Source organism: Bacillus sp. Je.9.29.b (assembly GCF_051129925.1).
Taxonomy (GTDB): Bacteria; Bacillota; Bacilli; order Bacillales; family Bacillaceae; genus Bacillus; species Bacillus safensis.
This window is the reverse complement of sequence record NZ_JBCPSO010000002.1, coordinates 401,994-458,838: the sequence shown is the minus strand read 5'-3', so window position 1 is coordinate 458,838 and position 56,845 is coordinate 401,994. Positions and strand designations below refer to the sequence as shown.

Genomic DNA, 56,845 nt, shown 5'->3' with positions numbered 1-56,845 from the left:
TCTTGTTTCTTCAAGCTCTAAGGCCTCAGCAAGCAAGTCATTGACTCCGCCATCAGCTACGTCTAAATTCGTATGTGCCACATATACTGCAATATCATGTTTGATGCATTTTTCAATGATACGTCCAGCCGGCTGATCCGTCGCTACATGTTTTAATGGTCGAAAAATCGGCGGATGGTGAGCAATAATAAGATCCACTTTTCGCTCGATCGCCTCATCTACTACATTCTCTAATACATCCAAGGTGATCATCACATTGGTTACTTTTTTATTTAATGTCCCAATCTGAAGACCAATTTTATCCCCTTCCATGGCGTATGCCTTTGGTGAAAATTGTTCAAACAATTGGATGATTTCATGCCCGTTTACTGTTTTAGCCAACAGTCAAAACCTCCTTTAGCATCTTTATTTTCGCATTCAGCTCTTCAAGGCGTTCTTTATTTTCTTCTGTCCGCGCCGCCTGCTGAATTTGACTTTCTATCTTCTCCATATGCTGTAGCTCTTGCATCCACTTGCGCTGGAAAACGTCATTTTGCTCTTTCGCAAGAAACGGGCCAACTAGCATGCCTGCTTCAAGTGACATTCCTTCATAAGCTTTATCTTTATCACCTTTTTCTGCGATGATGATTTCGTATATTTTGCCATCCTCTTCTAAAATGACTTCATCTATCAATTCATACCCCTCTTGATAAAGCCATAAACGAATATGGTGGGCATGGATATTCGGCTGAAGAATGAGCCGCTCATTGCCTGCGAGCTTATGCCTTCCTTCATTTAGTATGCTTGCGATGAGTGCCCCGCCCATACCTGCAATCGTCACTGCATTCACTTCGCCTTTTTCAATGACTTCAAGGCCATTTCCTTTTCTGACCGATATCTGTTCATCTAATTCAAGTCTATGTACTTGCTGCTGCGCCGATTGAAGCGGTCCATCGGTAATTTCACCAGCAATGGCTTTCACTGCTTTTTGATGCAGAATCGCATAGCATGGCAAATAGGCATGGTCTGAGCCGATATCAGCGAAGACTGCCTCATCTGGTAAAAAGTCTGCGACTTTTTTTAATCGTTTCGATAAATTCATTTCATTCATACGTATCACTACTTTTCTTTAATGTTCATACTTGTCTATCTTATATAAATTATGGACTTTTTAAAAGTCGTTTTCAAATGAAAAAAGCTCTTCTTTTGAAAAAGAGCTTTTTGTATAAGATTATTTAATTTTAGACACCCATTCCGCCATTTCATCGAGCTTTTCATTTGGAATCAGCCCGCCTGGCATCCCGTTGCCGCCTTCTTGAATTTTCTTCTTGATGTCAGCTACTTCAAGCTTGTCTCCAACACCTTTTAATGCAGGACCTGCACCGCCTTCATAGTTTTCCCCGTGACAGCTTATGCAGTTCTGCTTATACAATTCTTCCGGCGTTGCATTTGCTGTCTCTTCTTGCTTTTGCTCTTTGCCCCCTGAGGCAATTTTTTCTTCATCTTTCAGCCCCTTCATTGATAAGAAAAAAGTGAGTCCAATACCTAAAATGGCAATCAATAAAAATGGTATAAGTGGATTCCGTTTCATTTCTTTCATCCTCCCCTTTGTGAAAACCCCTTTGAGACTATGCAAACAATTCTAATTCTACTTTAATTTTACAAAAAGTAAACGAATTATGATACAAAACTTTGGTCAAGTTCACAGATTAGACAAAAATGATTCAAGATGAGAAATGAAGCCTTCAGCACATTTAGATGTATTTTTTATACATCTTTTCTCTAAGAACGTTGCAAATTCATTTGTTATTCAGTAAAATATAATCAGATTGAAAAAAGCGTTTTCATTTTTGATAAGAAAGAACGGATCTCTTTCAAGATCCGTCCGGTTTCTACTCTAAGAAGTCTTTTAATCGTTTACTTCTGCTTGGGTGTCTTAATTTACGAAGAGCTTTCGCTTCAATTTGTCTGATACGCTCTCTTGTTACGCCGAACACCTTTCCAACCTCTTCTAACGTGCGAGTTCTTCCGTCGTCTAGTCCGAAACGTAGTCTTAGCACATTTTCTTCACGGTCCGTCAGCGTGTCTAATACATCTTCAAGCTGCTCTTTTAAGAGTTCGTACGCAGCGTGGTCAGATGGAGATGTCGCCTCTTGGTCTTCGATAAAATCACCAAGATGCGAGTCATCTTCTTCACCAATAGGTGTTTCTAAAGATACAGGCTCTTGCGCAATTTTAAGAATCTCTCTTACCTTTTCTGGAGTTAAATCCATGTCTTCAGCAATTTCCTCAGGCGTTGGTTCTCTGCCTAGGTCTTGCAGAAGCTGTCTTTGAACACGGATCAATTTATTAATCGTTTCCACCATATGAACCGGGATCCGGATTGTTCTCGCCTGATCGGCAATCGCACGTGTGATCGCCTGTCTAATCCACCAAGTCGCATATGTTGAGAATTTATATCCTTTGCGGTAATCAAACTTCTCAACCGCCTTCATCAGACCCATGTTTCCTTCTTGAATCAAGTCAAGGAACAGCATACCACGACCGACATAGCGTTTCGCAATGCTGACAACGAGACGAAGGTTCGCTTCCGCTAATCTTCTTTTTGATTCCTCATCGCCCTCTTCGATCTTTTGAGCATACGTAATTTCTTCTTTTGCAGATAACAAATTGACGCGTCCGATTTCTTTTAAGTACATACGAACAGGATCATTGATTTTGACACCTGGTGGTACGCTTAAATCATTCAGGTCAAATTCTTCTTCTGCTTTAGCCAGCTGCTGAACATTTGGGTCTTCTGTCTCTTCGTTTTCACTAATGAGCTCTACACCCTGTTCGCCTAAGTATTCATAGTATTCATCCATTTGGTCTGATTCAATTTCAAAGCTAGACATACGCTCTGCAATTTCTTCGTATGTTAAAACGCCCCGTTTTTTACCCGTTTCAGTGAGCTTATCTCTCACCTGTTCAAAGGTTAATTCAGTTTCGGTTTCGTGGGCTTGTTTATCAGCCATTATGGATCCCTCCTTCCAAAGCTTGCAACGAATTCTAAAGTAACTTGCGATTTACTTCCGCCCTGCTTTTCTCTCTCTATCAAACAGATGACGAAGCAAATAGGAAATAAAATAAATAATGATGAAGGCAAGATGCTTGCGGTCTTATGCTCCTCCCGTAAAGGATTCATTGCCAGCCGTAAGTCCTGTCATTAATAATAGACGTATTACTTCAGCGAACGGTTCAACTGAATAATTTCTTTTGCAAGTGTTGCCGCTTTGAAGAAATCTTTTTGCCTCTCCGCTTCTGCACGTTCTAGTTCTTTTTCCTTTATCATTGACAAATTCCGATGATTCAACACTTTTTTTACATAATCACTTAATTCAGCTTCACTTAGTTCGTCTCCGACTTGAATCATCAATATATCCGTCAACAGCTGATTCATGACATCATCTTCTATCCGGTTCATCAGGTGCTGCGGCGTTGGTTCTTTGCCTTCTTCATACAAGGCATAAATGTACGTTGCCAGCGCCCTGTGCGAATCTATATTAAATTCAATCCCGATTCTGTCAAGTACTTTGCGGATCACGTCATCGCTTTTTAACATATGTGCAAGCAGCATTCGCTCTGCATTTTCATATGCCGGCCGCAGACGCTTTCTTCTCACTTGTGTTGACAGATGTGCACGCCGTTTTTCAAGCCCGTTTTCTTCCTGCGTGCTTTTGGTTTCTTGCCGCTGCTGTTTTTCAAACAGCTCCAGTTGTTCTTTTAATGAATCAAGTGAGATCGAAAACTCCCCAGCAAGCTGTTTCATGTAAATCTCTTGCTCCAAAGAGCCATTTAACCGGCTGATTTCTCGGAGAACCTGCTTCATATAAGTAAGACGGTCTCCTTCGTCTGATAAGTTTTTTCCTCTTCGGAAAAAATTCATCTTAAACGTCATTAATGTCACACTTGCATCTATGATGTCATTCCTAAATTTCTCGCCGCCATATTTACGAATGTAATCATCTGGATCAAGTCCATCTGGTATCATGGCAACGCGAACTTTACATCCTCTTTTTCCAAGCAAATCTGATGCTTTCATGGTCGCTTCGTATCCGGCCGTATCAGAGTCATAGCAAAGGATGATCTCTTCTACGTTCCGCCTGAGAAGCTTTACGTGCTCTTCTGTAAGAGACGTACCCATTGTTGCAACACTTTCACCGACACCTGATGTAACAGCTGAGATGACGTCTGCAAATCCTTCAAAAAGAACTGCCCGTTCGCGTTTGCGAATATGCATACGTGCGTCATGAAAGTGATAAAGCAGCTTACTTTTATGAAAAAGCGGCGTTTCAGGACTATTCATATATTTAGGCTGCTGATCACCAAGCGATCTTCCGGAAAAAGCGATGACCGTTCCATGATGATCATGAATGGGAAACATGACACGATCTCTAAAGCGGTCAAAAAAGCCTGTGCCGTTTTCACGTTGAATCAAAAGACCAGCCTTCTCCATCATCACAGGATCAAATCCTCGTTTTTCTAAAAACTTGGTCACGAAATCCCAAGAATCAAGAGCATACCCGATCTCAAACTTGGCAATGGTTTCATCCGTAAAGCCTCTGGACCGTAAATAATCGAGTGCGTTTTGACCTTCCTTTGTATTTACCAGCAAATGGTGGTAAAATTTCTTAAGAAGCTCATGGGCCTCAATCATTTTATGATCTGCAGTGTCCTCTTGCTGAGAGGAACTCATCTGAGCATTCGCCACCTGCTCAGGCAGATCAATATGGTACTTATCAGCCACATGTGAAACGGCTTCAATAAATGAGTAGCCCTCCATTTGTCTGAGGAAAGAAAACACATTGCCTCCTGCACCACAGCCAAAACAATGGAAGATTTGCTTATCTGCTGAAACAGAGAATGAAGGAGTATTTTCACCATGGAATGGACAAAGACCGAAGTAATTTCGACCTTGCTTTCTAAGCTGTACGTATTCTCCAATCACTTCGACAATGTCTGCGTTTTTTTGGATCTGCTCCAAAAGTTCATCTGGTATACGTTTGCTCATCCTAATAACACTCCGTCGTACATTATTCGCCTTTTAATTTAAAAATCCTTCATGATTCGACAGGATTTTTTGTAGTTGCGCCATAAATCGCTTCTTATCCTCTTCTAAAAGCTTTTTGGGACCTTTTCCGTATACACCTTTTCTTCGCTGTTTGCTGGAAACATGCCTGCGTTCCAAATCAAAATCAATTGTTTCGTTTGTGTACATTCGTCCTCTCTCAGACAGAACAATGACCTGTCTCGGAAGCAGTAAGGAGGCAAGACCAATATCTTGGGTGACGACAATATCTTGTGCAGCAGCTGAGTTTGCAATGACTAAATCCGCTGCTTCCTTATGTGTATCTACAAACCGCCAATCTTCAAGTGGAGATCTTTTGGTTTGAAAATGCTCATATGAAGCAATGAACGTCACTGGTACTTGAAATTGAGATGCGACAGAAAGGATTTCGTCTTTTACAGGACAAGCATCTGCATCGACATAAATCGTCCTCTCTTTTTTACGTTCATTCAGGTGACTAATTCTCCATCCCTCCACCTTATTCCTGCTTTAGAGAAGCAAAAAGACCATACTTTTCCCCTATAAAGCAATCAACAGTAAAACTCATTTTGTCGAAAAGTTATGTTCAGAATCACTTGACTTCTGCCAATATTAGTTTATTCGTTCTTGACTTAACTTAAACCTAAAATCAATCATTTTATCACAATTTTTTATTATAATACAAATGCAGCAAATATGCCATTGTTTTTGTTTACCCGTTTCCCACCATAGGAAAAACCCAGGAGGAGCATCCTGAGTTTATTCGGAACCTCTTTTGGTCAGCATTTGATGAATGACATTTGCCGTTTCCTCAACTGCTTTATTCGATACATCAACGACTTGACAGTTAATGCGGTCAACCACTTTTTCAAAATACTCTAGTTCCTCTTTAATCCGCTCAATGTTCGCATAAATAGCGCGATCATTTAAACCAAGAGATTTTAAACGCTCTTTGCGAATATGATTTAGTTTGTCTGGACTAATTTTCAAACCGATACATTTCTTCGGATCAACTGAAAATAACTCTTCTGGCGGATCAACTTCAGGTACAATTGGAACGTTCGCTACCTTCAGCCGTTTATGTGCCAAATATTGAGATAATGGTGTCTTAGACGTGCGTGATACACCAATGAGTACAATATCAGCCTTTAGAATACCTCTAGGGTCTCTGCCGTCATCGTATTTCACAGCGAACTCGATCGCTTCTACCTTTTTAAAATAGTCCTCATCTAATTGACGTACACGACCCGGCTCATGTTTCGCTTCATTTCCATATGCCGTCTCCATTTTATCAATGAGTGGACCGATGATGTCATAATAAACGACACCGTTTGCTTCTGCTTCCTCGATTAAGAATTGGCGCATTTCTGGCACTACAAGAGTAAAGCAGACGATCCCATTATCTGCTTTCGCCAGTGAAATGACTTCTTTAATCGTACCAACATCCTCTACATACGGGATTCTTCTAATATTTGAATGGTCTGATGAGCCGCCATCAAATTGGCTAAGTGCCGCTTTGACCACGAGCTCTGCCGTTTCTCCAACTGAATCTGATACCACAAAAATTACGCGATTACTCATAACATCCCCTCGCAGTCTTCTGTCATTAGATTATTTCGTTCTCCGATAAGCTGACAAGTATTTTCGTCATGTTTGTTTTCGTAATTCTTCCGACCACTTCAAAGCCTTTATCCGTATCTTTTATCACAGGAAGTGCATCTATTTGCTTTTCAATCAAGTGCTTCGCCACATCCATAATGAAATCTTCCTTGCGGCAAACGGTGATGTTCGGCATTCTTGTCATAATAATATGGACAGGGATAGATGGAAGCTCCTGTTTCCCTATACTTGCGCGAAGGAGGTCTTTTCTTGATAACACGCCTGTTAAAATAGAGTGATCGTCCACAACGAATAATGTGCCCACATCCTCTAAAAACATCGTACAAATCGCATCATAAACCGAAACATTCTCATGTATCACCACTGGAATGGATTGAAAGTCTTTCACTTGAAGTTTTTTCAGCTTATCTGCGAGAAGCTGCGTGCCTGTTTTTCCTGTGAAAAAGTAGCCGACCCTTGGTCTTGCTTCTAAAAAGCCTGACATTGTTAAAATGGCTAAATCCGGTCTGAGGGTCGCCCTTGTTAAGTTCAGCCGATCGGCGATATGCTCTCCAGTGATCGGACCATTCTCTTTGACAATCTGTAAAATCTGCTCTTGCCGTTTATTTAACTCGATTGTACTCACCACCTTTAAATAGAGAGAGCGAAATCTTTATTTTATGTATATCATTTTCATAACTCATCATATTATAGCGCATCTTTGTCCGAATGAAACAAAAATCCACTCAAAAACCGTGAATTAAATGAGTAAAAAACGATTGCCCTTCGGAAAAGGCAACCGTTCTTAGGTATTTATTTTACAATTAAATTGTTCATATTCGCAAATGATTGAATGACTTTGGCTAGTTTGACCATTTGTGCCAAACGATTTCGCTTCAGTTTTTCATCATCCGCATGAACCATTGTATGATCGAAATAATGAACAATCGGTGTTTTTAACGTATCTAGCGCCTCAAGTGCCAGGCTGTATTGTCCTGCTGCTACATGTTCCTTTACAGCTTTCTCTACTTGCTGATACGCCTCAAACAGCTTTTGCTCATATTCATTTTCAAACAGTTCAGGCTGAATCTCTGCGTCTTCCCCTTTTTTACTGATTGAAATGACGCGTCCCAATGCTTCAGCCGTTTCTTTGAAGCTTTCTTGTTTCACACTCTCTTCAAGAACAGCTGCTTTTTTGACGACTGCATATGGCTCAATATTTTCAACATCCAGCACTGCATCAACAACATCATGGCGAATATGCTCTGCTTGAAGAACATACTTTAAACGATGCGTTAAAAATTCAATCAGAGCAGCTTCATGTTCTGCCTTTACTTGAGCAAGTGCTAACAGCTCTTTAAATGAAATATTCCAATGACGGTCGAGCAAGATTTGAACGATACCGCTCGCTTGTCTTCTAAGTCCATAAGGGTCTTGAGAACCCGTTGGGATCACATCAATTGAGAAGAATGAACAAATAGAATCAAGCTTATCTGCTACTGCCACAATCGCACCAATCAAAGTGGATGGCGCCTCGTCACCAGCAAAGCGCGGCATATAGTGCTCGTTGATGCTTCTTGCTACTTCTTCATGTTCACCAAGAGCTCTTGCATATTTCTCACCCATGATTCCTTGTAATTCTGGGAATTCATAGACCATTTGAGTCACAAGGTCAAACTTCGAAATACTTGCTGCTCTCGCCACACGTTTAGTGGTTTCGTCATCTGCCCCAACATGCGCCGCTAGACGAGTTGCAATGTCAGTCACTCTCTTCAGCTTGTCGCCGATTGTTCCAAGTTTCTCATGGAATACCACTTTATCAAGCTTTTTAATATTGTCTTCAATCACTAGTTTTTCGTCTTCTTTATAGAAGAATGCAGCATCTGATAAACGCGCACGAAGTACTTTTTCATTCCCTCTTGCGACATTTTCCAGCGCCTCACTGTTTCCATTTCTGACTGTAATAAAGTGCGGCAATAATTCCCCTTGCTCATTTTTCACAGGGAAGTAGCGCTGATGCTCTTTCATTGTCGTCACCAATACTTCTTCCGGCAATGCAAGAAACTCTTCTTCAAAGGAACCAGACAGCACAGTTGGATATTCTACAAGGTCGTTCACTTCTTCTAAAAGTTCAGGATCAACAGGAATGACCCAGCCTTTTTCTGTAGATAGCGCATCTAGCTGTTCAGTAATGAATTGTTTTCTTTTATCTGAGTCTGCAATCACAAATTGATCGCGCAATGTTTGTTCATAGGAAGCAGGTGTGTCAATGCTGGCTGTCGTTCCAAGGAAACGGTGTCCTCTAGTCTCACGGCCGCTTTTCACCCCAGCAATTTCAACAGGTACAATCTCTTCTCCAAATAAACAAACAATCCATTTAATCGGACGGATATAGCGTAAATCCTCGCTTCCCCATCTCATGTTCTTTGGAAAGCTTAATGAAGCGGCAATTTCACCTAACGCTGGCAGTAGATCTTTGACTTGCTTTCCTTCTTGAAACTTTTGGACATGGACATAATCCACTCCTTTGATCTCTTTGAAATAGAGATCATCTGTTGAAGCACCTTGTCCTCTCGCAAAGCCTTCAGCTGCTTTTGTCCAATTGCCTTCAGCATCTTGGGCAATTTTTTTAGCCGGCCCTTTTGCTTCTTCTTTGATGTCTTCTTGTTTTTCTGCGACACCTTTCACAAGTACAGCAAGACGTCTAGGTGAGTTAAATAAAGCAGTCTCTTCAAATGAAATATTTTGCGTTTCAAACCATGCTTTTACTTTTTCACCTAGCTGCTTTGTGCTCTCTGGCATGAAACGAGCCGGCATCTCTTCTAAGCCGATTTCAAGTAATACATCTTGTTTATTCATGAGAAGCCGCCTCCTCTTTTAGCATAGGGAATCCCAGTTTTTCGCGTTCTTCATAATAGGTTTTGGCTACTTTTCTTGCTAACTGACGCACTCTTCCGATATAGCCAGTTCGCTCAGTCACAGAAATAGCACCCTTTGCATCGAGCAGGTTAAACGTATGAGAGCATTTGAGGACATAATCGTATGCCGGGTGAACAAGCCCTTTGTCCATTTGGCTATGTGCTTCTTTCTCATAGGTTGTAAATAGCTCGAACAGCATGTCAGTATTAGATGTTTCAAATGTATAAACAGAGTGCTCGTATTCAGCCATTAAGAATAAATCTCTGACCGTAAATCCGTCTGTCCATTCAAGATCGAAGACATTTTCTTTGTCCTGGATGTAAGAAGCAAGACGTTCAATACCGTATGTGATTTCAACAGAAACGGGCTTACATTCTAAGCCGCCGACCTGTTGGAAATACGTGAACTGCGTAATTTCCATGCCATCAAGCCATACTTCCCAGCCAAGTCCTGCACAGCCAAGAGATGGATTTTCCCAGTTGTCTTCCACAAAACGAATATCATGTTTCAGCGGGTCAATGCCAAGTGCCTTCAATGATTCAAGATATAGCTCTTGAATATTGTCAGGTGATGGCTTAATGATCACTTGAAATTGATGATGCTGATACAATCTATTTGGGTTTTCTCCATATCTGCCATCAGCCGGGCGTCTTGAAGGCTCTACATATGCTACCTTCCACGGCTCTGGGCCGATGCTTCTGAGGAACGTGTATGGACTCATCGTTCCGGCACCTTTTTCTGTGTCATACGCCTGCATTAATACGCAGCCTTCATTTGACCAATGCTTTTGCAGCGTCAAAATCATGTCTTGAATATTCAATGATCGCACCTCCATCTTTTCTACACCAACCGCTATGTATGGCGGGTGGGATTAGAACCTTGTAAGAGAACACAAAAACTCCCGTCTCTATGCTCGCAAGGTTCTTGCAAACATAGGGACGAGAGTTTTTCCCGCGGTTCCACCCTATTTGCTGGTGTCGTAGCACCCAGCCGCTTTGTTTTACGTTGCTCAAGAATGCCTTTCGTTACGCCTCCATCCTTAGCTCACACCGCCCTAAGGTCGCTTTTATGGATTTTACGTAAGTACTTCTTTCTGTCAATGCAACATATTTTATCTTAGATGATCTTACAAAAAGTCTTGGGAGATGTCAACTTTTGTTTTCCCCGCCCATTAGCTTTTTCATGGATTCCATCTGATTCATGAATTTTTTTGATTTTAAATAGAGGCCGGAATATTCGTCATAGTAGTGATCAAGCACTTGACGAATTTCTTGTTTCGTCTGCGGCTTCACATCAACCTGACCAAGCCTTGATAAATCAAAATAATGAAACAAACGGAGCAGCCTTGCAGCTGCGGGGGATAAGGGCAGTTTATATGGATCTTTCGAAAAACAATTTTGGCAAATGAAGCCGTTATCTCTTATTGAGAAATGGAACTGCCCTTCTTTTTGACCACAGTGGACACATTGATCAAGTTCAGGCTTCATCCCCATCACTGATAACATTTTGACCTCTACGATAAATAAAATAATATCAGCATCTGTACCTTCGTTGAGATGACGCAGAGATTGAAGCAGAAGCTCAAACAAATAAGGGTTTGGCTTTTTTTCTTCTGTCCCTTTATCCATCAATTCCGTCATATATGCGGCATATGCGGTCAGAAATAAGTCTTCCCGAATGGCCCGCATACTTTCAATCATTTCGCCTTGCTGGAGCGTTCCAAGTCCTGTTGATGATTGGATGAGAAAGGTGCCGTATAAAAACGGCTGGCTTATAGCTGACAGGCGGCTGTTTGATTTTTTAGCGCCTCTTGCCATCACGCCAATTTTTCCATGTTCTCTAGTGAGCAGCGTGACAATTTTGTTTGTTTCGCCATAATCTGTTGTTCTAAGGACGATTCCTTCACTTTTAATGAGCATTTGTCTACACTCCGAGCGCTGGAGGGGGTCAAGAATTATAAGATTGGAAAATCAAATCGTGCTATTTCTTCTTCAAGTACATCGGGTCTTTCCAGGTTCTCCTTTTCTAACTCTTTGAAAAGCAGATACGTGTCAACGCTTCCTGTTTGTGAAAATACGTTCCATGTAAAATTCAACATAAAAACCCCACCTTTCTTTATTAGAAGCAGCAACGCTACATCCAACATATTAATTTTATCTTGACCAGGCTACCTCCATTTCATGATAAACAATTTTTACTAATCGAACCGCACCATTGTCAGATTTGCTGACAAATGCAGCGATTTTTAATATTCGTCTTCTCTAAATCCGAAGTCACGCAGGTGAGTGGATTTATTACGCCAGTCCTTCTGAACTTTGACCCAAAGCTCTAAATACACTTTTGAGCCTAGAAGTGCTTCAATATCTCTGCGCGCTTTTTGTCCCACTTCTTTTAACAAGCTGCCTCGTTTACCAATGACGATCCCTTTTTGCGAATCACGTTCTACGACAATGGTCGCCGCGACATGGATCTTGCCGTTTTCATCTGGCTTAATCGATTCAATCGCAACCGCAATACTGTGCGGAATCTCTTCTCTCGTTAAATGCAGCACTTTTTCACGAATTAATTCAGAAATAATAAACCGTTCTGGATGATCTGTTACTTGATCTGCCGGATAAAATTGAGGGCCCTCTGGAAGATAACCTTCAATCTGCTGAAGAAGCGTGTCGATATTGTTTCCTTCAAGAGCTGAAATGGGCACAATTTCCTTGAATGGGTAACGTGTGCGGTATTCATCAATTAAAAGGAACAGTTCATCTGGATGAATTTGGTCAATTTTATTAACGACTAGGAACACCGGTGTAGATGTTTGCTTTAGTCGTTCAATGATGAATTCATCACCTTTGCCATAGCCTTCCTGTGCGTTGATCATAAACAAGATCAGGTCGACTTCCTTCAGTGTATTTTGAGCCACCCTCATCATAAAATCACCAAGCTTATGCTTAGGTTTATGAATCCCCGGTGTATCGATAAAGATCGTTTGTGATGTGTTGGTTGTCAAAACACCTTGCACTTTGTTTCGCGTCGTTTGGGGCTTATCGCTCATGATGGCGATCTTTTGTCCAATGACACGATTAAGAAAGGTTGATTTCCCTACATTTGGTCTTCCAATAATTGATACAAATCCTGATTTGAAACTTTCGTTAGTCATTTAAATCCTCCGGTGAAAATGCGCCTGGCAATAGTTCATTTACTGTTGTTTCGTATATATGTCCTTTTAAGTTCGTTAGAATCACTGGCATATCAGGTGCACATAGCTCTGAAATGACCTGTCTGCATGCGCCGCACGGCGAAACAGGACGGTCTGTATCAGCCACCACTGCTAACATTTGAAAAGATGTAATGCCTTCTGAATAGGCTTTAAAAAGTGCTGTTCTTTCCGCACAATTACACATACCATATGCTGCATTTTCAATGTTGCAGCCGCCATACACTTTTCCATCATTCGACAGTAATGCTGCACCGACTTTGAATTTAGAATAGGGTACATATGCAAAATCTCTTGCTTTGATTGCTTCTGAAATCAACTCTTGTTTGTTCATTCCTAGTTCCCACTTTCAGAAGAAATGGTACCACTGTCACATTTATATTTTACATAATTCACGTGACATTTTCACGCCCATTTCTAAAAATGTTAATAAATAGTAATATTGTTCTATTGCATGATCTTCGGTAAGAAGATGATCAACCCAATCATAACCGAAATCGCGGCGTAAACGCAAACAGCGCCTGCCGCAGCGTCCTTCGCTCTCTCTGCAAGCGGGTGCCTTTCTTCTGTCATCAGATCCACTGTATGTTCAATGGCTGTATTGACAAGCTCAAGCGCAAACATTCCCCCGCAAAGAAGAAGAATGATCAGCCATTCAAATGGGTCTATGCGGAACCAAAAGCCGCAGATCACCACGATGATGGCTGCGACTGTGTGAAATCGAAAATTCCGTTCATTCAAGAAAGTTCGCCATATTCCTCTAAATGCATAGTAAAAACTCCGAAAAAAACGGGCGAGCGGCCTTCTTTTCTTACGATGATCTCGAAAGACCATAATCATCCAAGATTTTTGTCTGTTTGGCGAACATTTCTTTTTCCTCTTCCTCTGTCATATGATCATACCCAAGCAAATGGAGGAAGCCATGAATCGTTAAGAATCCAAGCTCTCTCATAAAGGAATGTCCATATTCCTCTGCCTGCTCTTTCGTTCGATCCACACTAATGATAATGTCACCAAGTACAGGCGGGATATCATCCGCTCCAATGATTTCAATCTCCCCTTCTCCTTCTTCCTCAAGTGCAAAGGAGATCACATCTGTTGGTGCGTCTTTTCCGCGGTATTCTTTATTGATTTGATGAATCTCTTCATTCGAAACGATCGTCACTGATACTTCCGCTTGATCCTTGACCTCAAGTTCATCTGCAGCAAACTGAAGAAGCTTTTCCACTTCTTCAAGCTGCTCTTTTGATACTTGTCCTGTTTCATCTATTAAATCGATTAACAATGTCATTTACTTCACCTTCTGCTTCGGGGCATCTGGATATTCAATCCGAGAATGGAAAATCCCCTTTAATGTTGTACAAATCGTTTGGCTGATAATATTTAATTCTTTAAATGTGAGGTCACACTCACTAAATTGCCCGTCCTGCATTTTATCTGAAATAATGCCTTTGACAAGCTTTTCAATCCGCTCTGGATTTGGATTATGCATCGAACGAACCGCCGCTTCAACGCTGTCAGCCACAGAAATAATCGCTGCTTCTTTTGATTGCGGCTTTGGACCAGGGTAACGGAATTCTTCTTCTGTCACCTGATCATCACGCTCTTTCGCCTTATAGTAAAAGAACTTTAAAAGAGACTTCCCGTGATGCTGTTCGGCAATGTCGACAAGTTCTTCAGGAAACTTCTTTTCTCTCAGCATATCAGCGCCATCTGTCGTATGGGCAATAATAATATTTTTACTCAGCTGAGGAGAAAGCTTGTCGTGCGGATTATCAATGTTCATTTGGTTTTCGATAAAGTATTGCGGTCTTTTCGTTTTCCCAATGTCATGATAATAAGCACCGACTCTTGCTAAAAGACCATTTGCGCCGACTGCTTCACATGCAGCATCCGCTAAATTCGCCACCATGACACTATGATGATATGTACCTGGTGTCTCGGTTAAAATCTTTTTGAGTAGCGGATGATTTGGATTGGATAATTCAATCAGTTTCATTGTGGAAAGAATACCAAACATGCTCTCAAAAACAGGCATTAACCCAATGACCAAGATAGATGATGCAAACCCTGACACAATCGCCATCATGAGGTTCACACCGATTTCAAGCCCTGATGGTGAAGAGTTTTGGATGAGTGTAATGGATAAAACCACAAGTACATTCACCAAAGCCACCAAAAGCCCAGCCTGCAATATTTTAGATCTTGCATTATGTTTTCTTAAAAATAAAATACCCGCCATCCCGCTCATCAGATAATAAGCGCAGATCACATAGTTAAAGACGCCGGTTACTCCTTGATTAAACATCATACTGCCGCAAAGAGCAAATACAAGACCGGAGAAGATCGCTAACCGCTCATTAATGAGCAGCTTGATCAGCATCGTGCCAAGTGCCACTGGCACGACATAGCCTATCGTCGTATACTTCGTTTCCTGGAAGAGGCTGAACACTTCCATGATAATTAATATAATCGTGAAAATAAGCGAGTAAAGCAGTAACGACTTATTCTTATGGACAATCGATTTTTTCCTCGATTCAAGGGAATGAACAATCGCTGCTAAGAAAAGTCCAATTAATATGAGAAGACCACTTACAGGCTTAAATAAATTTGAGCTGTTTAACAGACCCGTGAGTTCTAATTTGCGATAAACTTCCCGGTCAATGAGCTCTCCTTCTTCAACTAAGATTTGTCCTTGCTTAATTTGCACAGGCTGAATATTGTCAGCCGCTTCCTGTCTTTTCTTCTCTGTTGCCACTGGGTCAAATACATAGTTTGGAATGATCGCAAATTCACCGATTTCTTTCGCTGCATTTAAGTATTTTGATGGAATTGAATTGTTTTTAAGCTCTGTCTTGACTTGTTTTTTCTCATCTTGTAATTTCGCTGCTGTGATTTCTTTACTCATCAGTGAATTCACCACTGTGATGATGGAATCCTTAGTAAATGAGAGATTTTCATCACTTGCCTGGAGCAGTGCTTTGATGGATTGATCCGAAACAGCCTCCTGCATATCTGTTGTGAGCTTTTCTTTGACACGCTTGACCATTTCTTGATCTGATGGCGCGTTCTCTTTATCATCAGCTGCTTTCTTCTCTTCTTTAATGGCTTCAAAGAGGGATGAGATGAGGTCTACGCGATTATCAGAATACGCTTTTTTGAGCGTATATTGATCTTCTACTTGATCTGTTGCTTCTTGTTTCTTTTCTTCTGTCGCTTCTTGATCATCAACGGTTGACGGAGAATAGATGGTCTGTTCGCTCACTGAAAATAAATCTAAGTCGAGCGATTCAGGCTTTACATGGAAGAAGAGCACCACGAATAAAATGGCTGCTAAACCAGCGTACAGCAAAACATTTAAATAACGTGAGCGCTCCATTTTCTGAGGTTCTTTTTTAGACAGCATTCTTTTGCGCTTACTGCCTTTTTGATTCTTTCTCAAGGAAAGTACCTCCTTTTTTACTTTAAACCACGATCGAAACAAAATGACCCGATGAAGACGATCGGGTCACTCAGTTCATTTTTGCTTTTCGTATGCGCCAATGATCTTCGCCACAAGCGGGTGTCTGACCACATCTGTCTGGTCTAATTCAATAAATGAGATGCCCTTGATCTCTGCAAGCATGTCCTTTGCAGCCGCAAGACCTGACTGCATGCCCTTTGGCAGATCAATCTGTGTAATATCTCCTGTAATGACCATTTTAGAGCCAAACCCAAGTCTCGTCAAAAACATTTTCATTTGGGCAGGTGTTGTATTCTGCGCTTCATCTAAAATCACAAATGCATCATCAAGCGTCCGGCCTCTCATATAGGCAAGGGGCGCTATTTCAATCACGCCGCGCTCGATTAAACGTTCCGTATGATCACTGCCAAGCACATCATGCAGGGCATCATATAGTGGTCTTAAATAAGGATCTACTTTTTCCTTTAGATCACCTGGTAAAAAGCCAAGGCTCTCTCCTGCTTCAACAGCTGGTCTTGTCAGGATAATCCGTTTTACATGTCCATTTTTCAGTGAATGTACCGCATTGACAACTGCCAAATACGTCTTCCCTGTACCAGCGGGTCCAATTCCAAAGACCAGGTCATCTTTTTTCATCGCCGCAGCATATTCACGCTGGCCGATTGTTTTCACCCTGATCGACTTTCCTTTGGCATTTTTCGTAATTTCATCTTCATACATATTTTCAAAATAATTCAGCTTGTTTTTTTGCGCCATTTTAATGGCATAGACGACATCCCGTTCAGATATCTCAATTCCTTTACGGATGAGATGTAAAAGAGATGTGATCAAACGGCTTACTGTATCTCTCGATGCTTCCTCACCAGAAACATACACTTTTTCTCCACGCGTAATAATGGAGACGTTCAGCTCGTTTTCCATTAGTTTCAGATAAGCATCTTGATTGCCAAATAAAGCAATCGCTTCGTTTGGGCTATCCAATTTTTGTTGAATCTCAAGTAAATGTTCTGTCATTCTCTAGTCTCCCTGAACAATAGGTGTTGGTTGAACAATATCTTCTATTACTTGGTAAAGGATGATTAACTTAACTTTACCATTCCCTGTTGTCTCGTGCAAAACTTTTTCACTTTTCACCTCTCCTGTTTGACCTAGCTTCTCTTCTAATTCTTTTTTACCCATTTTAATCCCTGCTTGAACCGCTTCTTTATTTGTGTATTCTCGATTTATTTTCTCACTTTCACGTGTGATTTCCTTTTCATAAGAGAATGGGAGCTGCATGTTTAAGAAATGAAGCGGATGAACTTCTGTTTCTGTTTTTGGCTGCTTAAAATCATCCTTTTTAAAAGAAAAGCCCCAAAATGGCAGTGAGCCTCCAAATGCGGAGAGCTTGTGCTTTGTCTTCATTTTACCCGTAAAGACGTCAAAAGATGTTCGAAGAGGGACAGAAACTTCTGAACGATACCACGTTTCACCATAGATTTTCGCTTTGGCTCCTACCGTTTTTTGCTGATCTTCGCTGCCAATGAGTCCAGAGACAAGCATCTGTCCTTTCTTTACATGTTCATCAACCGCAGCAAGCGGCTCCCCTTTTTCTACATACATTCTCGTGATGACAGCCTTTTTCTTGGCGACGATATGCTGAGGACTCGTGTATTTCTCTTTTTCGGGTTCATTTTTTTCCACAACCTTCATTTGAAAGGTTGTGCCGTTTAGTTCTACGCCGACCCATGTGATGCTTGGAATATTGGTTGTCAGGGATTTTTGAATTTTTTCAGGTGTTCCCATGAGAAACTGAAAACGTCCTTTTTGCACCCCGATGTCGTCTAAATGCTTTCTCATTTGATGTTCAGTTTCTGGATTGGCTCCTTTAATATCAATTTTCCATACCATGTTTGAAAGCGCCAATATCGTCACTAGAAAGCATACAATCCCAAGGGTAAATCCGATATTCTTCCTTGACCATAGGAGTAGAAATGGAAAGCCCTTTTTTTGATGAAATGAACATGTCACGTCATGATGTCTGCGTATCTTTCTGAAGGCATGTACATCTGATAAGCGAATAAATAAGCGCACGCTGTCTTGACGGCGGCTCACTTGAAACATTGTGATCCCCTGTCTCGTGCACTCATTAATGAGCCGCTCAATGCCATTTCCTTTGATCTCCACTTCCACTCTGCCAATAAAATAGGCGAACCATTTATTCTTCACGCTTCTCCCCTCCGTCAGTTAAGAATCAATATAACGGACCTCATCGATTTTCCCTTCCAATAAAATCTCTTCTGGCAAAATCGTTTTAATCACAAAATCTTTCCCTGAAATAATGCATTGTCCCTGTTTGAGCATCAGCCTTACCTCTTGATCACTGAAAAGCAAAAGCCCTTTATGGTTCTCTATGTAAATGTGGAGTCTGCCAACCATCGTAATACGGGGAAGATCCATCATCACGTCTGGAGGGATTTCAAGTGTTCTTGTCAGCCATGCTTTAAGTCGATTTTTTCTTTTTCCCATTCAATAAGAACCCCTTCCCACCTCATGTGTATGAGATCAAACTGAAAGATGGTGAGACTGATGAGAAAGCCTCTATATCATCCTATTCCTCAGGGGTTCATATCATGCTAATGAATCCCGTAAAATAGCCTTTTCAGCATTTTCTTTAAGAAAAATCGTCATTAGGCAAAAAAAGCCCCCTTTATGAAAAAGGGGGCTTTCTTCTTTATCTTTTATATGGCCGTTTCATCGTTCTGTGCGGCTTTTTCGCGCGCGGCTCTCCAAATACTTCTCCAAGGAGCATTCCTTGAACAATTGTATCTTGGTTCAGCTTCTCAATGATTTTTGGCTTCTCTTCAGCAGATGCAGCCTTTGGCCTTGTCAGCTCTCTTTCAAGCGATTGGAACTCTTTGTTCAGCTCGTTTTTTCTTTCTTCCATTTCGGCAAGTGTAGCCGTATAGCGATCTTGTAAGGACTGAGAAGTTTTTTTCTTCATCCCGCCATGATCATGCACATCACCGAAATCGTCCAGCTGATCCGTCACGACTGGATCTGGACTTGTTTGCTTTTGGGGCACCTGTTTACGCTGAGGAGCGGGCTTCTTTTGCTGATTCTGCTCTTCGTTCTCCTCTTGTTTGCCGATCTTCCCAAAGACGGCAGAGATGATACCGATGATAATCGCAATTAGTAGCGGATTTTCAAATAGAATGTCCAATGGGCTCCCTCCTTAAAGCGTGAGAGGATGCTTATTTGTTTTCATTATCAGATGGACCTTTTGTCATTTTGCCAAATGAATCTCTCATATCCGTATCAGCATCGATATTCTTAATATTCATGTAGTCCATGACACCAATATTGCCTTCACGTAATGCTTCAGCCATTGCAAGTGGTACTTCAGCCTCTGCTTCTACGACTTTCGCGCGCATTTCTTCAACTTTCGCACGCATCTCTTGTTCTTGTGCAACAGCCATTGCGCGGCGTTCTTCTGCTTTCGCCTGTGCAATATTTTTGTCTGCTTCTGCTTGGTCTGTTTGTAGAATTGCCCCGATGTTCTTACCGATATCAACATCTGCGATATCAATCGAGAGAATTTCAAATGCAGTACCTGAATCTAATCCCTTACCAAGAACCGTTTGAGAAATCATATCAGGATTCTCAAGAACCTTTTTATGATTATCTGATGAACCGATTGTAGAGACAATCCCTTCACCTACACGGGCAATAATTGTTTCTTCTCCTGCACCACCGACAAGTCGGTCGATGTTTGCACGAACTGTAATACGTGCTTTTGCTTTGACTTCAATCCCGTCCATCGCAACACCCGAGATAAATGGTGTTTCAATGACTTTAGGATTTACACTCATTTGAACTGCTTCTAGTACGTCACGGCCTGCTAGGTCGATGGCTGCACAGCGGGCAAAGTTCAATTCGATATTCGCGCGTTGAGCTGCAATTAATGCGTTCACCACTCGGTCCACGTTACCACCTGCAAGATAGTGGCTCTCCAGCTGGTTAATCGACACATCAAGACCTGCTTTATGTGCTTTGATGAGCGGGTTGACCACTCGGTTTGGTATCACTCGGCGCAGTCTCATTCCTACAAGTGTAAAAATGCTCACTTTTACGCCAGCCGCTAGGGCAGAAATCCACAGCATCACCGGTACAAAGGTGAAAAAGATCGATAGAACAATCAAACCTGCTGCGATAATCACAAATAATAGTAAAGTAGATGGATCCATTTTATTCCTCCTCTAAAATCAGTATATCTATACTTTCCTCACGACAATGCGTGAGCCTTCCGCTTTCACAATTTTTACTTGTTCATCTTTATCGATAAAGGCACCTTCTGACACAACATCAATGCGCTCATCTCCGAGTACGATCGTACCAGATGGACGAAGTGCGGTAGCTGTCACTGCGATTTGTCCAACAAGATCCTCTCTTGTTTCATTTGAGACATAACCGCTTTCCTTATTGGTTGAATCGGTTAAAATGAACTTTTTAAAGAATTTCATACGTTTCCCCAACACCTTTGTCAATAAAATAACTGCTATGATTGAAACAGCAGTGGCAATCAAGATGGAAATCGCCATTTCTGTAAAGCTTCCAGCTGCTAAAAATAAGCTGACAACGACACAGATCAGTCCAATGACACCTACGATTCCCCCTGGCAAAAACAATTCCAGAATGATGAGTGCAATCCCTGCTAAAAACAGGAACAACGTCTCATATCCTGCAAAACCTGCCACGAGATGACCATAAAAGAATAGAAGAAGCGCTGTCACTCCCATGGTGCCCGGGACCCCAAAGCCAGGAGAATAGAGCTCAACAACTAACCCTAAACTTGCAATGGATAAAAGGATTGGAATGACAATTGGGTGCGTAAGAAAACGCGCAACCTTTTCAGCAAAGCTCACTTCATCGTATTGAACAGAAGCATCTTTTAATTTCAGCTTCTGAAGCAAGTCATCCATATTTTTTGCTTCCCCTTCTGCATAACCGAATTGCAGCGCCCGGTCTGTGTTGAAGGTGAGCAATTCTCCTTTTGGTGCACCGGCTTCTTTTGCGTCTATATCTATATCCGCCATGGCAAGAGCATACTTTGGATCACGCCCCTGCTTTTCGGCAGCATCACTCATTTCAGCAAGCCATAAAGATTCAGATTTTTGATCGGCAGCATTGCCTTCTCCATCAATGATCGCAGCAGCTCCCATCTTTCCATTCGGGGTCATATAGATTTGATCGGCATTTAACGCGATGAAGGCCCCGGCTGAAAGCGCTCTATGATTGACAAACGCTGTCACTGGGATATCGGAAGCACGTATAGTATCTGCGATCTCAAGCGCTGCATCGACTGCACCACCCGGTGTATTGATGTCGAGAATAATATGCTTCGCCCGTTCGGACTTTGCCTGCTCAAACGATCGTTCAATGAATTTAGAAAGTCCTTTTTCTACTGTATCTTCAATTGGGATAACATGTACTTTCTGATCTGCTGATTTCGCGGTCAATTGAACCCCTAATAACAAGCATATTATAAAACAACTGAAGAGAGCAATAGAAATTTTTATTTTTTTCATCTATTTGGTGATCCCTCCTCTCTTTCTTCCATTTTACCGTTCCTTTACATACGTTACAAATGTATCATAGGTTTCATTTTTATATGACAGAATCACGAGGGCATAAAAAAAGTACCCTTCTAACAATAGAAGGATACTTTTTTATTGAGACAGCTGCTCGCTGACAAGTCTGTTAATGACAGCTCCATCAGCTTTACCTTTTACTTTTGGCATAATAGCGCTCATAACTTTACCCATATCAGCCTTCGAGGAAGCACCTGTTTCAGTGATCGTTTCTTTCACGATCGTTTGCAGTTCTTCTTCAGAAAGCTGTTCAGGTAAATAAACGTCTAATATGTCAATCTCTTTTTGAACTTTATCTACTAAATCTAAGCGATTAGCTTTCGAAAATTCATGGAGGGAGTCTTTACGTTGCTTAATCTCGCGGGAAAGGACGGTTAGTTCCTCATCGCCGGTCAAACTGTCTTTCTTAAGCTTAATTGCTTCATTTTGCAGCGAAGCCTTTACCATACGAATGACAACAAGCTTGTCTTTCTCACGGTTTTTCATCATAAGCTTCATATCAGAATTTAATTGCTCAAGAAGACTCATAAAATCCACCCTCTTTAGAATTTACGTTTTCTAGCAGCTTCAGACTTTTTCTTGCGCTTTACGCTAGGCTTTTCATAAAATTCACGCTTTCTTGCTTCTTGCAATGTTCCAGTTTTGGATACACTGCGTTTAAAGCGACGAAGAGCATCTTCAAGCGATTCGTTTTTTCTAACGACCGTTTTTGACATTCTCTTTCCCTCCCTCCGAATACACCAATCGACTGCATTAAAAAAAGATATACATGCAAAACATGTACCTAGACATTATAATATAAGCCTAGTGTGAGGTCAACTAAGTGATTTGGAAATATATTTTCGTCATGAGCAGGTAGACAAGTCCATATATTCATTGGTAAGAGGAGGACTTTTCTATGATGGCGATCATTTATTTTTGTGCACTTATTTTCATTTTTTTATGGTCAATGGGCTTGCTGAGAAAAGGATTAATGGCGCTTGCGTCGTCTCGTATTGAGAAATCACTTCTTCTCTTTACAGATCACCCGGTAAAAGCATTCTTGGTCAGCATTGTGTTTACAGGGGTTCTACAAAGCAGTTCTGCTTTTATGGTCATCGTCATTGGCTTTGTCAGTACTGGCATTCTCTCTTTTAAAAAATCGATCCCAATGATTCTTGGAACCAATATCGGCTCCACGTTTACGACAGAATTTATCGCCATTAAAATGGACGTGTTCATGTGGGTTTTGATCATAGCCGGTCTTGTATGCATCCTTTTTGGCAGGACATCTTTTAGACATGCAGGAAAAAGTTTATTTGGGCTCGGGATGATCTTTTTTTGCATACAAGGCTTTTCAAAAATTGCAGGGATGATGACAAGCCAGCCTGAGACATTGCGTTTTCTTGAAATGATGCAGCATTCAGACTGGACAGCGCTGCTTTCGGGTACCATTTTCACAGCAATTGTTCATTCGAGCTCAGTCTGTATCGGTATTTTAATGGGATTTATGAATGAAGGAACTGTGGCACTTCAGGAAGGCATCAGCTTTGTGTTGGGATCCAATATTGGGACATGTATTACGGCTGTGATGGCTGCGATATCCGGGGGCTACGCAGCACGTCAAACGGCTTATGCACACGTTGTGTTTAATGTGCTTGGGGTTCTTTTATGCCTGCCGTTTCTCGCCCTGATTACAGAGGTTGTCGCCCTTCTCGCAAGCTCACCCGCCCAGCAGATTGCGCATTTCAGCCTGCTGTTTAATGTGGCAAGCTCTCTCCTTTTCTTCCCGTTCATACGCCCTTTTCACGCATTGATCTTGTGTCTCATGCCGAATCAGTCAAAATAAAAGAAACCGGCTTGCCCTTTTGGCTGCCGGTTTTTTATCTATTATGAGGTCATTCTCACTTTGTCTGGCTGCACATCATCGCTGATGCGAACGAATTGTCCTTCGTTATAAGGATAGCCCGCTTTCGTAATTTTCACTTTGACCAAACGGCCGATCATGTCCTCTGTCCCTTCAAAAACAACTTTCATGTAGTTATCGGTATAACCAACATAAAGATTGTGGTTTCCTTCTTGTTCTTTGAAGGATTCTTCCGGAATAATCTCTAGCACATCACCCTCATATGCTGATGCATACTCTTTCGCAAGCTGGTCAGAAAGAGCGATCAAACGGTGGACACGTTCGTTTTTCACATTCTCATCCACTTGATCTTCCATTCTTGCAGCCGGGGTACCTGTACGTTTGCTGTAAGGGAAGACGTGCAGCTCAGAGAATTGATGGTCTTTGACAAAATTGTACGTTTCCAAGAACTCTTCTTCTGTTTCCCCAGGGAATCCAACGATCACATCAGAGGTGACAGCAAGTCCTGGCAATGCTTTTTTCAGCTTTGTTAAACGCTCTGCAAAGAATTCCATCGTATATTTACGGCGCATTCTTTTTAGCACAGTATTTGAGCCAGATTGAAGCGGGATGTGTAAGTGTCTAACAATCTTATCTGACTGATCAAGCACTTCAATCACTTCATCTGTAATTTGACTTGCTTCAATAGATGAAATACGGATTCGCTTCAAGCCAATAACACGTTCATCTAATTCTCTCAGAAGCTTTGCAAAGTTATAATCCTTTAAATCTTCTCCGTATCCGCCTGTGTGAATACCTGTCAGCACAATTTCTTTATAGCCCGCATCAACAAGCTGCTGCGCTTGATTGATGACCTCTTCTGGATCACGAGAACGAAGAAGGCCGCGCGCCCAAGGAATAATGCAGAATGTACAGAAATTGTTACAGCCTTCTTGGATTTTTAATGAAGCGCGCGTTCTGTCTGTGAAGGCAGGAACATCAAGTTCTTCAAACACACGTGCTTTCATGATATTGCCAACCCCGTTGATCGGCTGTCTTTCTCTGCGGTATTCTTCAATATAGCCTAGTAATTTATGTCTGTCCTGTGTCCCAACCACAATATCAACACCAGGAATCGCCATGATTTCTGCTGGTGATGTTTGCGCATAGCAGCCTGTTACACAAATGACACCATCCGGGTTATGACGAATGGCTCTTCTAATGACTTGGCGGCTTTTCTTATCGCCTGTATTCGTAACCGTACATGTATTAATGACATATACATCTGCTTTTGATTCATACTCTTTTCTTTCATAGCCAGCTTCTTTAAACAGCTGCCAGATCGCCTCTGTCTCATAGTGGTTGACCTTACAGCCAAGTGTATGGAACGCTACTGTTCCCATCATGATTCACCTCTTAATAACTCTGTTTGATAAGATATAGCAGAAAGCGCATATAAAGGAGCAGTTTCTGTTCTTAAAATGCGTGGTCCAAGCCCGCAAATGACTGCACCAAGCGTTTCAAGCTCTTCAATCTCCTTTTCTGACAAACCGCCTTCAGGGCCAAAAACCACTAGCAAGGTTTGTCCGCCTTTCATCTGTTGAAGCACAGTTTGAAAACGGCTTTGCTCTCCTTCTTTCGATGATTCTTCGTATGCAACGACACATTTATCGAATTCACCAGCTAATTGCGTCAGCTCTTTAAACGTTGATACTGAATAAACACGCGGAATGATATTCCGGTAGGACTGCTCGGCTGCTTCTTTCGCGATTTTCTCCCAGCGCTCTCGTTTTTTATGTGACTTTTTTTGGTCTAGCTTTGTAATAGAACGAGCCGCTTGAAACGGGATAAAAGCACTTGCGCCAAGCTCTGTGCCTTTTTGGATAATGAGCTCAAGCTTATCTCCTTTTGGAAGACCGCTTGCAATCGTCACCCTAATCGGAAGTTCTCTGTCTTGATTTGTCCAGCTTTCAAGGTGACAAATCACTTCTTCCTTTGTTATTGTATCAATTTTACTGAGCGCTTCAAAGCCGTCTGTCGTTAAACAAAGGATTTCCTGCCCTGCTTTCATCCGCATGACATTGGAAAGATGATGTACATCTTCACCTTTTATAACGATGGCTCCCTTTAACGTCACTTCTTCTTTCGTGAGATCGATAAAATATCGTTGCATACGTGTCCTGACACCTACTCGCTTTATTTTTTCGCTATAATGCTGACCCAATCTTCCATTGACAGCACTTCAACAATGTCAAAACCCGCTTCTTCTAATGCTGTTTTGACCTGTAATTTCTTTTGTCCAATGATGCCTGATGTAATGAAATAGCCATCTTTCTTCAATAGGTCATAGGCTTGATCTGTAAAGCGCAAAATCACTTCTGCCAGAATGTTGGCGACAATCACATCACGCTCACCTGAAATTCCATCAAGCAAATTGTTTTGTTTGACCGTCACTTTGTCACTTACACCATTTAATTCGATGTTTTGCTTCGCACTTTCTACCGCAACGGTGTCGAGATCAAAGGCTTGAATGTCCTTTGCACCAAGCATCGCTGCTGCCACACTTAAAATTCCAGAGCCTGTTCCAACATCAATCACCGTATCGTTTTCCTTCACGTAGCGCTCAAGCGCCTGAATGCAAAGGACGGTTGTTGGATGCGTACCTGTTCCAAATGCCATTCCAGGGTCCATTTCAATAATCAGTTCATCAGAATGAACCGGTGTATATTCTTCCCACGTTGGAACGATGGTGAATTTTTCAGAGATTTTCACAGGATGATAGTATTTCTTCCAGGCGGTGGCCCATTCTTCTTCATTTACTTCACAAATTGACAGTGTATTGCGTCCAAGGTCAATATCGTATAGAAGAAGGTTGTTGATGGCTTCTTTGATCTCATCTACCGTTTCCATCAAAAAGCTGTTCATTGGAAGATAGGCTTTCACAATGACACCTTCATCCGGATAGTCATTCGGATCGAGCTGGTAGATCTCACCGTATACATTTTCACGTTCCTTGACTAAATCAAGCGGGTCCTCAATCACGACACCACTTGCACCTGCTTCATGCAAAATATTGGTGATCGGTTCCACCGCTTCATTTGTTGTATGGACGCTAATTTCTGACCACTTCAATACTACCAACTCCTTATCCGTCTTACTCGCCTTTAAATGCGCGTTTTACCTTATCGAAAAAGCTCATTTCTTGTTCGTCTGGTTTATTTCCGCTCACTTCAGCAAATTTTCTAATGATATCTTTTTGATTGTCTGTTAAATTTGTCGGTGTGACAACACGTACAACGATATGCTGATCGCCTTGGCCGTAGCCGCGTACATTTTTCACACCTTTTCCTTTGAGTCTAAACTTCGTGCCAGTTTGAGTGCCAGCAGGAACTTTTAATTTTACTTTTCCGTGTAATGTCGGCACTTCAATTTCGTCACCTAATGCAGCTTGGGCAAAGGTGAGTGGCATCTCGCAGTAAATGTCATCTCCATCACGTTCGAAGAATTCATGCGCACGCACATGGAACACAACAAATAGATCGCCTGGAGGTCCGCCATTTACACCTGGTTCACCTTGACCAGACACTCTGAGCTGCTGGCCATCATCAACACCAGCAGGGATCGTCACGTTAATTTTCTTACGCTTACGCACTTTGCCAGAGCCGCCGCATGTTGAACATTTATGGTCAATTTGTTTCCCTGTTCCGCTGCAGTAGTTACATACTCTGCGGTTGACCACTTTACCAAACGGAGTGGATTGCTCAACATTTAATTGACCAGAGCCGCCGCAATGTGAACAGGTTTTCGCCTGCGTCCCAGGCTTTGCACCTGACCCATGACATGTCTCGCAAGATTCTTCACGAGGGATTTCAATGGTTGCTTCTTTTCCAAATGCCGCTTCTTCAAACGAAAGCGTCATTGTATATTGCAGGTCCGCTCCTTGGCGCGGTGCATTTGGATCTCTTCTTCTGGCTCCGCCGCCAAAAATACTAGAGAAGATGTCATCAAAGCCGCCGAAGCCGCCAAAGTCTCCTCCTCCGCCAAAACCACCGCCGCCAAAGCCTTGGTTTGGATCGGTATGCCCGAACTGGTCATAATGCGAACGTTTTTGATCATCAGAAAGGGTTTCATAGGCTTCTTTTACTTCTTTGAATTTCTCATCTGAGCCAGCTTCTTTATTAATATCAGGGTGATACTTTTTTGAAAGCTTGCGGTATGCCTTTTTGATTTCGTCCTTTGAGGCGCTCTTACTTACGCCAAGCACTTCATAGTAATCACGCTTACTCATCTCTTCACACTCCCGATTTTCTCACATAAATACGATTGTATCATTTTGATTTAACCTTTTTCAATTCCTTTCATCGTTGAAAAGAAAAAAAGTCAAAGCCAAGAGATCCTGACTTTGACTTTCTGACGAGTACGTTTCAGCAGTCTTTTTCAAAAGTAAAGGTGATTATTTTTTCTCTTGATCGTCGTTTACTTCTTCGTATTCTGCATCCACTACATTGTCATCTGCTTTTTGAGCACCTTCAGCGCCTTCTTGCTGAGCTTGTGCTTGTTTTGCAGCTTCTTCATAGAGCTTTGTCGTTAATTCTTGAACGATTGTTTGCAGCTCATCTTTTTTCGCTTTGATGTCTTCAAACTCGCCTTTTTCGATCGCAGCTTTTAGCGCATCTTTCGCGTCATTTGCTTTTTTCACTTGCTCTTCATCGATTTTGCCTTCTAGATCTTTTAATGTTTTTTCAGTTGTAAACACTAATTGATCTGCTTCGTTGCGCACTTCGATTTCTTCTTTTTTCTTCGCATCTGCTTCAGCATTTTCTTCTGCTTCTTTGACCATTTTTTCGATCTCATCATCAGAAAGACCTGAAGAAGATTTGATTGTGATGTTTTGCTCTTTGCCTGTACCCATATCTTTCGCACGTACGTTGACAATACCGTTTTTATCGATATCAAAAGATACTTCGATTTGCGGTACGCCGCGTGGTGCTGGCGGGATATCAGTCAATTGGAAGCGGCCTAATGTTTTGTTATCTGCAGCCATTGGGCGCTCACCTTGCAGGACATGGATATCTACAGCTGTTTGGTTGTCAGCAGCTGTTGAGAATACTTGAGATTTACTTGTTGGAATTGTTGTATTGCGTTCAATCAGCTTCGTGAATACGCCGCCCATTGTTTCAATTCCTAAAGAAAGTGGTGTTACGTCAAGAAGAACAACGTCTTTGACATCCCCTGTGATTACTCCACCTTGGATCGCTGCACCAAGTGCAACTACTTCATCAGGGTTTACACCTTTATGAGGCTCTTTGCCTGTTTCTTTTTTGATTGCTTCTTGTACTGCAGGAATACGAGTTGATCCACCAACAAGGATGACTTTATCAATCTCGCTAGCAGATAAACCAGCATCTTTCAGTGCTTGACGTACAGGTGTCATTGTACGCTCTACAAGATCTGCAGAAAGCTCTTCGAATTTAGCACGCGTTAACGTTAATTCAAGATGCAGAGGTCCTGCTTCTCCAGCTGTGATAAATGGCAGTGAGATTTGTGTAGAAGATACACCAGAAAGATCTTTTTTCGCTTTTTCAGCAGCATCTTTTAAACGCTGAAGCGCCATTTTATCTTTAGAAAGATCAATGCCATTTTCTTTTTTGAATTCAGCCACTAGGTGATCAATGATGACTTGGTCAAAATCGTCTCCACCTAGACGGTTGTCCCCAGCAGTTGAGCGCACTTCAAAGACGCCGTCTCCAAGCTCAAGGATCGATACGTCAAATGTACCGCCGCCAAGGTCGTATACAAGAATCGTTTGATCTTCTTCTGTTTTATCTAAACCATATGCAAGTGCAGCTGCTGTTGGTTCGTTGATAATACGTTCTACTTCAAGACCAGCAATTTTACCAGCATCTTTCGTTGCTTGACGTTCTGCATCGTTGAAGTAAGCAGGAACTGTGATAACAGCTTTTGTTACTTCTTCGCCAAGATAGCCTTCAGCGTAAGATTTAAGGTGCTGAAGAATAATCGCAGAGATTTCCTGCGGTGTATAGTTTTTGCCTTCAACTTCTACTTTATAATCAGTACCCATATGTCTTTTAACAGACATGATCGTGTTCGGGTTTGTAATTGATTGACGTTTTGCTACTTCACCCACTTGGCGCTCTCCGTTTTTAAAAGCGACAACAGATGGTGTTGTACGTGCTCCTTCAGCGTTAGCAATGACTTTTGGCTCGCCGCCTTCAAGTACTGCAACACATGAGTTTGTTGTTCCTAAGTCAATCCCAATGATTTTACTCATATTCGATGACCTCCCATTATGTAGTTATTGATTTACTTTTACCATTGATGGACGAATAACTCGGTCTTTGAGTTTATAGCCCTTTTGCAATTCTTCTACAACGATATTTGAATCGTAGTTTTCATCTTCAACTTGCATGACGGCTTGATGAAGGTTTGGATCGAACTCTTTGCCGACAGCTTCAATTGGTTCTACGCCTTCATTTTTCAACGCTTCTACCAGCTGGCGGTAAACCATTTGCATTCCTTCTAACAAACTTTTCGTCTGCTCATTGTCTGGATCAATTCCAAGCGCTCTTTCAAAGTTATCAAGAGCTGGGAGAAGATCACTGACAACATGTTGAGAACGATATTTTTGCACGGTCTCCACTTCAGTTCGAGCACGGCGTTTATAGTTTTCAAAATCTGCTTGAACACGCAGAATTTTGTTTTCTTTTTCATCTAGAAGCTGCTGCAATTCATCGATTTTTTCTTGGAAGGCAGACTGTTCATCATTTGTTACTTCCTCAGTATCTGCTTGAACTGCTTCTTCTTGTGCTTCAACCTCTGCTTCTTGCTCAGGTGTCTGTTTTTCTTCTGACATTGTGTTCACCTCCCTCAAAAGATTCAAAAATACGAAGGGGCTGTGCCCCTATCTTTTATCACCCTACTCATCATACAAATTGGAAAGTGCGTTTGACAAGTCTTTTGATACATGATGCAAGAGACTAACAACCCGCCCGTAATCCATACGGGTTGGACCAATGACGGCAATGGAGCCGAGTGATTTTTGATCAATCGAATAAGTGGCTGTGATTAGGCTGCAGTTCTCCATCGCTTCCAAATTGTTTTCTGAACCGATTTTAATGGTGATTCCTTGCTGATTTGGATGAAACAGCTGCATGACATCATTCTTTTGCTCAATAAGCATCATGAGTGAACGGATGCGGTCAATGTCATGAAACTCCGGCTGATTCAACATATTAATCTTCCCGCCAAAGAAAAGTTTTGATTCATTTTGAGTCGATGTAAATGTATTGCCGAGCGCATCTAAAATATGATCATAATCTTTTAAATGCGTACGAAGAAGCATCACAACTTCTTTATACATTCTGTCCTTCAGCTGATCCATCGGGACTCCGGCTAGGCGGCTGTTTAAAATATTCATCAGCTTCTCAATATCGGAGACATCGAGATGCTCAGAGAAGGTAATGGTTTTGTTTTCAACATGTCCGCTGTCTGTAATCATGATCGCCACTGCTTTGTTTGGCTGAACAGGGACAAGCTGAATTTGCTTTAATCGATTTTCACTTAGCTTCGGACCAAGCACAATCGATGTATAGTTTGTGAGATCTGATAAAATTTCCGCCGATTTTTGAACTGTCTTTTCCAGCTCAAAAATTTTCTCCTGAAAGGCCGACTGGATGAGCACAAGCTCTTTAGACGACAGTTTTCGCGGAGAGAGCAAATGATCTACATAATAACGATATCCTTTTTCGGAAGGAATTCTTCCTGATGAAGAATGGGTCTTTTCAATAAAACCAAGTTCCTCCAAATCAGCCATTTCGTTTCTAATCGTCGCAGAGCTGAATGTAATGTCTTCTTTTTTAGAAAGAGTCCTTGATCCAACTGGCTGCGCCGAACGAATAAAGTCATTAATGATGACTTGCAGAATCAAAAGCTGACGATTTGTTAACATCATCATCACCCCTGTTAGCACTCTCTTTCAACGAGTGCTAATTGTATAAACAAAATTACCAAACTCAAATTAAAATGTCAATTATAACTCACCGAGAAACGCTTGAAATACTTCATTGCCTAACAATTTTCCTTTTCTTGTTAAACGTATCCCCTTGTCATCATTTACAATGAGGCCTTTTTCTTCTAAATCTTCAAGAACAGTGGAAAAAAGTGCTTCTGGTGCAGCACCATATTTGGCTTGGAAATCAGCGCTTTTTACCCCTTCGATTTTTCGAAGACCTAAAAACATTTCTTCTTCTATTTGCTCTGCTTTTGTGACATGGTGTGTTTCCTTATACGGGAACCCTGTTTGGTCAATCAGCTCCAAATAATGTTTCACCGGCCCTGCGTTCACATTTCGGATGCCATCTACATACCCGTGTGCGCCTGCACCAAAACCGAAGTAATCTTCATTGCTCCAATAGGTCAGGTTATGCTGGCTTTCAAAGCCAGGTTTGGCGTAATTGCTAATCTCGTACTGCTTTAATCCATGGCGCTCCATTTCATCCATCACAAGCTCATACATTTCAGCCTCACGTTCTTGCGGCGGTAAATGAAGTTTTCCTTTTTGCATTAAGTTGTAAAAAACGGTTTTCGGCTCGACGATGAGTGAGTAAACCGAATAATGCTCTGCCCCCAGCGAGAAAGCCGTCTCAAGTGAATTCATCACATGATGCTTTTCTTGATGCGGCAAGCCAAACATGAGATCCAGGCTAATATTGTCAAATCCAACCGCTCTAGCTCGCTCAAAGGATGTAAGGACATCCTTCTTTTGATGAACTCGTCCGATTTTCTTGAGCAAATCGTCTTCAAAGGTTTGAACGCCAAAGCTCAGCCGATTCACGCCGGCTGCTTTAAGCACATGCAGTTTCTCAAGCGATAATTCATCTGGGTTTGCTTCTACTGCAAATTCAATCAGGTTTTTTGTCGGCTTTAGTACGCGGTGAATGCTGTTCATGAGCTGGTTTAGCTGGCTGACAGTCAGTGATGTCGGGGTTCCCCCGCCAATAAAAATCGTCTTTAGTTCCTGCTCGCCTTTTTGCTCAATCGTGTACTGCATCTCTGTCTCTAGAGCCGCTAAGTATTCGTCGACTGGCTGCGTTTTAATGAAAAATTTATTGAAATCGCAATAGTGGCAAATATGCTCACAAAATGGAATGTGAATGTATGCTGCTTTCATTTGATGACACCTTCTTTACAGGTAAAGAGCCGCAGTTTATCGCTGCGGCGCCTTTGTTTGTTATCGACTATAAACGTCAAGGCAGACATTGTAAAGCAGGTAGCCTTGAGGATGTTATTTTTTCGGTGTGCTGTCGTCCATCTTCAGCACGGCCATAAATGCTTCTTGCGGGACTTCAACAGAGCCCACTTGCTTCATGCGCTTTTTCCCTTCTTTTTGCTTCTCAAGAAGCTTTCTTTTCCGGGAAATGTCTCCACCATAACATTTAGCAAGTACGTTTTTACGCATCGCTTTAATGGTGGAACGAGCAACGATTTTTTGACCGATTGCTGCTTGAACTGGCACTTCAAAGTGCTGGCGTGGAATCAGTTCTTTTAGCTTTTCTACGATGATCTTGCCTCGTTCATATGCATAATCGCGGTGAACAATAAAGGAAAGGGCATCGATTTTTTCGCCATTCAGCATGATATCCATCTTCACCAGCGTCGAAGGACGATAGCCAATCAACTCATAATCAAAGGACGCATAGCCTTTTGTGTTGGACTTTAGTTGATCAAAGAATTCGTATACGATCTCTGCCAAAGGAATTTCGTACACAATGCTCACGCGGTTCGCATCAAGATACTGCATATCAATGAAATTCCCGCGCTTTCCTTGGCAAAGCTCCATCACAGAGCCTACATAATCATTCGGCACCATCATTGTTGCTTTTACATATGGTTCTTCAATTCGCTCAATCTTTTGTGGATCAGGCAGATTGGACGGGTTATCTACGACGATTTTTTCTCCATCTGTCATATATACATCATAAATAACACTTGGCGCTGTCGTAATCAGATCAATTTTAAATTCACGTTCAATCCGTTCTTGGATGATTTCCATATGAAGCATTCCAAGGAAGCCGCAGCGGAAACCGAAGCCAAGTGCTTGGGATGTCTCTGCCTCATATTGAAGTGAAGAATCATTTAATTCAAGCTTTTCTAACGCTTCACGTAAGTCATTGTATTTCGCTGTATCAATCGGATAAAGTCCGCAGTATACCATTGGATTTAGCTTTCTGTATCCTGGAAGTGCTTCTTTCGCAGGGTTTTCCGCGCTTGTGATCGTATCCCCTACACGTGTATCACCGACATTTTTAATCGCAGCGGTTAAGTAGCCAACATCTCCAACGGTGAGTTCGTCTGTTGGCATGGCTTTTGGTGTAAAAACGCCAACTTCAAGTACTTCAAATTCTTTCCCCGTCGCCATCATTTTAATTTTCTGACCAGGTCTGACGGTTCCTTCGACAATTCGTATGTACGCAATAACGCCGCGATACGCATCGTAAAGAGAATCAAAAATAAGGGCTTGAAGTGGTGCTTCTGGATCTCCAGCGGGAGCCGGCACCTTTTCAACGATTTGTTCTAAAATATCCTCGATTCCAATACCCGCCTTAGCAGAGGTGAGAACAGCTTCAGACGCATCCAACCCGATGACATCTTCAATTTCTTCTCTTACACGCTCAGGCTCTGCACTTGGCAGATCGATTTTGTTGATAATCGGAAGAATTTCTAAGTTGTTATCAAGAGCTAAATAAACGTTCGCAAGTGTCTGTGCTTCAATTCCTTGTGCTGCATCTACTACAAGAATCGCACCCTCACAGGCAGCTAGGCTTCGAGATACCTCATAGGTGAAGTCGACATGCCCTGGTGTATCAATCAGGTGCATGATATATTCTTCTCCATCCTTCGCCTTATACTTCAGCTGGACAGAGTTTAATTTAATCGTTATGCCGCGTTCACGCTCTAAATCCATGGAATCAAGCAATTGTTCTTTCATTTCCCGTTGAGTAATCGCCGCTGTTTTTTCCAAAATACGGTCCGCCAATGTGGATTTCCCATGGTCAATATGGGCGATAATGGAGAAATTTCGAATTCTTGATTGCCGCTCTAATCGTTTTTCTTTATCTGTCACAATCTATCACTCCTACTATAAAACGCGGGTTGCGCTAGGTTAGATTATATCAATAGGGCTGTAAAGATTCAATCGAAATCAAGAAAAGCCGCTTATCGGTCAGCGGCTTTGATCAAAAGGGGAGATCTCATGAAATTCGTTTATTTCCCATTCACCCAGTCATAAAGAGAACGGGCTGCATGTGTCATGCCATCAGACAGGGCTTTTCCTGCCTTGGAAAAGGCATTAAAGCCCTCTATTTCCTCCAGCTGTTTTTGTTTTTCGGCAAGATCCTTTTCAGTAACAGCCGTTCCTAAGATAGAAGCTTCCTTCTCTTCGTTGTCGTTCATTTGAATGGAGAAAGCTCCTTTTAATTGCGGATCATGGTAGCCCTTCATTTGCAGCATGCCATTATTCGCTTGCTGCATTCCTAAAAAGACACCAAACAGCAAGACCAATCCTAAAATAATGGTTTTTCCAATAAATGAGCCCATACCCGTCACCACCTTAAGAGCGTTTTTTCTCATCCTTTGCTTTGCCGTCCACCTTTTCCGCGTCCCAGAAAATGTCGCTGAATACATCAGCTGCCGCATTGGATGCATTTCTTAATTCTTCCATATTATTATCTACTCCACCAAATTCTAAAAGAAGGGCTTTGTCGGATAAATCTTGATTATAGATTCCATTATCGCCAATTTCTCCTTTGGCAAACACACCGACACTAAGACCTTTATATTTTTTCTCCATCAAATGGTGGAACTCTGTCGCAAGCTTTAAGTTTTTCTCATAGCTTTGATTCTTCTTCCCAACAACAAACGCAATTCTCGCATATTTCTTCCCTTTGATTTCGACAGTCGTATCTTTCTTTCTTCTTGAGTCCCGGTGAATATCAATTAAATAATCGAGGTCATCATTTTTCGCTAAGGCTTCTTTCACGACCAATCTTGATTCATTATAAGACTGCGGATACTTTAATCCTTTTTTCACCAGTCTTTTTTCAATTTCCGTTTTGTCGACTGTATTGCCGATTCCTTGCTGATCAAGCGCCTTTCCAAACATGTCGCCGACAAGGGTGACATTCACTTTTGAGTGCCGTGCATTATTTGGATTCGTTTCTCCTTTTAAAAATGGTAAATATGATTCCGTATTATGTGTGTGATAAATGTACACAGCTTTTCGTTTTCCTGTTGACCGGTCCGGTTCTTTGGCAGGCTTTTTCGGCGTATCATCATCGAGCTTGTCCAGCTCAGCCAAATTTGCTTCTTTTTCATCTTGGATCACTTCACTAGGCGGCGGCGATTCCATTGGCATATTGGTATAGTCTGTTCCTTCACCCGCTAAGATGATTTTTGTATCAAAATGTTCAAAGCCTGGGAGCTCTCTTCCTAGGAAACTGCGCGGGTCTTCTAAATTAATACTGGTTGCAAGCTTCAGTGACAGCCCAGAGAAATGAAATCCTTTTTGATCTTCTGGAACTGCTGAGGCGAAATATTGGTTTTCCATGCCCATTAATGTGGCAAAAAATGCGCCAGAGAGCTCATCTGCTACACCATATAACGAGGCTTGCGGCCTCAGCTCGGGTTTTAAAGAGGTCAAAGCCCCTGACATCACAAACACCACAACAAGAGAGGCAATAAATAAGAAGATGCTTTTTACTACTTTCGTTCCATTAATCGCAACGACCAACTGTCGAGGACGGCGGGGTCTTTTTTTCATGATTTACTCCCTCCAGCACGCTTTCTAGTAATTACACTATGAGCGAGCTAGAGAAAGTAGAACCGATTAATGATTATATGAACCCATATTATCTTGAGTGATTTTTTGATGAAGCGCTGTGTTTAATCCGTTGGCAAGTACGTTTGCCATATCATCAATGAATGTATCGACTTCCTTAGGCGTGACCATTAAATTTTGGCCCAGGGGCGCAAGCACTTCGTGGATCAGCTGCCTTTTTTCTTCTTCAGGAAGGGTTCCTACGATGCCTAAGAATGATTGACGCGTTTCTTCATCTGGCAAGTCTTCTTCGTTAAGTACTTTTTTCTTCCCGAATGTCAAACCAGCCGGCACAAGAGAGCGAGATGGTCTATCATCTTTTAGTTCTCTACCAAAATGCTTTAAGACATAATCAATTGTGTCACTTGCAATGGTTACTGCATCCACCACTGTCGGAACGCCAATCGCAATCACTGGAATTCCCAATGTTTCTTTGCTTAATTCTTTTCGCTTATTCCCTACACCAGAACCGGGATGGATGCCTGTATCAGAAATTTGAATGGTTGTATTCACTCGTTCCACCGCACGAGCAGCAAGGGCATCGACCGCAATGACAAAATCAGGCTTAGATCGCTCAATCACGCCTTGGATAATGTCACTTGTTTCAATACCGGTCAGTCCCATCACCCCTGGAGACAAAGAAGAAACTGGGCGATAGCCTTCCTGAACATTTTCCGGCTGCAATTCAAAGAGATGGCGGGTTACAAGCAGATTTTCAACCGTGAGAGGACCTAATGCATCTGGCGTGACATTCCAGTTTCCCAGCCCTACTACAAGGCAGCTCGCATCAGCCTGAATGCCTCTGTCTTTTAAAAACTGAGCAAAATGATGGGCAAAGACTTCGACGACTTTTTCTTGCATCTCAGAGTCTTTCTCCCGAATGCCTTGTGCCTCAAACGTCAAGTATGTCCCTGCCTTTTTGCCGGTCAGCTCCTCCCCTTCTTTCGTGATTTCCACAGTACGTATGCGGATGCCTTGCTCTTCTTTTTCCTTTTCGACAATCCCTTGGATCCCGTCTTTTTTGACGACATTCGGATCGTTCTCTTGTTCTAGTATCTCTTTTGTTTCAACAGCGAGGTCTGTCCGGATTTGATAAACGCTTAAATCGAGTTTTTGTTTCTCCATAAAAAGACTCCTTCCACCAAGTAATTAACAGTAGTCTTTCCATCTCTTGAAAGAAACATTCGAGCACGTCATCAATGAAAAATACTTTACATTTATATTGCATTCTAAAGGTGTGTTTGATAGAATACAATTTGTTCTATTGTGAAGATTTAACCTTAAGACAATTGTGTTTAGGTTGTATCTTAGGAGGTGAAACACATGCCAAATATTAAATCAGCGATCAAACGTACAAAAACGAATAACGAACGCCGTGCACATAACGTAACAATCAAGTCTGCGATGCGTACTGCGATTAAACAAGTTGAAGTTTCTGTAGCTAACAACGATGCTGAGCAAGCAAAAGCTGCTCTTGCTTCTGCTGCAAAACGCATTGACAAAGCCGTTAAAACTGGTCTTGTACACAAAAACGCAGCTGCGCGTTACAAATCAAGACTTGCTAAACAAGTAAACGGACTTTCTGCATAATGCTTGCAACGCCTCAGTGATGAGGCACCTGTTTAACTGTACGTCCGTCCTGAGCGGCATAGCCTTAAGGACAGACTGGCAATTATACATCTAAACAAAAACGACCCTCTTTTTAGAAGGTCGTTTTTTTATGTTCAAGCGCCTAACAAACGAAGCAGGAACAATTCTAACAACAGCTGCTTGTCCTTTTTACCCGTTTTCATTTCATAATCAATCGTTGAAAGCTCTTTGACGATCTGCTTGAGCTCATCTTCTGAAAACAGTCTTGCCTGATCCATCGCAAGTTTGACCCGAAATGGATGGACTTTTAGATTTGAAGCAATTTGTTTTTGTCCATAGCCTTGCTGAGCGAAGTACTTCGTCTGCAAAATCAATCGAAATTGAGTTGAAATGAGTGCTAATATTTTAATGGGTTCCTCATTTTGCTTCAGCAGATCATAAAACATCTGCATGGCCTCAGAGCGGCGTCTGTTTACAATTTGATTAATCAGCTCGAAAATATTTTGCTCTAAGCTTCTTGCAACGAGCTGATTGACATCCGCTAACTCAATTTCTTCCCGCTCTCCAATATATGTACTTAGCTTCCGAACCTCTTGGAATAGAGAGGAGAGACTTCCGCCGCATAGCATCACAAGCTGCTCAGCCGCTTCAGATGTAATCGTCTTTCCTTCTGTCTTCACCAGTGTGATGGTGAAATCAATTGTTTCTTTTGGGTTTAACTCTTTCGCCTCAACGACAGCAGCTTTCTTTTTTAGCAATTTGGTGATTTTTTTACGCTCATCCAGCTTTTCATATGGTGCCAATAACACGAGAATGGTATAGGGCGCTGGCTTTTCTAAATAAGCTTCTAATACAGAAAGCTCATGCTCAATCTTTTCCTTTTTCTTTTCAGCTGTAAGAAAATAAGGATTCTTGATCACGACGAGACGTCTTTCTCCCATAAACGGAAATGTTTCTGCATCCGTTACAGCCTGTTCAAGCGGTACTTCTTCCATATCGAAGACGGAGTAATTAAAATCCTTCGTTTCTTCCTCTACTACAGCTTGTCTCAATTTAGCAGCGGTTTCTTGCAGTAAATATGTTTCTTTCCCATATAAGCAATAAACGGGATGGATATCCCCTCGTTTTAAATTGTTCCATACATCAAAGACCATCAATTGAATCCCTCTCTTTCACTTCCTCCTCTATCCTAAAGTGTGTGAAGACATTAGTAAAGAGGAAGCTGAAAGTGCCGCCTCCTCATTTATAGTAAACGTCCGGCGCAAGCTCCCGGGTCAGCCTGCTGTCAGACGATATTCATAAAATGATCATAAAATGGAAAACGGTTACTTTACCTTCTAGCAATTCCAAATGAGTTCAAGTATACTAAAATTAGCCAGGAGGGATGAAAATGAATGAATTTGAAAAAAATGTTCAAAGCAAGCGGAATGATGTGACCGACTCAGCCGTTGGTTTTATCGTCACATTCGGATTTTTCGCCTCAATGTTTATTTTGGCAACCATTATACACCTCGTTGGATCTTAACTTCATGAAGGTTACATGACTGCCGTTTTGGCAGTTTTTTTATTGAGTTTGTAAGATATCATATGGAGGGTGAGTGTAAAACGTTCCTTGCTCATCGAGAAATTCATACGTCACGCTCCCGTCGGTATCTGTACGATACACCTTCATTTGCTGGTCCTTTAATTTTTTCAAAACTTCCTGATGTGGATGCTGATAACGATTGCGTTCACCTGCTGAAATGAGTGCATGTGAGGGCTTGAGATGCTGAAGCCATTCTTCGCTTGTTGACCCTTTACTCCCGTGATGTCCAACCTTTAGGATATCTGCCCGCAGATGAGGAAAGGCTTCTATAATGTCTCGCTCCCCTTCTTGTTCAAGATCTCCAGTGAGCATAAACTGCTTCCCGCCTAGAGTAAATGTCAAAACGAGTGAATCATTATTCTTAGTTGTTACCCGATCACGCGATGGATGAAGGACCTTAAATATTTGCTCTCCAATCTGAAGCTGATCTCCTCTCTCTAATTCATCAATCATGATCCCTTGATCAGCTGCTTCTTTTAACAGCTCCGCATCCTCTGGACTCCGTGCAAAGCCTTTTGGAATAGCCAGCCGCTTTATTTTATTTCGTTTGATTAAACGAGCTGCTTCTCCCATATGGTCTTGATCCGCATGTGTAAGAATAAGAACATCTAGTTTCGCTATACCTTTAGAGTGCAGAAACGGGATCAGCGTTTGATCACCGATCGTAGACACTTTACGTCTTTTTTTCCACGGTTCTTCTTCAAAAGAAAGTCTGCCTCCTGTATCCACAAGCAAGTGCCCTTTTCGATAGGGCAGCTGAATAAACAAACTATCCCCCTGTCCTACATCCAGCATCGTCACTTCCCCTTTTTCGAAAAAATTCGGGGTGAAATAGTGTGCACTCAAGACACCAATAAGAAAAAGGATCGGTAGTGCATAGGATTTCACAGAAGTTTTGCACTCCATCACAAATAACAGAACAATTAAGGCGCTCACCTCAAGAAGAATATGCCACCAAGCAGACTTCATAAAAATCAAGTTGAATTCATCAAAAACAGCCATATAGGCTGACAATTGATGGCTAAGCTGAATCACCGAATCAAGCAACTGAAACAATGTTTGTCCAAGCGGAAGATAAATGGTAGTGAGAATAAAAAAGAGTAAGGATAGCGGCATAACGACCGTCGTATATAAAGGAACAAATATCATGTTCAAAGGTACGCTCAGTAAAGAGAATTGATGAAAATGATATAAAAGAACAGGAAGTGAAGCAAGCTGTGCAATAAAGGAAATCATGAATAATTGCATGACTGAACTTTTTGCTTTTGATAAAATCCTAGTCGATAACAAAATAAAAAACGTGACCGCGAATGAAAGCTGAAATCCGATATCAAATAAATAAAGAGGATGAATCGCTAATAAGAGTAAAAACGTTGCACTTAATACCACAGCAGAAGGCTGTTTCATTTCTTTTGGCAGACTAGTCATCACTAAATAGATTCCTGCCATGAGGCAAGCTCTTAAAACAGATGGTGCAGCACCTGTCAAACAAGCATAAATAGGAAGAAAGCATAATAGAAGAATACGTGCTGTCTCTCTTGTCACGCCCGCACGAAGGAGACACCAAAATAAACATGCAAGAAGCGTTTGCACATGCAATCCTGAGATCGCTAGTAAATGAATAATCCCAAGCATTTGATAATCTCTTAATGTGTCAGGGTCTATCAACTCACGATCGCCAAAAATAAGTGCCTGCACAATGCCAACAGAGTGTTTAGGCACATGATCTTCTAAAAATTTCAAACCCTTTTGCCTTATCACTTGAAGATAATAGGAAGAACTGTCTTTTTTTGTACAGTTTTTGATCGACTGTGGCAGAAAAATGGCGTCAATGCCTTTTGATTTTAAAAATTGATCGTATTGAAACCCGTTAGGAATGGTTGCGTGCTTTGCTGGACGAACATCACCTGTCATATGACAGCTCATACCAGGTTCTACCTCTTTTAATGCCTCTTTTTCACGCTCTGTTTGAATTGTATAAAAAGTGGCTAGTTGTTCATGGTCTGTTGAAACAGTCGCTGAAAAACGATTGCCATCTGTTTTCGGAATACTTTCAATCACAACGGAACCAGATAGGAATTTTTCTAGTACGGGTTGATCCATTTCAAGAGACTCATGAATCATAAAAATGAGTATATAGACAGCACCGCATAGGCTGACCATTAAAAAGAGCTGAGGCATTTTTTTCAGTAGGCTGAGAAGTAATATGATGAGAAGAAAGAGAAGGAAATACATATGAAGATGATATGCAGCCAGAGCAATTCCAACAGCTGCTGAAATTGCCCCAAACGGCAAATATTTAAACATAGGATGTAAATAATTGATTCGCCTTCTCATGCATATCGCGAATTTCTGTTTCGCTAAGTCCTGATTCACTCAGCTTCCCAATTAAATCTGCAACAAAGGCCAATTTTTCTTGATTTTTTAAGTCGATGATCATTTCATCTAATTCAACTTGCTCTGTTTGAACACCCGCCTGCTCGAATAAATCAATGGCATATGGATGATTTTTATAATCCTTTGCATAGTATACTGTTCGTATGCCCGCTTGAATGATGGCTTTACAGCACTGTAAACAAGGAAAATGTGTGACATATATTTCAGCATCAGCTGTAGGTGCACCAAATTTGGCACATTGTAAAATAGCATTCATTTCCGCATGGATGGTGCGAACACAGTGATGATCAATGACATAGCACCCTACATCCGCACAATGAACATCACCGGCAATGGAGCCATTGTACCCCCCTGCAATGATGCGCTTGTCCCTTACGATGGTCGCCCCAACAGCTAACCGCTCACAGGTGCTTCGTAAAGCAAGCAAATGGCTTTGTGCCATAAAATATTGATTCCATGAAATTCTTTCCACGAGCTGATCCCTCCAGAATGATGGTTGATATTAAGTGTACATGCCTTTCTTCTCTAACGTCAATTCTACTTCACGGTCAATTGACTTTTCAGCCGTTCAATCGTCTTTTCCCCAAAACCTGAAATGTTCCGCAAGTCTTCAATTTGTTGAAATTCTCCGTGTTCCTCTCTATACGTAATGATAGCTTCGGCTTTAGCTGGTCCTATGCCGTTAATGGTTTGCAATTCGGCTGCATCGGCCTGATTGACATTCACACCCTCACTCTTTTCAACGCCCGTTGATGCGTCAGCTGATACTGTTTGCGTCTCTCTTTCCGCTTCCCCCTGCTTCCGAACATAAATCATCATACTATCCTCTAATTTAGCTGCTTGGTTGATTTCAATCGAGTCTGCTTTGCTGGTAAAGCCTCCTGCCCTTTGAATCGCTTCCTCTACCCGAGCATCAGATTGAAACGTATAAACACCTGGCTTCCTTACAGCTCCTTTGACCTCTACAAAAATCGTCGATGGCTCTTTTTCTGTCTTTTCTTGTTTGTCTTCTAATGTGACTTGTATGTCTTTATTTTCCTTCAATACACTTGGCTCTCTGCTGCCCTCTCCTCTTCCAGTGAAAAAGAAGAAACTGAAGATGATCACGACTATGAGTCCAGCGGCGATATAAAGACTGTATTTTTTTAATGAAATGAATCGTTTCACTTACTCACGCTTCTTTCAATCATATTTTCCTACTGCTCAACATACTGTTTAGAAGATAACAGATCCTATGCGTCTAAGGAGGGAGAACGTTTGAATATAGGGTTAATCGGTACAGGAAACATGGGTACCATACTTACTGAGGCATTTATTGAATCAAAGGCAGTCAATCCCTCATCGATCACCATTACAAACCGAACCATTGAAAAAGCGTTCAATATAAAAAAGAACCATCCAGAGCTTGAAGTAACGAAACAGCTTTCAGGGGCTGTCACGAATAAAGATTTCATTTTTGTTTGTGTCAAACCACTTGATATTTATCCACTTTTAAAAGAGCTGAGCCCTCTTTTAACGGAGCAGCAAACCATTGTCATAATTACAAGTCCGGTTCATCCTGAACAGCTTCAGGATATCGTTCCTTGTCAAACAGCCAGGCTGATTCCAAGCATTACAAACCGCGCTTTATCAGGCGCATCACTTTTAACTTTTGGTTCATCATGCAGTGCCGCGACGAAAACTGCGTTAAGACAGTTAGCTTCGTGCATTTCAACACCTATCGAGATCCATCATTCGATTACAAGAGCGGCTTCCGATATTGTCAGCTGCGGACCTGCTTTTATCAGTTTTCTCGTTCAGAAAATGATTGAAGCAGCCGTAGAAGAAACGGATATTTCTAAAGAAGAAGCCACCACCTTATCAGAGGATATGCTTGTTGGTCTTGGCCGTTTGATTGAAAAAAGAGTCTATACCCTTCCGACACTGCAAGACAAAGTATGTGTGAAAGGCGGCGTCACTGGTGAAGGCATTAAAGCACTTGAAGCAGGTGTGCAAGATATGTTTCACCGTCTCTTTCAAAACACCCATAAAAAATTCGATGAAGATCTAGAAGCAGTTGCGCATCAATATCCGCCATGTGTGTTCACTGATGATCGCAGAAATTAATCATCTTTGCAATAAGCGAAAAAAGGGTTTTAAAAAACCATCGTTCTATTAAACGATGGTTTTTGGTTTCTTAGCTGAGATGAAATATCTTTCGGCGAATTCACCGGGGGCTTCATTTGTAAAATCAGCAGTCACTTCTATTTGTTCAAAGCCAGCGGACTCAAGGAACGCTGCATATGTTTCAAATGGAAATGTGCGCTGTTCATGTGTCTCATCATAACGCTGATACATGTCTCCGTCTTTTACAAAAAAGCTTAAATCATGTATGACCGAATACACGTCATCCCCTTTATCACTCTGCCAAATATAGCTGATCTCTTCATCTTGATCTGCATAAGTCGAACCCGGGAATACCTCTTCCATTTTATAAGGCGTATGAACATCAAAAAGTAAAACCCCATCTGCCTCTAAAAGCTGAAACATGTTTTTAAAGGTTTTTTTGACGTCATTTTCGTTTTTTAAGTAATTCAAGGAATCACAGCAAATAACGGCTGCCTGGAAGGCTTGTTCAAAGCCCGTAACCTCTCTCATATCTTGATGTAAAAATTGAATCGACTGCTTTTTCGCCTGCGCTTTTTGCTGCGCAAAGGCCAGCATTTCTTCACTGAGGTCAATTCCTGTGACCTTGTGGCCCTTTTCAGCTAATCGAAGAGAAATCTCTCCAGTTCCACAGCCTACATCGATGATGGCAGCATTCGGCTTCATATACTGCTGGATCCACTGAACCCATTCATCATAAGGTGCATGTGTCATGAGCTCGTCATACACACCTGCAAACCCTTGATAAATCATGAGTTAATGCCAAGTGAAAGGGTTTCTCTCGGCGCATCTCCCCATAGCTTTTCTAGATTGTAGTATCCTCTTTCTTCTTTGTGGAACACATGGGCAATGACATCACCTAGGTCAATCAATACCCATCTTGCTTCATCAAAGCCTTCCATCTTCTTCACTTCGATTCCGCTTTCCTCTGCAAGATGTTTTACTTCTCTTGCAATGGCTTGCACTTGTTTATCAGAATTCCCGTGACAAATGAGAAAATAATCTGCAACAAGTGAGATTCCTTGCATATTAAGGGCAATAATATCCTCAGCCCGTTTATCATCGCATGCTCCTGCTGCGACGTTTAAAATTGATGATGAATCCATCCAAAATTCCTCCTTAGTTGTTCTTATGCACAAGCGAGTTGTAAGTAGCAAGCGTATCTGGAAAGACTGGCTGATTCTTTTTCATTAGAAAACTGATGGTGTTTTTTAATGATTGGATCAGTGCACGATCTAGATCATGTTCTGCTAACTCCCTTACTTCTTCGACACCAGGGAAATGACGTCCTGGTTCAATATAATCTGCGACATAAATGACTTTTTCAAGTAAGGTCATGTCTGGTCTGCCGGAAGTATGAAATTCAATAGCTGTTAACACATCTTGATCGTCAATTCCAGCTTCTTTTTTGACCAAATAGGCACCAACCGGGGCGTGCCAAAGCTCGGGCGAATATTCAAGCAATAAAGGGTTCATCTGTTCTTTTTGGATAATCCCCTTCATTTCTTCTTTTGGCCTAAATTTCGCATAATCATGAAAAATAGCGGCGATCTCTGCTTTTTTCACATCTGCACCGAACCGTTCCGCTAATGAAATGGCTGTCTCCATGACTCCGAGTGTATGTGTATATCTATGCTCTGTTAACTGCTCTTTGACACAGTTCAATGCTTCTTCACGATTCATATAAATGATGCTCCTTTATATAACGCTCAACAGCTTTCGGAATCAAATAATCGACAGGGTTCCCCTGCTCTATTCGCTGCCTAATCAATGTCGATGATACATCAAAAGCTGGAACATCTGCAAATAAAAGAGGATATCCCGTACTTCCAACGTAACCCGGCCTTTTCATCCCAATAAAGGTGATCATTTGAAGCAAATCATCGATCCGGTGCCATTTTGGCAAATACTCGACCATGTCCGCTCCTATCATAAAAAAGAACTGATCTTCTGGATGACGCTTCTTTAACAGATCGACTGTATCTACCGTATAAGACGGACCCTCCCGCTCCATTTCAATGAGCTCGAGCCGAAAATATGGATTTGATTGAATCGCCGCCTCCACCATTTTTATCCGGTGATGACTATCTGCTCGTTTCCGTCCAGTTTTATGAGGAGGCATATGGTTTGGGATAAACCAAATTTCATCAAGCCCCACTTGAATCCGCACTTCACTTGCCATCAGCAAATGCCCGTTATGGGGAGGATCAAACGTACCCCCGAACAACCCTATTTTTTTCATATCGTATCCACCTTTACGGCAGCTTAATTTGTTTATTTTCCTTAGATTCTTTGTAAAGGACAATCACATTTCCGATCGTTTGAACGAGTTCAGCCTTTGCACCTTTTACAAGTGCTTTCGCAACTTCCGTTTTGTCCTCGTCGCAATTTTGCAATACGCTGACCTTTAACAGTTCTCTTGCTTCAAGCGCCTCGGAAATTTGCTTGACCATATTGTCATTTACCCCGCCTTTTCCAACTTGAAAAATAGGTGATAAATGATGTGCTTGTGCACGTAAAAAACGTTTTTGCTTACCTTTTAACATGGTGTTCCTCCTAATTTCTCTATGACAATTGACTTCATTTTTCCGGCGTCAGGCGTAATGCCTGTCCACAGTTCAAAGGCTCTTACTGCTTGTCCAACAAACATGCCAACCCCATCCACTGTTTTCAAGCCTAAACCTGCTGCTTCACTGAGCAGTTTTGTTTCTATTGGATTATACACAATATCACAAACGACCGCTGTTTTTTTTGCGTTCGCTAAAGAAATCGGGGTTTCTTCAACATTCGGATACATGCCGATCGAGGTCGTATGGATAATGACATCATATTCCCCAAGCCGCTCTTCTGCTGCATTTAATGTGATTGCTTGAGATGTGATTTTTCCCTCTGCACTTTCAATTAAAGCTTCAGCTTTTTCAATGGTGCGGTTCGTAATATCAAAGCTCTTCGGTGCATACTGAGCAATTGTCGTATAAATCGCTCTTGCCGCTCCGCCAGCACCAATCAAGAGAAATGACAGCTCTGATAACGGCTGATCCAAGGCTTCAAGCAATGAATGAAGAAAGCCTTCTCCATCTGTATTGTACCCAACGAGCTGATCCCCTTCGAGCCGCACCGTATTGACGGCACCGAGGCGTTCAGCTGTCACATCAATTTTGTCAAGGTACTTCATGATTTCTACCTTGTGCGGAACAGTGACGTTAATGCCGCTGATTCCTAACGCCTTCATGCCGCTAATCGCATCTTTCAGGTCATCATTTTCTACTTGAAAGCCATGATAATGTCCATCAATTCCAGCGTCCTTTAGTGCTGCATTATGAATATCCGGAGACATTGAGTGGCCAACAGGGTTACCGATTACTCCGTATAAAGGTTTCAAGGTCTCTCCCCCTTTGAACATTTAAATTAACGAACGTCTCATAAACACATGAACGCCTTTTGGCGCATAAACTTTGATTTGCTTGCCCGCATCATTTGCAGTAACCCAGCCTAAACCTGAAAAGACGATGTCCATTTTTGGCTGATCAATGGTAAAGGTATGCGGAACGAGCGGCGGGAAATTTTCCATTCCCTCTTTTGATGGCGGTGACAGCAGTTCCCCTGCATGTTTTTCATATAAATCATCTGCGTTCTCCAGCTTTGTACGGTGAATGTTCAGCTCATTTGGCATATAGCAGACAAATGATGTTCTGCCGCCTTTTACGTAATCAAATCGAGCCAGTCCGCCAAAATAAAGCGTTTGTGCTTCATTTAATTGGAACGTTCTCGGTTTCAATTCTTTTTTCGGCGTTAAAATCTTCAAGTCATTTTTGCTGACATAGTGCGCCATTTGATGTCGGTTGATGATGCCCGGCGTATCGAATAAAGCAGACCCGTCATCAAGCGGGATTTCAATCGCATCAAGTGTAGTACCTGGATATTGGGATGTAGTAATGACGTTCTCTTCGCCAGATACTTCTTTGATGATTCGATTGATAAATGTTGATTTTCCAACATTCGTACAGCCGACGACATAGACATTTCTTCCCTCGCGGTAATGATCGATCGCTTCCATCACCTCAGGCACACCCTGGCCTCTGCTTGCACTGATCAAGAAAACATCGATAGGGTTTAATCCGTTTTCCTTTGCTTCCCGTTTCATCCAATGAATCAGACGATCTTTTTTCACGGATTTCGGTAAAATATCCACTTTGTTGCCGACAAGTAAAATCGGATTACCGCCGACAATACGGCTCAGCCCGTTGATCCAGCTTCCGTTAAAGTCAAAAATATCAACGACCTTCACAATGAGAGAATCTGTCTCTCCAATGCTGTGCAATATATTTAAAAAGTCGTCTTCTGTTAAAGAAACATCTTGAATCTCATTGTAGTTCTTTAACCTAAAACAGCGCTGACAGATCACATCTTCTTTCAATAGAGATGCTGCCGGCGCATATCCTAATTGATCTTTATCTTCCGTCTGAATGGCTACACCGCAGCCAATACAAACAACCTTTTCCATTATTACTCTTCCTCCCACTGAATGTGGCCCTTACGCTTTAAGGCTCCTAAAATTCTGCGTTCAATCTGCCTGTTAAACTTTGTGAAAAATCCGTCCGAGGCAGCAACAGGAACGACCAAAATCGTATGGAAGCCATGACGATTCCCGCCAAGAACATCTGTCATGAGCTGATCCCCAATGACAACCACATCTTCTTTTTTCAACTGCATATCAGCGACTGCCTTATTAAAGGCTCTTCCCATAGGCTTTCTCGCTTTATAAATAAACGGGATATGAACCGGTTCAGAAAAAAGCTTGACCCTTTTTTCATTATTGTTCGATACAATCGTCACTTGTATCCCGTGATCTTTCATTTCTTGAAACCATTCAATTAAGCGCGGTGTCGCACTTGGACGGTCCCATTCTACTAGTGTGTTATCTAGATCGGTAATAATTCCTTTTACATTTCGTTCTTTTAATTTTTGCGGTGAAATGTGGAAAATACTTTTCACAAATTCATCCGGTAAGAAATACTTCTTTAGCACAATTTGCACCCTTTCTTCCATTGGTTTTCAGCGATTGTGTCGAATCAAATCACAATTTGTCTGTCTATCGAATACAATGAAAAAGTTTTCGACATATGACGAGGACCTTCAACAGGTGTGGATAATTTTACACACATTATCCACCTATATTTCATCACGCTTTCATTCAATTATAAACACTCTACCCACAAGTTATCCACTTAACCATGTGGATAACAGAACGATTGTTCTTGTTTCCCATTCATGGTAGATTAAAGGTACTTCAAAGACAGTCGATCAACCTATGATGATATGTCTTTTCCTCAAATTTTATGCCAACTTTTTCAGGGGAGGTGTTTTTCCCATCATATGGGTTTCTAGTATGAAAAAGCTGTCAGATGATTTACTTATAGAATCGTATTATAAAGCAAATGAAATGAACTTAAATCGCGACTTCATTGAATTAATTGAGACAGAAATGAAAAGACGTTCGCTCGGGCATATGCTCTCTGTTTCCTCTTAATTCCATATCACAGGAACCATGCCTCCCGAGCACTCTCCTTTTTTAAACTCAGGTGACTGATATTATATCACTTGCGCTATAGGCTTACTACTATTTTCCGTAAAAAACACCCCTTCTGATGAAAGAAGAGGTGTCTTAATTGCAAGGCTGTTCATTCCAAAACCATAACCCTCCGCCTACGACTAAAATGACCACAAGGAACACAACAAGAAAAGCGTAACCGATTCCTGCTCCTTGTGCTGGATAAGGCGAACACGCAGGGTAAGGATAAGGACATCCCCACATATCAGTTACCTCCTTCTAGGAAGATATACTGTTAGACTATGCTGGATGGATGGTCTTGTTTAGGCAGATGGCCATCATTTAAAAATGTTTGATGACATCACGCTCTTTGATTTCGTTATAAATAATTCTCGCCCCTTTTGGTGTCATATGATTGCCAGAAGGGTCGATCAAGCCAGACTGAATCAGGGCATGATCACTATCTTCTCCAGCTTCTCGGATGAAAGCTTTCCAGTTGTCGACAAGCGGCACCTGCTCATCCTTCGCTACTTCTCTTGTGATGTCATTATAAGAGTTTTGCCAAGCTCTTGCCCCGCCTCTCCCGGCAAAATAAGATGACTTATATCTGGAGTAATAATACAAGCCCTTTTTCCCGCCTTCTACAACAGGCACACAGGTCATGAGAATCGGGGTAATGCCTTCTTTTCTACTTTCAGAAATGAAGTAGGTTAAATTTTCTTTAAACCGTTTTTTCGTCACTCGGGGATGTTTCCCGTCTAAAATCGCCGCATCATTCGTACCGAACATGATGAGGACGTAAGTTGGCTTCTGTTTTAAAATATCCTGCTCAAAGCGAAGTTTCGCGTCTTCAGTCGTCTGCCCGCCAATGCCTGCATTCTTCACTTGAATTTGGCCGCGCTCGACGTTTTTCATGAGATTCACCCATTTTTCAGATGTTGGATAATCTCGAAAGTCCCAGTTTGATCCTCTTGTATTGCTGTCACCAAATGCAATGACGCTTTCTTGTACTGGCTTTGAGCACCCAGCAGCAACACATAATAGGATGAAAAGGAAAACATATTTCTTCACAACATTCACCTCCAAAAGCCCTCTTCATATAGTAAACGACAAGACTTTTGGTTTCAATGAATGAATGTTTTTGACGAATGCTGTCTATTGCAGCTGAACAGGCATATATGCTTTATCATGGTGCAGCAGTTCACTTACTTTTACAAATTCATAGCCCCTCTTCTTCAACTCAGGAATCACTTGTTTCAATGCTTCTACCGTTTGCTTGCGATTTCCTCCGCCATCATGTAAAAGGATGATATCGCCGCCTTGAATATGATCAATGATTCGGCTTGCAATTTTACGTGCGCCTGGTCTTGACCAGTCCTTCGGATCTTGCGTAAAGGACCACATGACCACATCGTACCCTTGCTTTGATAGAATGCGGAATGATTTCATTGTTAAGCGTCCACCAGGAGGACGAAATAATAAGGGACCGCCAGGCTGGAGTGAAGCGATATGAGCCGCTGATTCTTTTAATTCCCGCTTGATCTCCTTTGACGACAAAAGGTCAAAATACGTATGATTCATCGTATGATTGCCGAGTTCATTTCCTTCGTCCACAATCCGTTCTGCGATCATTGGATATGTATGAATTCGGCTCCCTATCACAAAAAAGCTTGCATTCACTTGATGCTCCTTCAGTACATCCAATATTTGATTTGTATACACTGGATGAGGTCCATCATCAAAGGTGATCGCAATCTTTTTCCGTTCCGCTCTCACATCCCAAAAGGCACGTCCCGTTTTTTCAAGATCCACTCGTTTTAATGTACGTGCCTCTATTTTATTAGGAATAATAGCACATAGCAGCCATATACACATCAAGATATGCAGCCCTCTCATTCGACCGCCTCCTCCACCGAACATCATTACCGATAAATTGCCCGCTTTCTCATCAATTCATGCTCATATCCGCTTTTTTTTCAAATAAAAAAAGCCGGCCATATTGGCCCGCTCTTTGTTTCACGTTTGGTTTCTCTCTTCAACTGTCGAACGTTGCTTAGAATTCATACAGACACTCTCCTTCTTGGATTTGATTTTGAGCCCATAATAATTTCTGATAATACTGGTTGGACTTTTTGTATTGTTGAGAGGCTTCTAAGGCTGTCGCAATTTCTAGTGAGATATCCTCTATATAAGAGTATAGGCTAAGTTTTTCCAAATAATCAATGGTTTTTTGCAGTTGGTCTTCATTGATTTCCTGAACATATAAAGCATCCAGATACTCAAACATATGACAGAACAGCTGGTCTTCATGCTTCTTTGCGGCCAATTTCCCAGCTTCTAATATGCGCAGGGCATCCGCCTGTTCATTCTGTCTAAAAAGCAGCTTCGCCAGCGTATAGAGCGTATGCGGAAGCGTTGGGAGCAGCTCTTTGCGGGCAAGATCAGCGGATTCCGTTAAATATCGTTCCGCTTCCTCTCTATAGCCAAGCTCGCCATAACATTTTCCTAAATTATAGAGCGCTGAACTGTATATGCGCGGGTGATCAATTTGAGATGCGAGCTGTTTTGCCTTTTTTAAATGAGGCAGTGCCCGGTCTTTTCGTTTTAAATCTTGATAATTTCCTGAGATGACAAAGAGACATTGAATGATGCGAATGGTATACGCATCATGCTGATCGTATATTTCCAGCGCCTTTAAAATATGGTGCATGGAGACATGTGTTTGTTTCATTATATAGTAGGCTTCTGCCACTTTAAAATGAAACTCTGCCTGCTCAATATCATCAAACACCATGGACAGCTGCTTTTCTGCGACTCGATAATATTTGACGGCTTCTAAATATTCTTTTTGACTAAATTCATGCATGCCACGAAAAAATGCATGGTAATAATGCAGCATATCAGATAACTCATGATTGGAATTTTCGATTTTATCGACTAGATTAGATACTGAGAAAGGTTGATATTTTGAAGGGTGTATATAGTCAAGCATGATTTGGTGCCGAAAACACATGAGCTGATAATAAATCAGTAAATGCTGGTCCTCTTCCATCTGTTCAATTTCTGCTTCAACTTCCGCTTTCAAGATTTCCGCATCTGGAACACTGAACTGCCGTATCATTCGATACCATTCATTAATTTTCATACCTACATGTGAAGATAGAACCTTCCCCATGTTCCGAAATTACCCCTTCCTTTTCGGTCTAATATTACATATTTTAGCACGCTTCTTGACCGCCAAGCACCGCAAAGAAACCGCAAACATAAAAAAGAGACGAACAGAAGCACGATTTTTTTGAAAAAGATGATTTTTTCATCGTACAGACACAGACAATCCCTCCTTCACATACATTTGAGGATATAGGCAGCGGCCTAAACATGGTGGAGGTGAAAATCGTGGCAGGAGTATTTACAGCGATGGGATTGATGGTCAAAGAATTGGTGTTTTTAGTGTCCTATGTCAAAAACAATGCCTTTCCACAGCCCCTTTCGGGAGATGATGAAAAAAAATACTTAGCCCTCATGGCACAGGGCGATGAACACGCAAGAAACATGCTGATTGAACATAACCTTCGGCTCGTCGCCCATATTGTAAAGAAATTTGAAAATACCGGGGAAGACGCTGAAGACCTCATCTCCATCGGGACGATCGGACTCATTAAAGCCATCGAAAGCTATTCCTCTGGAAAAGGAACAAAGCTGGCAACGTATGCGGCGCGGTGTATTGAAAATGAAATTCTCATGCACTTACGCGCACTCAAAAAAACAAAAAAGGACGTCTCCTTGCATGACCCCATCGGTCAGGATAAAGAAGGCAACGAAATTTCATTAATCGATGTCTTAAAATCCGAAAATGAAGATGTGATCGATACCATTCAGCTCAACATGGAGCTTGAAAAAGTAAAGGAGTATATCGACATTCTCGACGGCCGAGAAAAAGAAGTCATCGTCGGCAGGTTCGGCCTTGATTTAAAGAAAGAAAAAACGCAGCGGGAAATAGCCAAAGAGCTTGGGATATCGCGGAGCTATGTGTCACGGATTGAGAAGCGGGCGCTTATGAAGATGTTTCATGAGTTTTACCGGGCGGAGAAGGAGAAACGGAAAAGGGAGAAGGGGAAGTGAAAATAAACTTCCTAACTTCTAACAAAAACAGACCTCGTGAGGTCTGTTTTTGATTTCGGCACTAAGCTACTGTCTCTCTGCATTTCTTTTGATAATAGCCCCTCAAGAACAATGGCAAGATTTTGGTCATGAACTAAGGCATGAAGGAAATCAATTAATCATGCCCCACTGTTTAGAGATATGCAGAAAATGAAGGCGAAACAATTTGCATATAAGTATTGTATTCTGCATTAATGCTTAAAAAATTTAAATACGAAAAAATAAAATATGATGCTTCGTGTATTCTTGCTAATCAATTTTTTTGAAGAGAAAAAGGAGTCTTTTAATAAAAGGCTCTGTTAAAAGTAAATGTTGATATTTGATACCTGTCAGAAAGCTTAGTATAATCAATACAAGAACAAACATTCGGGATATTAGAAGTATGAGGAAGGCGTATAGTAATTTGTTAAAATACATAGATAAACTACCACTTACCAAAAAGAACAACTTGCTGCAAGAGACCGTATAAACGTAACAGTTTCCAAGGGTCGTATTATGAAAACAAGGTTGATAGTATGATTGGTTCCAAGCTGGCACCAGATCAGAGATAACATTAATTAAACAAACAATTTAACTTTGGAGTGATGTAATGAATAAGTTTTTTGAGTATAACTGGCAGGTTAGAGACGAATGGGTTAATTGGTGTAATCAACTAACAACAGAAGAGTTGTTACAAGACCGCATAGGTGGAGTAGGGAGCATTTTATACACTCTTTTTCACATTATCGATGTTGAATATAGCTGGATTCGAGGTATTCAGGGTAAAGAAGACGTGGTATTAGATTTTGATGATTACAAGACTCTGACGAAAGTAAAAACACTCTCAATGACTTTACGACATGAAATAGTTGAATTTTTAAAATCTCATTTAGATGAAAAACAAGATCGAATGGTAACAGTTCCTTGGGATGAAGATGAATACACTAAAAATGAAATATTACATCATATAATTGCCCACGAAATTCACCATATCGGTCAACTTTCTGTTTGGGCAAGAGAAAAACAATTAACACCTGTATCTGCTAATTTTATCGGTAGAAAGTTAAAATCAGTACATTCTTATGAAAAGTAAGGTCAGTTAAAGATCCATTCATTTATCCCACTATGTTGTTTTCTTTTAAAAAATGCTCAAATAATTGCTGACCTTTCTCTTCGATTTGAGCATCTTCAATTGAATATTCCCCAATGAATAAGCCTAAATGATCGTATTCCTCATAACTCTTTAAAAGAGTTAACCCGTAACTTTTCTGATCAAAAAACAATAACCATCTTCCTGTTTCTAAACTCTTAAAAAACACGCCTTCATAATCAAACCCTTGCTCATAATACCCTACATGTAAATGCATACTCTCATCTAACCTATGTATTCTTTCATCTGTACACACTTTCATCTTGCTCCCTTAACTTTCATATCTTGCTGAAAATCAATATTCCTCAACTCGACCCATTCAACAAAGTCAGGTACCTTTTTTGTCGTCAAAAAATGTTGAATGATTTGATATGCCTGATTGCGGTCGACATAGCTGCACGATGGCACATGCAATGGTGACCCAGCGATCAAATGCTCGATCGTTTCAATCTTTTCTACCTTTTGAAAAGGGACTAAAAAATCTGGATATCTGATGATAAAGAATCCATACGGTTCAGTATAAAAGAAAACTAGAGTCTCGCATTCCCAATCTTCCTCTATCTCAATGGAAGATTCTCCGTTACCTTGTTTCCAATACTCTTCACCCTCCTGAAAGAAGATCCTTTTCATGAATTCTTCTCCCGGATTTTCTACTGGAGCTCCTGTGGGGCCGTAGTATAAAAACATCCATATCGCTCCTTCATGGCTATATCAATTTGGATTTAACCAATTGTTCTATTTCCCTCAAAATCATAAAAGGCTTGTGTTTGTTGGTTTAATTTTAGCATGTGATATAGCTTTGGGTTTAGCTTTTGAAAGGTTTGAGGGCTGACCCATTTTACTTCTTCAATATCATGATCCAGATCTAGAATGTTCATCTCTCCCCCGATGATTTCCGCAAAGAACGTAATGATAAGTGCGTGATGTTTTTTATCTTGAAAGAATGCTTCTCGAACCGAATGAAGTTCATTTACTTTGACAACATACCCTGTCTCTTCTTTTACTTCACGGATGACAGCCTGCTGCAGGTCTTCACCTTTTTCCACAGCACCGCCTGGAAGTTCCCAATATCCCTTTACATTCTTGACCGTTAATAAATTTTCTTCCTCATCATAAATAATAGCTGAAACCACGTCTACACGTTTCAAATGAATCCCCCTTCACATTCTCCATTCACATCAATTGCCGAATATATGACACGAACTGTTCATTTTATACATTCTTATTATACTGTATTAGTAGTCAGCGATTGGAGGCCAGAGCATGTGGATGATCATCATTTTACTTGTTGTGCCCGTGGGATTTACAGGAAATATCGTTTCTCTTTTGAGACAAATCAAAGCGTCCAACGAGAAAATCATCCAACTGTTAGAACAGCAAAAACCGAAAAAATAAAACCTCACGCATCTAGCAGGAGGTTTTTGCCATAGGGGAAATCTTCCCGTTACTCATCAAATAACATATTTCTGATTCGCCGAATATAATGAAGCGCAATATGAGCGAGACATAAAATGAGCCCAATCATCGCAAGAATATAGATGGGCAGTATCAAACCAGGTACATAGTTTACGACAAATCCCAAACTAAACGCTGTCAGCATATATATGCTGATCAACCTCATCAATACCATTCGAAGCCCTCCCTTTCTACAATCACCTTAACATATTTTCCCTTCATTCTCAT

At 41.4% G+C, this 56,845-nt stretch carries 65 protein-coding genes and 1 other annotated feature (1 of these 66 running past the window's edge); of the genes, 8 read left to right on the top strand and 57 right to left on the bottom strand.

What is annotated here, in order from left to right; translation table 11 throughout:
* From AAZR19_RS05620 to rpsU, 25 genes are all read right to left on the bottom strand, one after another.
* Positions 1-381 carry the 5' end (the start) of a Nif3-like dinuclear metal center hexameric protein gene (locus AAZR19_RS05620; RefSeq protein WP_087975793.1) on the bottom strand. It extends 741 nt beyond the left edge of the window, so only the first 381 of its 1,122 coding nucleotides appear in the window; its start codon is at positions 379-381; the stop codon falls past the left edge of the window.
* On the bottom strand, positions 374-1,090 hold the full coding sequence (locus AAZR19_RS05615; RefSeq protein ID WP_041106903.1) for a tRNA (adenine(22)-N(1))-methyltransferase: 717 nt from the start codon (positions 1,088-1,090) through the stop codon (positions 374-376). Before AAZR19_RS05615 ends, AAZR19_RS05620 begins: the two co-directional genes overlap by 8 nt.
* A gap of 120 nt (positions 1,091-1,210) precedes the next feature.
* Positions 1,211-1,570, bottom strand: a complete 360-nt coding sequence (gene cccA / locus AAZR19_RS05610; RefSeq protein ID WP_024423014.1) for a cytochrome c550 — start codon at positions 1,568-1,570, stop codon at positions 1,211-1,213.
* 301 nt (positions 1,571-1,871) lie between these two features.
* Complete coding sequence (gene rpoD, locus AAZR19_RS05605) at positions 1,872-2,993, bottom strand: RNA polymerase sigma factor RpoD (RefSeq protein ID WP_008342392.1); 1,122 nt, start codon at positions 2,991-2,993, stop codon at positions 1,872-1,874.
* Positions 2,994-3,199: 206 nt separating this feature from the next.
* Complete coding sequence (gene dnaG, locus AAZR19_RS05600; RefSeq protein ID WP_041106905.1) at positions 3,200-5,029, bottom strand: DNA primase; 1,830 nt, start codon at positions 5,027-5,029, stop codon at positions 3,200-3,202.
* Between the two features lie 33 nt (positions 5,030-5,062).
* Entirely contained in the window at positions 5,063-5,563 is a 501-nt protein-coding gene (locus AAZR19_RS05595) for a YaiI/YqxD family protein (protein WP_076840960.1), read from the bottom strand.
* Positions 5,564-5,824: 261 nt separating this feature from the next.
* Positions 5,825-6,646, bottom strand: a complete 822-nt coding sequence (locus AAZR19_RS05590) for a pyruvate, water dikinase regulatory protein (protein ID WP_008342399.1) — start codon at positions 6,644-6,646, stop codon at positions 5,825-5,827.
* Between the two features lie 25 nt (positions 6,647-6,671).
* Positions 6,672-7,310 carry a helix-turn-helix transcriptional regulator gene (locus AAZR19_RS05585; protein ID WP_024423017.1) on the bottom strand — a complete coding sequence of 213 codons (639 nt, stop codon included), beginning with the start codon at positions 7,308-7,310 and terminating at the stop codon, positions 6,672-6,674.
* 167 nt (positions 7,311-7,477) lie between these two features.
* Complete coding sequence (gene glyS, locus AAZR19_RS05580; protein WP_265193001.1) at positions 7,478-9,523, bottom strand: glycine--tRNA ligase subunit beta; 2,046 nt, start codon at positions 9,521-9,523, stop codon at positions 7,478-7,480.
* Complete coding sequence (glyQ, locus tag AAZR19_RS05575; protein ID WP_012010611.1) at positions 9,516-10,403, bottom strand: glycine--tRNA ligase subunit alpha; 888 nt, start codon at positions 10,401-10,403, stop codon at positions 9,516-9,518. Before glyQ ends, glyS begins: the two co-directional genes overlap by 8 nt.
* A 111-nt stretch (positions 10,404-10,514) precedes the next feature.
* Positions 10,515-10,692 (bottom strand) — a binding site (T-box leader).
* A gap of 39 nt (positions 10,693-10,731) precedes the next feature.
* Positions 10,732-11,502 carry a DNA repair protein RecO gene (gene recO, locus AAZR19_RS05570; protein WP_041106913.1) on the bottom strand — a complete coding sequence of 257 codons (771 nt, stop codon included), beginning with the start codon at positions 11,500-11,502 and terminating at the stop codon, positions 10,732-10,734.
* A 35-nt stretch (positions 11,503-11,537) separates the two neighbouring features.
* Entirely contained in the window at positions 11,538-11,681 is a 144-nt protein-coding gene (locus tag AAZR19_RS05565; RefSeq protein WP_003217288.1) for a YqzL family protein, read from the bottom strand.
* Between the two features lie 147 nt (positions 11,682-11,828).
* Positions 11,829-12,734, bottom strand: a complete 906-nt coding sequence (era, locus tag AAZR19_RS05560; protein ID WP_007501305.1) for a GTPase Era — start codon at positions 12,732-12,734, stop codon at positions 11,829-11,831.
* On the bottom strand, positions 12,727-13,125 hold the full coding sequence (locus tag AAZR19_RS05555; protein ID WP_008356263.1) for a cytidine deaminase: 399 nt from the start codon (positions 13,123-13,125) through the stop codon (positions 12,727-12,729). Before AAZR19_RS05555 ends, era begins: the two co-directional genes overlap by 8 nt.
* 113 nt (positions 13,126-13,238) lie before the next feature.
* Positions 13,239-13,625, bottom strand: a complete 387-nt coding sequence (locus tag AAZR19_RS05550; RefSeq protein WP_075623736.1) for a diacylglycerol kinase family protein — start codon at positions 13,623-13,625, stop codon at positions 13,239-13,241.
* Entirely contained in the window at positions 13,603-14,082 is a 480-nt protein-coding gene (gene ybeY / locus AAZR19_RS05545) for an rRNA maturation RNase YbeY (RefSeq protein ID WP_041106915.1), read from the bottom strand. Before ybeY ends, AAZR19_RS05550 begins: the two co-directional genes overlap by 23 nt.
* Positions 14,083-16,194, bottom strand: coding sequence for an HD family phosphohydrolase (locus AAZR19_RS05540; RefSeq protein ID WP_434702599.1), 2,112 nt, complete (start codon positions 16,192-16,194; stop codon positions 14,083-14,085).
* Between the two features lie 114 nt (positions 16,195-16,308).
* Positions 16,309-17,268 carry a PhoH family protein gene (locus tag AAZR19_RS05535; RefSeq protein WP_024423023.1) on the bottom strand — a complete coding sequence of 320 codons (960 nt, stop codon included), beginning with the start codon at positions 17,266-17,268 and terminating at the stop codon, positions 16,309-16,311.
* Positions 17,269-17,271: 3 nt separating this feature from the next.
* Positions 17,272-18,462, bottom strand: a complete 1,191-nt coding sequence (gene yqfD, locus AAZR19_RS05530; protein WP_041106919.1) for a sporulation protein YqfD — start codon at positions 18,460-18,462, stop codon at positions 17,272-17,274.
* 18 nt (positions 18,463-18,480) lie between these two features.
* Positions 18,481-18,762, bottom strand: a complete 282-nt coding sequence (gene yqfC / locus AAZR19_RS05525; RefSeq protein ID WP_012010618.1) for a sporulation protein YqfC — start codon at positions 18,760-18,762, stop codon at positions 18,481-18,483.
* Between the two features lie 205 nt (positions 18,763-18,967).
* Complete coding sequence (locus tag AAZR19_RS05520; RefSeq protein ID WP_041106921.1) at positions 18,968-19,456, bottom strand: hypothetical protein; 489 nt, start codon at positions 19,454-19,456, stop codon at positions 18,968-18,970.
* Between the two features lie 31 nt (positions 19,457-19,487).
* Positions 19,488-20,480 carry a flotillin-like protein FloA gene (floA, locus tag AAZR19_RS05515; RefSeq protein WP_041106923.1) on the bottom strand — a complete coding sequence of 331 codons (993 nt, stop codon included), beginning with the start codon at positions 20,478-20,480 and terminating at the stop codon, positions 19,488-19,490.
* 27 nt (positions 20,481-20,507) lie between these two features.
* On the bottom strand, positions 20,508-21,821 hold the full coding sequence (locus AAZR19_RS05510; protein WP_041106925.1) for an NfeD family protein: 1,314 nt from the start codon (positions 21,819-21,821) through the stop codon (positions 20,508-20,510).
* A gap of 141 nt (positions 21,822-21,962) precedes the next feature.
* On the bottom strand, positions 21,963-22,412 hold the full coding sequence (locus tag AAZR19_RS05505; protein ID WP_024423028.1) for a GatB/YqeY domain-containing protein: 450 nt from the start codon (positions 22,410-22,412) through the stop codon (positions 21,963-21,965).
* A gap of 14 nt (positions 22,413-22,426) precedes the next feature.
* Positions 22,427-22,600, bottom strand: a complete 174-nt coding sequence (rpsU, locus tag AAZR19_RS05500) for a 30S ribosomal protein S21 (RefSeq protein WP_003152957.1) — start codon at positions 22,598-22,600, stop codon at positions 22,427-22,429.
* A gap of 182 nt (positions 22,601-22,782) precedes the next feature.
* Between rpsU and AAZR19_RS05495 the strand changes: the two genes are divergently transcribed.
* The gene (locus tag AAZR19_RS05495) at positions 22,783-23,712 is read left to right on the top strand and encodes a Na/Pi symporter (protein WP_041106927.1); all 930 of its coding nucleotides are present in this window, start codon (positions 22,783-22,785) and stop codon (positions 23,710-23,712) included.
* 41 nt (positions 23,713-23,753) lie between these two features.
* Here the strand turns inward: AAZR19_RS05495 and mtaB are convergent, their stop codons facing one another.
* From mtaB to gpr, 12 genes are all read right to left on the bottom strand, one after another.
* Entirely contained in the window at positions 23,754-25,112 is a 1,359-nt protein-coding gene (gene mtaB / locus AAZR19_RS05490) for a tRNA (N(6)-L-threonylcarbamoyladenosine(37)-C(2))-methylthiotransferase MtaB (RefSeq protein WP_024423030.1), read from the bottom strand.
* Positions 25,112-25,882: a 16S rRNA (uracil(1498)-N(3))-methyltransferase gene (locus AAZR19_RS05485; RefSeq protein WP_041106929.1), complete on the bottom strand. Its 771-nt coding sequence runs from the start codon at positions 25,880-25,882 to the stop codon at positions 25,112-25,114. Before AAZR19_RS05485 ends, mtaB begins: the two co-directional genes overlap by 1 nt.
* 23 nt (positions 25,883-25,905) lie before the next feature.
* The gene (gene prmA / locus AAZR19_RS05480; protein WP_041106930.1) at positions 25,906-26,841 is read right to left on the bottom strand and encodes a 50S ribosomal protein L11 methyltransferase; all 936 of its coding nucleotides are present in this window, start codon (positions 26,839-26,841) and stop codon (positions 25,906-25,908) included.
* Between the two features lie 22 nt (positions 26,842-26,863).
* Positions 26,864-27,997 carry a molecular chaperone DnaJ gene (gene dnaJ / locus AAZR19_RS05475; RefSeq protein ID WP_024427952.1) on the bottom strand — a complete coding sequence of 378 codons (1,134 nt, stop codon included), beginning with the start codon at positions 27,995-27,997 and terminating at the stop codon, positions 26,864-26,866.
* Between the two features lie 165 nt (positions 27,998-28,162).
* The gene (dnaK, locus tag AAZR19_RS05470; RefSeq protein WP_024423034.1) at positions 28,163-30,001 is read right to left on the bottom strand and encodes a molecular chaperone DnaK; all 1,839 of its coding nucleotides are present in this window, start codon (positions 29,999-30,001) and stop codon (positions 28,163-28,165) included.
* 24 nt (positions 30,002-30,025) lie between these two features.
* Positions 30,026-30,583 (bottom strand): nucleotide exchange factor GrpE, encoded by a 558-nt coding sequence (gene grpE, locus AAZR19_RS05465; protein ID WP_024423035.1) that lies wholly within the window; start codon positions 30,581-30,583, stop codon positions 30,026-30,028.
* A 63-nt stretch (positions 30,584-30,646) separates the two neighbouring features.
* Positions 30,647-31,678, bottom strand: coding sequence for a heat-inducible transcriptional repressor HrcA (hrcA, locus tag AAZR19_RS05460; RefSeq protein ID WP_003217350.1), 1,032 nt, complete (start codon positions 31,676-31,678; stop codon positions 30,647-30,649).
* A gap of 81 nt (positions 31,679-31,759) precedes the next feature.
* Positions 31,760-32,899 carry a radical SAM family heme chaperone HemW gene (hemW, locus tag AAZR19_RS05455; RefSeq protein ID WP_076840448.1) on the bottom strand — a complete coding sequence of 380 codons (1,140 nt, stop codon included), beginning with the start codon at positions 32,897-32,899 and terminating at the stop codon, positions 31,760-31,762.
* 114 nt (positions 32,900-33,013) lie between these two features.
* The gene (gene lepA / locus AAZR19_RS05450) at positions 33,014-34,852 is read right to left on the bottom strand and encodes a translation elongation factor 4 (RefSeq protein WP_024423038.1); all 1,839 of its coding nucleotides are present in this window, start codon (positions 34,850-34,852) and stop codon (positions 33,014-33,016) included.
* Positions 34,853-34,992: 140 nt separating this feature from the next.
* Positions 34,993-35,325 carry a YqxA family protein gene (locus AAZR19_RS05445; RefSeq protein WP_024423039.1) on the bottom strand — a complete coding sequence of 111 codons (333 nt, stop codon included), beginning with the start codon at positions 35,323-35,325 and terminating at the stop codon, positions 34,993-34,995.
* A 13-nt stretch (positions 35,326-35,338) separates the two neighbouring features.
* The gene (locus AAZR19_RS05440; RefSeq protein WP_025092944.1) at positions 35,339-36,547 is read right to left on the bottom strand and encodes a stage II sporulation protein P; all 1,209 of its coding nucleotides are present in this window, start codon (positions 36,545-36,547) and stop codon (positions 35,339-35,341) included.
* 66 nt (positions 36,548-36,613) lie between these two features.
* Complete coding sequence (gpr, locus tag AAZR19_RS05435; RefSeq protein WP_024423041.1) at positions 36,614-37,729, bottom strand: GPR endopeptidase; 1,116 nt, start codon at positions 37,727-37,729, stop codon at positions 36,614-36,616.
* 198 nt (positions 37,730-37,927) lie between these two features.
* Between gpr and rpsT the strand changes: the two genes are divergently transcribed.
* Positions 37,928-38,194, top strand: a complete 267-nt coding sequence (rpsT, locus tag AAZR19_RS05430) for a 30S ribosomal protein S20 (protein ID WP_024423042.1) — start codon at positions 37,928-37,930, stop codon at positions 38,192-38,194.
* 134 nt (positions 38,195-38,328) lie between these two features.
* Here rpsT and holA read toward each other — a convergent pair whose 3' ends face one another.
* Positions 38,329-39,348, bottom strand: a complete 1,020-nt coding sequence (holA, locus tag AAZR19_RS05425; protein WP_041106935.1) for a DNA polymerase III subunit delta — start codon at positions 39,346-39,348, stop codon at positions 38,329-38,331.
* Positions 39,349-39,584: 236 nt separating this feature from the next.
* Here holA and AAZR19_RS05420 point away from each other — a divergent pair, with 236 nt between their 5' ends.
* Positions 39,585-39,719: a YqzM family protein gene (locus AAZR19_RS05420; RefSeq protein ID WP_012010638.1), complete on the top strand. Its 135-nt coding sequence runs from the start codon at positions 39,585-39,587 to the stop codon at positions 39,717-39,719.
* 39 nt (positions 39,720-39,758) lie between these two features.
* Here the strand turns inward: AAZR19_RS05420 and AAZR19_RS05415 are convergent, their stop codons facing one another.
* From AAZR19_RS05415 to AAZR19_RS05405, 3 genes are all read right to left on the bottom strand, one after another.
* Positions 39,759-42,086 (bottom strand): DNA internalization-related competence protein ComEC/Rec2, encoded by a 2,328-nt coding sequence (locus tag AAZR19_RS05415; RefSeq protein WP_434702596.1) that lies wholly within the window; start codon positions 42,084-42,086, stop codon positions 39,759-39,761.
* Positions 42,079-42,648 (bottom strand): ComE operon protein 2, encoded by a 570-nt coding sequence (locus AAZR19_RS05410; RefSeq protein ID WP_024423045.1) that lies wholly within the window; start codon positions 42,646-42,648, stop codon positions 42,079-42,081. Before AAZR19_RS05410 ends, AAZR19_RS05415 begins: the two co-directional genes overlap by 8 nt.
* A gap of 65 nt (positions 42,649-42,713) precedes the next feature.
* Positions 42,714-43,343, bottom strand: coding sequence for a helix-hairpin-helix domain-containing protein (locus tag AAZR19_RS05405; RefSeq protein WP_434702523.1), 630 nt, complete (start codon positions 43,341-43,343; stop codon positions 42,714-42,716).
* A 90-nt stretch (positions 43,344-43,433) separates the two neighbouring features.
* On the opposite strand from AAZR19_RS05405, the gene comER reads away from it, so the two are divergent.
* Positions 43,434-44,282: a late competence protein ComER gene (gene comER, locus AAZR19_RS05400; protein ID WP_434702522.1), complete on the top strand. Its 849-nt coding sequence runs from the start codon at positions 43,434-43,436 to the stop codon at positions 44,280-44,282.
* A 48-nt stretch (positions 44,283-44,330) separates the two neighbouring features.
* Here comER and AAZR19_RS05395 read toward each other — a convergent pair whose 3' ends face one another.
* From AAZR19_RS05395 to AAZR19_RS05360, 8 genes are read right to left on the bottom strand one after another with little or no spacing between them, the layout of a single operon-like run.
* Positions 44,331-45,074, bottom strand: a complete 744-nt coding sequence (locus tag AAZR19_RS05395; protein ID WP_434702520.1) for a class I SAM-dependent DNA methyltransferase — start codon at positions 45,072-45,074, stop codon at positions 44,331-44,333.
* Positions 45,071-45,427, bottom strand: a complete 357-nt coding sequence (gene rsfS, locus AAZR19_RS05390; RefSeq protein WP_003217467.1) for a ribosome silencing factor — start codon at positions 45,425-45,427, stop codon at positions 45,071-45,073. Before rsfS ends, AAZR19_RS05395 begins: the two co-directional genes overlap by 4 nt.
* Positions 45,428-45,440: 13 nt before the next feature.
* Complete coding sequence (gene yqeK / locus AAZR19_RS05385) at positions 45,441-46,004, bottom strand: bis(5'-nucleosyl)-tetraphosphatase (symmetrical) YqeK (protein WP_034280084.1); 564 nt, start codon at positions 46,002-46,004, stop codon at positions 45,441-45,443.
* Entirely contained in the window at positions 45,994-46,563 is a 570-nt protein-coding gene (locus tag AAZR19_RS05380) for a nicotinate-nucleotide adenylyltransferase (protein ID WP_197203007.1), read from the bottom strand. Before AAZR19_RS05380 ends, yqeK begins: the two co-directional genes overlap by 11 nt.
* Before the next feature lie 13 nt (positions 46,564-46,576).
* Complete coding sequence (gene yhbY, locus AAZR19_RS05375; protein ID WP_008342507.1) at positions 46,577-46,867, bottom strand: ribosome assembly RNA-binding protein YhbY; 291 nt, start codon at positions 46,865-46,867, stop codon at positions 46,577-46,579.
* Positions 46,861-47,703 carry a shikimate dehydrogenase gene (gene aroE, locus AAZR19_RS05370; protein ID WP_076840442.1) on the bottom strand — a complete coding sequence of 281 codons (843 nt, stop codon included), beginning with the start codon at positions 47,701-47,703 and terminating at the stop codon, positions 46,861-46,863. Before aroE ends, yhbY begins: the two co-directional genes overlap by 7 nt.
* A 21-nt stretch (positions 47,704-47,724) precedes the next feature.
* Positions 47,725-48,825 carry a ribosome biogenesis GTPase YqeH gene (gene yqeH, locus AAZR19_RS05365; protein WP_197203006.1) on the bottom strand — a complete coding sequence of 367 codons (1,101 nt, stop codon included), beginning with the start codon at positions 48,823-48,825 and terminating at the stop codon, positions 47,725-47,727.
* A gap of 2 nt (positions 48,826-48,827) precedes the next feature.
* Positions 48,828-49,349, bottom strand: a complete 522-nt coding sequence (locus AAZR19_RS05360; protein WP_008356191.1) for a YqeG family HAD IIIA-type phosphatase — start codon at positions 49,347-49,349, stop codon at positions 48,828-48,830.
* 361 nt (positions 49,350-49,710) lie between these two features.
* Between AAZR19_RS05360 and AAZR19_RS05355 the strand changes: the two genes are divergently transcribed.
* Complete coding sequence (locus AAZR19_RS05355; protein WP_003217327.1) at positions 49,711-49,851, top strand: sporulation histidine kinase inhibitor Sda; 141 nt, start codon at positions 49,711-49,713, stop codon at positions 49,849-49,851.
* Between the two features lie 135 nt (positions 49,852-49,986).
* Here the strand turns inward: AAZR19_RS05355 and AAZR19_RS05350 are convergent, their stop codons facing one another.
* From AAZR19_RS05350 to AAZR19_RS05335, 4 genes are all read right to left on the bottom strand, one after another.
* Positions 49,987-50,136 (bottom strand): hypothetical protein, encoded by a 150-nt coding sequence (locus AAZR19_RS05350; RefSeq protein ID WP_162842499.1) that lies wholly within the window; start codon positions 50,134-50,136, stop codon positions 49,987-49,989.
* A gap of 78 nt (positions 50,137-50,214) precedes the next feature.
* Positions 50,215-50,943, bottom strand: coding sequence for an SGNH/GDSL hydrolase family protein (locus AAZR19_RS05345; protein ID WP_024423053.1), 729 nt, complete (start codon positions 50,941-50,943; stop codon positions 50,215-50,217).
* A gap of 84 nt (positions 50,944-51,027) precedes the next feature.
* Positions 51,028-51,768 carry a polysaccharide deacetylase family protein gene (locus AAZR19_RS05340; protein WP_076840440.1) on the bottom strand — a complete coding sequence of 247 codons (741 nt, stop codon included), beginning with the start codon at positions 51,766-51,768 and terminating at the stop codon, positions 51,028-51,030.
* Positions 51,769-51,925: 157 nt separating this feature from the next.
* Positions 51,926-53,047, bottom strand: coding sequence for a tetratricopeptide repeat protein (locus AAZR19_RS05335; protein ID WP_041086294.1), 1,122 nt, complete (start codon positions 53,045-53,047; stop codon positions 51,926-51,928).
* 218 nt (positions 53,048-53,265) lie between these two features.
* Here AAZR19_RS05335 and sigK point away from each other — a divergent pair, with 218 nt between their 5' ends.
* On the top strand, positions 53,266-53,994 hold the full coding sequence (gene sigK / locus AAZR19_RS05330; RefSeq protein WP_034738387.1) for an RNA polymerase sporulation sigma factor SigK: 729 nt from the start codon (positions 53,266-53,268) through the stop codon (positions 53,992-53,994).
* Positions 53,995-54,622: 628 nt separating this feature from the next.
* Positions 54,623-55,105, top strand: a complete 483-nt coding sequence (locus AAZR19_RS05325; RefSeq protein ID WP_087975781.1) for a DinB family protein — start codon at positions 54,623-54,625, stop codon at positions 55,103-55,105.
* Positions 55,106-55,127: 22 nt separating this feature from the next.
* On the opposite strand, the gene AAZR19_RS05320 is transcribed toward AAZR19_RS05325, so the two are convergent.
* From AAZR19_RS05320 to AAZR19_RS05310, 3 genes are read right to left on the bottom strand one after another with little or no spacing between them, the layout of a single operon-like run.
* Complete coding sequence (locus AAZR19_RS05320; RefSeq protein ID WP_434702513.1) at positions 55,128-55,418, bottom strand: DUF3986 family protein; 291 nt, start codon at positions 55,416-55,418, stop codon at positions 55,128-55,130.
* 2 nt (positions 55,419-55,420) lie between these two features.
* On the bottom strand, positions 55,421-55,849 hold the full coding sequence (locus tag AAZR19_RS05315) for a hypothetical protein (protein ID WP_434702511.1): 429 nt from the start codon (positions 55,847-55,849) through the stop codon (positions 55,421-55,423).
* Between the two features lie 35 nt (positions 55,850-55,884).
* On the bottom strand, positions 55,885-56,310 hold the full coding sequence (locus AAZR19_RS05310; protein ID WP_434702509.1) for an NUDIX hydrolase: 426 nt from the start codon (positions 56,308-56,310) through the stop codon (positions 55,885-55,887).
* Between the two features lie 115 nt (positions 56,311-56,425).
* On the opposite strand from AAZR19_RS05310, the gene AAZR19_RS05305 reads away from it, so the two are divergent.
* A complete protein-coding gene (locus tag AAZR19_RS05305; protein ID WP_277813830.1) occupies positions 56,426-56,557 on the top strand; it encodes a hypothetical protein in 132 nt (43 codons plus the stop codon).
* 49 nt (positions 56,558-56,606) lie between these two features.
* Here the strand turns inward: AAZR19_RS05305 and AAZR19_RS05300 are convergent, their stop codons facing one another.
* On the bottom strand, positions 56,607-56,792 hold the full coding sequence (locus AAZR19_RS05300) for a hypothetical protein (protein ID WP_041106960.1): 186 nt from the start codon (positions 56,790-56,792) through the stop codon (positions 56,607-56,609).
* Positions 56,793-56,845 lie beyond the last annotated feature (53 nt).

Bases quoted from the DNA above. Each gene is read 5' to 3' on its own strand.
- glyS (WP_265193001.1), bottom strand. From the start codon at position 9,523: ATGAATAAACAAGATGTATTACTTGAAATCGGCTTAGAAGAGATGCCG.
- dnaJ (WP_024427952.1), bottom strand. From the start codon at position 27,997: ATGAGTAAGCGTGATTACTATGAAGTGCTTGGCGTAAGTAAGAGCGCC.
- dnaG (WP_041106905.1), bottom strand. From the start codon at position 5,029: ATGAGCAAACGTATACCAGATGAACTTTTGGAGCAGATCCAAAAAAAC.
- AAZR19_RS05340 (WP_076840440.1), bottom strand. From the start codon at position 51,768: ATGAGAGGGCTGCATATCTTGATGTGTATATGGCTGCTATGTGCTATT.
- AAZR19_RS05510 (WP_041106925.1), bottom strand. From the start codon at position 21,821: ATGAAAAAAATAAAAATTTCTATTGCTCTCTTCAGTTGTTTTATAATA.
- AAZR19_RS05550 (WP_075623736.1), bottom strand. From the start codon at position 13,625: ATGGTCTTTCGAGATCATCGTAAGAAAAGAAGGCCGCTCGCCCGTTTT.
- yqeH (WP_197203006.1), bottom strand. From the start codon at position 48,825: ATGGAAAAGGTTGTTTGTATTGGCTGCGGTGTAGCCATTCAGACGGAA.
- holA (WP_041106935.1), bottom strand. From the start codon at position 39,348: ATGGTCTTTGATGTATGGAACAATTTAAAACGAGGGGATATCCATCCC.
- rpsT (WP_024423042.1), top strand. From the start codon at position 37,928: ATGCCAAATATTAAATCAGCGATCAAACGTACAAAAACGAATAACGAA.
- AAZR19_RS05485 (WP_041106929.1), bottom strand. From the start codon at position 25,882: ATGCAACGATATTTTATCGATCTCACGAAAGAAGAAGTGACGTTAAAG.
- yqfC (WP_012010618.1), bottom strand. From the start codon at position 18,762: ATGGGAAAAAGAAAAAATCGACTTAAAGCATGGCTGACAAGAACACTT.
- ybeY (WP_041106915.1), bottom strand. From the start codon at position 14,082: ATGACATTGTTAATCGATTTAATAGATGAAACAGGACAAGTATCAAAA.
- mtaB (WP_024423030.1), bottom strand. From the start codon at position 25,112: ATGGGAACAGTAGCGTTCCATACACTTGGCTGTAAGGTCAACCACTAT.
- hrcA (WP_003217350.1), bottom strand. From the start codon at position 31,678: ATGTTAACAAATCGTCAGCTTTTGATTCTGCAAGTCATCATTAATGAC.
- AAZR19_RS05445 (WP_024423039.1), bottom strand. From the start codon at position 35,325: ATGGGCTCATTTATTGGAAAAACCATTATTTTAGGATTGGTCTTGCTG.
- rpoD (WP_008342392.1), bottom strand. From the start codon at position 2,993: ATGGCTGATAAACAAGCCCACGAAACCGAAACTGAATTAACCTTTGAA.
- grpE (WP_024423035.1), bottom strand. From the start codon at position 30,583: ATGTCAGAAGAAAAACAGACACCTGAGCAAGAAGCAGAGGTTGAAGCA.
- AAZR19_RS05420 (WP_012010638.1), top strand. From the start codon at position 39,585: ATGAATGAATTTGAAAAAAATGTTCAAAGCAAGCGGAATGATGTGACC.
- yqeK (WP_034280084.1), bottom strand. From the start codon at position 46,004: ATGAATCGTGAAGAAGCATTGAACTGTGTCAAAGAGCAGTTAACAGAG.
- floA (WP_041106923.1), bottom strand. From the start codon at position 20,480: ATGGATCCATCTACTTTACTATTATTTGTGATTATCGCAGCAGGTTTG.
- cccA (WP_024423014.1), bottom strand. From the start codon at position 1,570: ATGAAACGGAATCCACTTATACCATTTTTATTGATTGCCATTTTAGGT.
- gpr (WP_024423041.1), bottom strand. From the start codon at position 37,729: ATGGAGAAACAAAAACTCGATTTAAGCGTTTATCAAATCCGGACAGAC.
- AAZR19_RS05315 (WP_434702511.1), bottom strand. From the start codon at position 55,849: ATGTTTTTATACTACGGCCCCACAGGAGCTCCAGTAGAAAATCCGGGA.
- recO (WP_041106913.1), bottom strand. From the start codon at position 11,502: ATGCTCATTAAAAGTGAAGGAATCGTCCTTAGAACAACAGATTATGGC.
- AAZR19_RS05350 (WP_162842499.1), bottom strand. From the start codon at position 50,136: ATGTGGGGATGTCCTTATCCTTACCCTGCGTGTTCGCCTTATCCAGCA.
- AAZR19_RS05505 (WP_024423028.1), bottom strand. From the start codon at position 22,412: ATGAGTCTTCTTGAGCAATTAAATTCTGATATGAAGCTTATGATGAAA.
- AAZR19_RS05325 (WP_087975781.1), top strand. From the start codon at position 54,623: ATGAATAAGTTTTTTGAGTATAACTGGCAGGTTAGAGACGAATGGGTT.
- AAZR19_RS05355 (WP_003217327.1), top strand. From the start codon at position 49,711: ATGAAAAAGCTGTCAGATGATTTACTTATAGAATCGTATTATAAAGCA.
- AAZR19_RS05615 (WP_041106903.1), bottom strand. From the start codon at position 1,090: ATGAATGAAATGAATTTATCGAAACGATTAAAAAAAGTCGCAGACTTT.
- dnaK (WP_024423034.1), bottom strand. From the start codon at position 30,001: ATGAGTAAAATCATTGGGATTGACTTAGGAACAACAAACTCATGTGTT.
- AAZR19_RS05535 (WP_024423023.1), bottom strand. From the start codon at position 17,268: ATGACAGAACATTTACTTGAGATTCAACAAAAATTGGATAGCCCAAAC.
- AAZR19_RS05495 (WP_041106927.1), top strand. From the start codon at position 22,783: ATGATGGCGATCATTTATTTTTGTGCACTTATTTTCATTTTTTTATGG.
- AAZR19_RS05395 (WP_434702520.1), bottom strand. From the start codon at position 45,074: ATGATTTATCAAGGGTTTGCAGGTGTGTATGACGAGCTCATGACACAT.
- AAZR19_RS05590 (WP_008342399.1), bottom strand. From the start codon at position 6,646: ATGAGTAATCGCGTAATTTTTGTGGTATCAGATTCAGTTGGAGAAACG.
- hemW (WP_076840448.1), bottom strand. From the start codon at position 32,899: ATGAAAGCAGCATACATTCACATTCCATTTTGTGAGCATATTTGCCAC.
- AAZR19_RS05565 (WP_003217288.1), bottom strand. From the start codon at position 11,681: ATGTTGAATTTTACATGGAACGTATTTTCACAAACAGGAAGCGTTGAC.
- AAZR19_RS05380 (WP_197203007.1), bottom strand. From the start codon at position 46,563: ATGAAAAAAATAGGGTTGTTCGGGGGTACGTTTGATCCTCCCCATAAC.
- AAZR19_RS05415 (WP_434702596.1), bottom strand. From the start codon at position 42,086: ATGTTTAAATATTTGCCGTTTGGGGCAATTTCAGCAGCTGTTGGAATT.
- AAZR19_RS05440 (WP_025092944.1), bottom strand. From the start codon at position 36,547: ATGAAAAAAAGACCCCGCCGTCCTCGACAGTTGGTCGTTGCGATTAAT.
- yhbY (WP_008342507.1), bottom strand. From the start codon at position 46,867: ATGTTAAAAGGTAAGCAAAAACGTTTTTTACGTGCACAAGCACATCAT.
- AAZR19_RS05305 (WP_277813830.1), top strand. From the start codon at position 56,426: ATGTGGATGATCATCATTTTACTTGTTGTGCCCGTGGGATTTACAGGA.
- AAZR19_RS05555 (WP_008356263.1), bottom strand. From the start codon at position 13,125: ATGAACAAACAAGAGTTGATTTCAGAAGCAATCAAAGCAAGAGATTTT.
- AAZR19_RS05300 (WP_041106960.1), bottom strand. From the start codon at position 56,792: ATGGTATTGATGAGGTTGATCAGCATATATATGCTGACAGCGTTTAGT.
- rpsU (WP_003152957.1), bottom strand. From the start codon at position 22,600: ATGTCAAAAACGGTCGTTAGAAAAAACGAATCGCTTGAAGATGCTCTT.
- AAZR19_RS05335 (WP_041086294.1), bottom strand. From the start codon at position 53,047: ATGGGGAAGGTTCTATCTTCACATGTAGGTATGAAAATTAATGAATGG.
- era (WP_007501305.1), bottom strand. From the start codon at position 12,734: ATGACTAACGAAAGTTTCAAATCAGGATTTGTATCAATTATTGGAAGA.
- rsfS (WP_003217467.1), bottom strand. From the start codon at position 45,427: ATGGATTCATCATCAATTTTAAACGTCGCAGCAGGAGCATGCGATGAT.